Source organism: Mariniflexile sp. HNIBRBA6329, from assembly GCF_043558645.1.
Taxonomy (GTDB): Bacteria; Bacteroidota; Bacteroidia; order Flavobacteriales; family Flavobacteriaceae; genus Mariniflexile.
This window is the reverse complement of sequence record NZ_JBIFXS010000003.1, coordinates 173,015-230,685: the sequence shown is the minus strand read 5'-3', so window position 1 is coordinate 230,685 and position 57,671 is coordinate 173,015. Positions and strand designations below refer to the sequence as shown.

The 57,671-nt window shown below is 33.3% G+C and carries 51 protein-coding genes and 1 tRNA gene (1 of these 52 cut by a window edge); 21 read left to right on the top strand and 31 right to left on the bottom strand.

Annotated features, from left to right (window positions below; genetic code table 11):
- The first annotated feature begins 49 nt into the window (after positions 1-49).
- The 13 genes from ACGK9U_RS05635 to ACGK9U_RS05575 all read left to right on the top strand — a co-directional run bounded on the left by ACGK9U_RS05635 (position 50) and on the right by ACGK9U_RS05575 (position 23,738).
- Positions 50-1,129 carry a phosphatidylinositol-specific phospholipase C1-like protein gene (locus tag ACGK9U_RS05635; RefSeq protein WP_394465390.1) on the top strand — a complete coding sequence of 360 codons (1,080 nt, stop codon included), beginning with the start codon at positions 50-52 and terminating at the stop codon, positions 1,127-1,129.
- Positions 1,122-4,088 carry a glycosyl hydrolase 115 family protein gene (locus ACGK9U_RS05630; RefSeq protein WP_394465389.1) on the top strand — a complete coding sequence of 989 codons (2,967 nt, stop codon included), beginning with the start codon at positions 1,122-1,124 and terminating at the stop codon, positions 4,086-4,088. Before ACGK9U_RS05635 ends, ACGK9U_RS05630 begins: the two co-directional genes overlap by 8 nt.
- Before the next feature lie 22 nt (positions 4,089-4,110).
- A complete protein-coding gene (locus ACGK9U_RS05625; protein ID WP_394465388.1) occupies positions 4,111-6,129 on the top strand; it encodes a glycoside hydrolase family 2 protein in 2,019 nt (672 codons plus the stop codon).
- Between the two features lie 141 nt (positions 6,130-6,270).
- Complete coding sequence (locus ACGK9U_RS05620; RefSeq protein ID WP_394465571.1) at positions 6,271-8,094, top strand: metallophosphoesterase; 1,824 nt, start codon at positions 6,271-6,273, stop codon at positions 8,092-8,094.
- A 55-nt stretch (positions 8,095-8,149) separates the two neighbouring features.
- A complete protein-coding gene (locus ACGK9U_RS05615) occupies positions 8,150-12,181 on the top strand; it encodes a two-component regulator propeller domain-containing protein (RefSeq protein ID WP_394465387.1) in 4,032 nt (1,343 codons plus the stop codon).
- A 184-nt stretch (positions 12,182-12,365) separates the two neighbouring features.
- Complete coding sequence (locus ACGK9U_RS05610) at positions 12,366-14,369, top strand: alpha-L-arabinofuranosidase C-terminal domain-containing protein (protein WP_394465386.1); 2,004 nt, start codon at positions 12,366-12,368, stop codon at positions 14,367-14,369.
- A 140-nt stretch (positions 14,370-14,509) separates the two neighbouring features.
- A complete protein-coding gene (locus ACGK9U_RS05605) occupies positions 14,510-15,382 on the top strand; it encodes an inositol oxygenase family protein (RefSeq protein ID WP_394465385.1) in 873 nt (290 codons plus the stop codon).
- A 91-nt stretch (positions 15,383-15,473) separates the two neighbouring features.
- Complete coding sequence (locus tag ACGK9U_RS05600; protein WP_394465384.1) at positions 15,474-17,051, top strand: solute:sodium symporter family transporter; 1,578 nt, start codon at positions 15,474-15,476, stop codon at positions 17,049-17,051.
- Positions 17,052-17,061: 10 nt separating this feature from the next.
- The gene (locus ACGK9U_RS05595) at positions 17,062-18,204 is read left to right on the top strand and encodes an acyltransferase family protein (protein ID WP_394465383.1); all 1,143 of its coding nucleotides are present in this window, start codon (positions 17,062-17,064) and stop codon (positions 18,202-18,204) included.
- Between the two features lie 112 nt (positions 18,205-18,316).
- Positions 18,317-19,648 (top strand): L-fucose:H+ symporter permease, encoded by a 1,332-nt coding sequence (gene fucP, locus ACGK9U_RS05590; RefSeq protein WP_394465382.1) that lies wholly within the window; start codon positions 18,317-18,319, stop codon positions 19,646-19,648.
- 565 nt (positions 19,649-20,213) lie between these two features.
- The gene (locus ACGK9U_RS05585; RefSeq protein WP_394465381.1) at positions 20,214-22,133 is read left to right on the top strand and encodes a tetratricopeptide repeat protein; all 1,920 of its coding nucleotides are present in this window, start codon (positions 20,214-20,216) and stop codon (positions 22,131-22,133) included.
- Between the two features lie 3 nt (positions 22,134-22,136).
- Positions 22,137-22,802: a response regulator gene (locus ACGK9U_RS05580; protein WP_394465380.1), complete on the top strand. Its 666-nt coding sequence runs from the start codon at positions 22,137-22,139 to the stop codon at positions 22,800-22,802.
- 210 nt (positions 22,803-23,012) lie between these two features.
- Positions 23,013-23,738, top strand: a complete 726-nt coding sequence (locus ACGK9U_RS05575) for a hypothetical protein (RefSeq protein WP_394465379.1) — start codon at positions 23,013-23,015, stop codon at positions 23,736-23,738.
- Between the two features lie 106 nt (positions 23,739-23,844).
- On the opposite strand, the gene ACGK9U_RS05570 is transcribed toward ACGK9U_RS05575, so the two are convergent.
- Positions 23,845-24,057, bottom strand: coding sequence for a hypothetical protein (locus ACGK9U_RS05570; RefSeq protein WP_394465378.1), 213 nt, complete (start codon positions 24,055-24,057; stop codon positions 23,845-23,847).
- Between the two features lie 54 nt (positions 24,058-24,111).
- Positions 24,112-24,185: transfer RNA gene (locus tag ACGK9U_RS05565), tRNA-Met, on the bottom strand.
- 130 nt (positions 24,186-24,315) lie between these two features.
- Here ACGK9U_RS05565 and ACGK9U_RS05560 point away from each other — a divergent pair.
- Entirely contained in the window at positions 24,316-24,705 is a 390-nt protein-coding gene (locus tag ACGK9U_RS05560; RefSeq protein WP_394465377.1) for an START-like domain-containing protein, read from the top strand.
- A 56-nt stretch (positions 24,706-24,761) separates the two neighbouring features.
- Positions 24,762-25,604, top strand: coding sequence for an aminotransferase class IV (locus ACGK9U_RS05555; RefSeq protein ID WP_394465376.1), 843 nt, complete (start codon positions 24,762-24,764; stop codon positions 25,602-25,604).
- Here the strand turns inward: ACGK9U_RS05555 and ACGK9U_RS05550 are convergent.
- The 5 genes from ACGK9U_RS05550 to ACGK9U_RS05530 form a co-directional block, all read right to left on the bottom strand.
- Positions 25,601-26,161 carry a YqgE/AlgH family protein gene (locus ACGK9U_RS05550; RefSeq protein ID WP_394465375.1) on the bottom strand — a complete coding sequence of 187 codons (561 nt, stop codon included), beginning with the start codon at positions 26,159-26,161 and terminating at the stop codon, positions 25,601-25,603. The two genes, ACGK9U_RS05555 and ACGK9U_RS05550, sit on opposite strands and share 4 nt — an antisense overlap.
- A gap of 122 nt (positions 26,162-26,283) precedes the next feature.
- Positions 26,284-26,556 carry an HU family DNA-binding protein gene (locus ACGK9U_RS05545; RefSeq protein ID WP_117178369.1) on the bottom strand — a complete coding sequence of 91 codons (273 nt, stop codon included), beginning with the start codon at positions 26,554-26,556 and terminating at the stop codon, positions 26,284-26,286.
- A 189-nt stretch (positions 26,557-26,745) separates the two neighbouring features.
- Positions 26,746-27,693 (bottom strand): methionyl-tRNA formyltransferase, encoded by a 948-nt coding sequence (fmt, locus tag ACGK9U_RS05540; RefSeq protein ID WP_394465374.1) that lies wholly within the window; start codon positions 27,691-27,693, stop codon positions 26,746-26,748.
- Positions 27,690-29,594 (bottom strand): ATP-dependent DNA helicase RecQ, encoded by a 1,905-nt coding sequence (locus ACGK9U_RS05535; RefSeq protein WP_394465373.1) that lies wholly within the window; start codon positions 29,592-29,594, stop codon positions 27,690-27,692. The genes fmt and ACGK9U_RS05535 overlap by 4 nt, the downstream gene beginning before the upstream one ends.
- The gene (locus tag ACGK9U_RS05530) at positions 29,595-30,134 is read right to left on the bottom strand and encodes an AAA family ATPase (protein WP_394465372.1); all 540 of its coding nucleotides are present in this window, start codon (positions 30,132-30,134) and stop codon (positions 29,595-29,597) included.
- A gap of 343 nt (positions 30,135-30,477) precedes the next feature.
- On the opposite strand from ACGK9U_RS05530, the gene ACGK9U_RS05525 reads away from it, so the two are divergent.
- The 3 genes from ACGK9U_RS05525 (at position 30,478) to murA (ending at position 32,812) form a co-directional block, all read left to right on the top strand.
- Entirely contained in the window at positions 30,478-30,771 is a 294-nt protein-coding gene (locus tag ACGK9U_RS05525; protein WP_394465371.1) for a DUF493 domain-containing protein, read from the top strand.
- A 65-nt stretch (positions 30,772-30,836) separates the two neighbouring features.
- Entirely contained in the window at positions 30,837-31,496 is a 660-nt protein-coding gene (locus tag ACGK9U_RS05520; RefSeq protein WP_394465370.1) for a DUF4290 domain-containing protein, read from the top strand.
- 5 nt (positions 31,497-31,501) lie between these two features.
- A complete protein-coding gene (murA, locus tag ACGK9U_RS05515; protein WP_394465369.1) occupies positions 31,502-32,812 on the top strand; it encodes a UDP-N-acetylglucosamine 1-carboxyvinyltransferase in 1,311 nt (436 codons plus the stop codon).
- A gap of 90 nt (positions 32,813-32,902) precedes the next feature.
- Here murA and ACGK9U_RS05510 read toward each other — a convergent pair whose 3' ends face one another.
- The 12 genes from ACGK9U_RS05510 to ACGK9U_RS05455 all read right to left on the bottom strand — a co-directional run bounded on the left by ACGK9U_RS05510 (position 32,903) and on the right by ACGK9U_RS05455 (position 42,141).
- Positions 32,903-33,118, bottom strand: coding sequence for a hypothetical protein (locus tag ACGK9U_RS05510; protein ID WP_394465368.1), 216 nt, complete (start codon positions 33,116-33,118; stop codon positions 32,903-32,905).
- Between the two features lie 107 nt (positions 33,119-33,225).
- Positions 33,226-33,510: a hypothetical protein gene (locus tag ACGK9U_RS05505; RefSeq protein ID WP_394465367.1), complete on the bottom strand. Its 285-nt coding sequence runs from the start codon at positions 33,508-33,510 to the stop codon at positions 33,226-33,228.
- Between the two features lie 95 nt (positions 33,511-33,605).
- Positions 33,606-34,910 carry a cryptochrome/photolyase family protein gene (locus ACGK9U_RS05500; protein WP_394465366.1) on the bottom strand — a complete coding sequence of 435 codons (1,305 nt, stop codon included), beginning with the start codon at positions 34,908-34,910 and terminating at the stop codon, positions 33,606-33,608.
- The gene (locus ACGK9U_RS05495; RefSeq protein WP_394465365.1) at positions 34,911-35,372 is read right to left on the bottom strand and encodes a cell division inhibitor; all 462 of its coding nucleotides are present in this window, start codon (positions 35,370-35,372) and stop codon (positions 34,911-34,913) included.
- Between the two features lie 3 nt (positions 35,373-35,375).
- Positions 35,376-35,837 (bottom strand): TspO/MBR family protein, encoded by a 462-nt coding sequence (locus ACGK9U_RS05490; RefSeq protein WP_394465364.1) that lies wholly within the window; start codon positions 35,835-35,837, stop codon positions 35,376-35,378.
- Complete coding sequence (locus ACGK9U_RS05485; RefSeq protein ID WP_394465570.1) at positions 35,834-36,349, bottom strand: glutathione peroxidase; 516 nt, start codon at positions 36,347-36,349, stop codon at positions 35,834-35,836. The genes ACGK9U_RS05490 and ACGK9U_RS05485 overlap by 4 nt, the downstream gene beginning before the upstream one ends.
- A 31-nt stretch (positions 36,350-36,380) precedes the next feature.
- Entirely contained in the window at positions 36,381-37,064 is a 684-nt protein-coding gene (locus ACGK9U_RS05480) for an SDR family NAD(P)-dependent oxidoreductase (RefSeq protein ID WP_394465363.1), read from the bottom strand.
- A gap of 14 nt (positions 37,065-37,078) precedes the next feature.
- Positions 37,079-38,500 (bottom strand): SDR family oxidoreductase, encoded by a 1,422-nt coding sequence (locus ACGK9U_RS05475; protein WP_394465362.1) that lies wholly within the window; start codon positions 38,498-38,500, stop codon positions 37,079-37,081.
- The gene (locus ACGK9U_RS05470) at positions 38,501-39,139 is read right to left on the bottom strand and encodes a flavin reductase family protein (protein WP_394465361.1); all 639 of its coding nucleotides are present in this window, start codon (positions 39,137-39,139) and stop codon (positions 38,501-38,503) included.
- Entirely contained in the window at positions 39,139-40,449 is a 1,311-nt protein-coding gene (locus ACGK9U_RS05465) for an ABC1 kinase family protein (RefSeq protein WP_394465360.1), read from the bottom strand. The genes ACGK9U_RS05470 and ACGK9U_RS05465 overlap by 1 nt, the downstream gene beginning before the upstream one ends.
- 5 nt (positions 40,450-40,454) lie before the next feature.
- Positions 40,455-41,111: a TetR family transcriptional regulator C-terminal domain-containing protein gene (locus ACGK9U_RS05460; RefSeq protein WP_394465359.1), complete on the bottom strand. Its 657-nt coding sequence runs from the start codon at positions 41,109-41,111 to the stop codon at positions 40,455-40,457.
- Positions 41,112-41,241: 130 nt separating this feature from the next.
- Positions 41,242-42,141 carry an alpha/beta hydrolase gene (locus ACGK9U_RS05455; protein ID WP_394465358.1) on the bottom strand — a complete coding sequence of 300 codons (900 nt, stop codon included), beginning with the start codon at positions 42,139-42,141 and terminating at the stop codon, positions 41,242-41,244.
- Between the two features lie 310 nt (positions 42,142-42,451).
- Here ACGK9U_RS05455 and ACGK9U_RS05450 point away from each other — a divergent pair, with 310 nt between their 5' ends.
- The gene (locus ACGK9U_RS05450) at positions 42,452-43,303 is read left to right on the top strand and encodes a DUF2911 domain-containing protein (protein ID WP_394465357.1); all 852 of its coding nucleotides are present in this window, start codon (positions 42,452-42,454) and stop codon (positions 43,301-43,303) included.
- Between the two features lie 89 nt (positions 43,304-43,392).
- On the opposite strand, the gene ACGK9U_RS05445 is transcribed toward ACGK9U_RS05450, so the two are convergent.
- From ACGK9U_RS05445 to ACGK9U_RS05390, 12 genes are all read right to left on the bottom strand, one after another.
- Positions 43,393-43,593 carry a helix-turn-helix transcriptional regulator gene (locus ACGK9U_RS05445; RefSeq protein WP_394465356.1) on the bottom strand — a complete coding sequence of 67 codons (201 nt, stop codon included), beginning with the start codon at positions 43,591-43,593 and terminating at the stop codon, positions 43,393-43,395.
- Positions 43,583-44,008 carry a hypothetical protein gene (locus ACGK9U_RS05440; RefSeq protein ID WP_394465355.1) on the bottom strand — a complete coding sequence of 142 codons (426 nt, stop codon included), beginning with the start codon at positions 44,006-44,008 and terminating at the stop codon, positions 43,583-43,585. Before ACGK9U_RS05440 ends, ACGK9U_RS05445 begins: the two co-directional genes overlap by 11 nt.
- 104 nt (positions 44,009-44,112) lie before the next feature.
- Complete coding sequence (locus ACGK9U_RS05435) at positions 44,113-45,099, bottom strand: Gfo/Idh/MocA family protein (RefSeq protein WP_394465354.1); 987 nt, start codon at positions 45,097-45,099, stop codon at positions 44,113-44,115.
- Positions 45,077-46,789: a sodium:solute symporter gene (locus ACGK9U_RS05430; protein WP_394465353.1), complete on the bottom strand. Its 1,713-nt coding sequence runs from the start codon at positions 46,787-46,789 to the stop codon at positions 45,077-45,079. Before ACGK9U_RS05430 ends, ACGK9U_RS05435 begins: the two co-directional genes overlap by 23 nt.
- 114 nt (positions 46,790-46,903) lie before the next feature.
- Positions 46,904-49,429: a PIG-L family deacetylase gene (locus tag ACGK9U_RS05425; RefSeq protein WP_394465352.1), complete on the bottom strand. Its 2,526-nt coding sequence runs from the start codon at positions 49,427-49,429 to the stop codon at positions 46,904-46,906.
- A gap of 90 nt (positions 49,430-49,519) precedes the next feature.
- Entirely contained in the window at positions 49,520-49,981 is a 462-nt protein-coding gene (locus tag ACGK9U_RS05420) for a hypothetical protein (protein WP_394465351.1), read from the bottom strand.
- Positions 49,982-50,100: 119 nt separating this feature from the next.
- The gene (corA, locus tag ACGK9U_RS05415; protein WP_394465350.1) at positions 50,101-51,168 is read right to left on the bottom strand and encodes a magnesium/cobalt transporter CorA; all 1,068 of its coding nucleotides are present in this window, start codon (positions 51,166-51,168) and stop codon (positions 50,101-50,103) included.
- A gap of 20 nt (positions 51,169-51,188) precedes the next feature.
- Positions 51,189-51,722, bottom strand: a complete 534-nt coding sequence (locus ACGK9U_RS05410) for a mechanosensitive ion channel domain-containing protein (protein ID WP_394465349.1) — start codon at positions 51,720-51,722, stop codon at positions 51,189-51,191.
- A 70-nt stretch (positions 51,723-51,792) separates the two neighbouring features.
- Positions 51,793-52,386, bottom strand: coding sequence for a Maf-like protein (locus ACGK9U_RS05405; RefSeq protein ID WP_394465348.1), 594 nt, complete (start codon positions 52,384-52,386; stop codon positions 51,793-51,795).
- Positions 52,386-53,297 (bottom strand): geranylgeranylglycerol-phosphate geranylgeranyltransferase, encoded by a 912-nt coding sequence (locus ACGK9U_RS05400; RefSeq protein WP_394465347.1) that lies wholly within the window; start codon positions 53,295-53,297, stop codon positions 52,386-52,388. Before ACGK9U_RS05400 ends, ACGK9U_RS05405 begins: the two co-directional genes overlap by 1 nt.
- A 61-nt stretch (positions 53,298-53,358) precedes the next feature.
- The gene (locus ACGK9U_RS05395) at positions 53,359-53,868 is read right to left on the bottom strand and encodes a KdsC family phosphatase (RefSeq protein WP_394465346.1); all 510 of its coding nucleotides are present in this window, start codon (positions 53,866-53,868) and stop codon (positions 53,359-53,361) included.
- Positions 53,849-54,616: a Rossmann-like and DUF2520 domain-containing protein gene (locus tag ACGK9U_RS05390; RefSeq protein ID WP_394465345.1), complete on the bottom strand. Its 768-nt coding sequence runs from the start codon at positions 54,614-54,616 to the stop codon at positions 53,849-53,851. The genes ACGK9U_RS05395 and ACGK9U_RS05390 overlap by 20 nt, the downstream gene beginning before the upstream one ends.
- A gap of 241 nt (positions 54,617-54,857) precedes the next feature.
- Between ACGK9U_RS05390 and ACGK9U_RS05385 the strand changes: the two genes are divergently transcribed.
- Together ACGK9U_RS05385 and ccsA are read left to right on the top strand one after the other, a co-directional pair.
- Positions 54,858-55,247 (top strand): group III truncated hemoglobin, encoded by a 390-nt coding sequence (locus ACGK9U_RS05385; protein ID WP_394465344.1) that lies wholly within the window; start codon positions 54,858-54,860, stop codon positions 55,245-55,247.
- Between the two features lie 173 nt (positions 55,248-55,420).
- Positions 55,421-57,671, top strand: partial view of a cytochrome c biogenesis protein CcsA gene (gene ccsA, locus ACGK9U_RS05380; protein WP_394465343.1) — the 5' portion only. 938 nt of this gene lie beyond the right edge of the window; only the first 2,251 of its 3,189 coding nucleotides appear in the window; its start codon is at positions 55,421-55,423; the stop codon falls past the right edge of the window.

The following is a 57,671-nucleotide window of genomic DNA, read 5'->3' as shown; positions in this document are numbered from 1 at the left end:
TTAGGCCCACTTTTGTTTTTGATGATAAAAAAATCGAAATCAGTAATTAATGAGTTGGACGACACTAAAAAACTATCTTTTTCAAATTATAATAGCGATAGCTAGTTATAGTTGTAATAATAGTGATGTACATTTAAATGATATACAAGTTATAGGCAGTCATAATTCTTATAAAATAGCCATAGAAAAGCCGTTATTCAATTATATATTTCAATTAGATTCTTCTCGAGCAAAATCGTTGCAATACACACATATACCATTAGAGGAACAATTAGATTTAGGTTTGAGAAATTTAGAATTAGATGTGTTTTATGATCCCAATGGCGGTTATTATTCAAATCCTAAAGGCTTAGAAATAGTCAAAGCCATGGGTGAAGAACCTCAGGTTTTTGATAACGAACAGAAACTAAAGGAGCCAGGTTTAAAAATGTTTCATATTCAGGATATTGATTTTAGAAGTCACTATTTGTTGTTTAAAGATGGGTTGAAAGCTTTAAAACAATGGTCGGATCTTAATCCGAATCATACCCCGATTTTCATATTGATGAATACAAAAGATCAAGTCGTTGAAAATTTGCGTAAGCCATTACCTTTTTCAGCAACAGCTTTAAGTAGTATTGATACAGAGATTACAAGTGTATTTCCTCAAAGGCAATTAATTACTCCCGATTTGGTTCGAGGTAATTTTGAAACATTAGAGGAAGCGATTCTTAAAAAAGGCTGGCCTAAATTGGGTGACTTAAAAGGACGTTTTCTGTTTGTGCTCGACGAGAAAAGCAATAAAATTAATAGCTATTTGGAAGGTCATGCATCTTTAAAAAACAGAATTTTATTCGTAAACAGCGAAGAAGGCCATCCAGAAGCAGCCTTTAGAATATTGAATGACCCTATTAATGATTTTGAACATATAAAGGAATTAGTGAATAAGGGATATATGGTTCGGACACGAGCAGATTCGGGTACTAAAGAAGCGAGAAGTAACGATTATACACCTTTTGAAAAAGCCAAAGCTTCTGGCGCACAAATAATTTCAACGGACTATTATGTGCCATCTACGTTATTTCAATCAGATTTTAAAGTGTCTTTTGGTAATAATACTTATGAAAGAATAAAAAGTAATCATGAATAAATTAAAGATTTTCAACCTTCTATTTTTATTGCAAATAGCCATTGTAAAGGCACAAAGCACCACAGATTTTCCAATTGTAAAAGAAGGTGTATTAAGCAAGATTATTATTGATAAAAAGGATGCAAAAGTGGTTGAAATTGCTGCGAAAATGTTAGCAAATGATATAAAAAACATCACAGGTAAAACTATTAATGTGTCTAACCATTTAGGTTCTAACATCATTCTTGCTGGAACCATCGGTAATAATAAGCGTATTGACCAGCTCATTAAATCCAACCAAATAGATGTTTCTAATATTGAAAATACGTGGGAGCAGTTTAGTATTCAGGTTGTTAAAAATCCTTTTAAGGGCGTAAACCAAGCTTTGGTAATCGTTGGCTCAGACAGGCGAGCAACAGCCTATGGATTACTACAAATATCAAGAATGATGGGAGTTTCACCATGGGAATGGTGGGCAGATGTTACGCCAACGAAACAAAATGAGATGGTTATCACTATTGAAAATAAAGACTATAACGGGCCATCTGTGAAATACAGAGGCGTATTTTTAAATGATGAAGACTGGGGCTTGCAACGCTGGGCTGCTTTAAATTTTGAACCGGAAACAGGTGATATTGGCCCAAAAACCTATGCTAAAATTTTTGAATTATTACTACGCTTAAGAGCCAATACCATTTGGCCAGCTATGCATTCTAGTACCAAACCATTTTATTCATACCCGAAAAACAAAGAGGTTGCAGATGATTATGCTATTGTTATTGGCACATCGCATGCAGAACCCATGTTGAGTAATATCAATACAGAATGGAATCATAAAACAATGGGAGAATATCGCTATGATACCAACTCGGAGGTTATAAAAAACCTGTTTACTAAACGTGTTAAGGAAGCTGGTAAGTATGAAAATATTTATACAACAGGCATGCGCGGTGAGCATGATTCGCCTATGATTGTTGGAGAAGATGATACCGATCAACAAGTAAAATTGCTAGAACATATTATTGCCGACCAAAGAGCTATTTTAAAGAAGGAAACAAAAAAAGATCCTAAAAAGATATCTCAAGCCTTTGTGCCTTACAAAGAAGTGTTGACGTATTATCAAGAAGGATTAAAACTTCCAGAAGATATAACGCTGGTTTGGACCGATGATAATTACGGTTATATAAGACAGCTAAGTAATCCTGAAGAGCAAAAACGTTCTGGTGGTGCTGGCGTGTATTATCACACATCGTATTGGGGGCGTCCGCACGATTATTTATGGCTTAACTCTACCAATCCTGTTTTAATGTGGGAAGAAATGTCTAAGGCCTACGAGTTTCAGTCACGTGATTTATGGATTCTAAATTGTGGAGATATAAAACCACACGAATATAATATCGAATTGTTTCTTGATATGGCTTGGAATATGGATGCTTTTCAAAAAAGTAACGCTGTTAAAAACCATATGAAAGCGTGGAATGCCAGTGCATTTGGAAACGATTATGCTAGTGAGATTACCGATATCATGTTTGAAAATAATCGGCTTGCTTTTATCAGACGTCCCGAGTTCATGGCTTGGAGTCAGGTGGAACCTGTCACCAAAGCAGGTGTCACAGAACTCACACAGTTTCATTATGGTGATGAAGTTGAAAAACGAATACAAGCGTATGATGCCATTGAAACCAAAGTAGAAGCTATGTATTCAAACATTTCTGCGAATCGTAAAGATGCTTTTTACCAATTGGTTTATTATCCTGTGATAGCGGCTTCAAAAATAAATCAAAAATGGTTGTATCATTTCAAAAATGATTTTGATGCGAAGCAAGGTAAAATCAGTGCTAATTATTATGCTGAGCAATCTGCCAATGCATTTAACCGTATTCAAAAAGAAACCAAATACTATAATGAAGACTTACAGCAAGGGAAGTGGAATCATATCATGACGATGCAACCCAGGTTTCTGCCTGTTTTTAGTAAACCTTCAAATGTTTTTGTTAAACCAAAAGAGAATGCGACGTTAGGATTGGCATTGGAAGGTTACGAAATGGAAGTAAACCATGATATTGTTAATAGTTTTGCTGATGTTTTGCCTGTTTTCAATAGTTATACAGATAATCATTATTTTATAGATGCATATTTAAAAGAATTAGGTGATGTAGCCTGGAAAGCAGTCCCTAAAGCCGATTGGATTAAAGTTTCCGAAGATCAAGGTACCTTGAGCAGTGATTCCGGAAATTCCAAAAAGCGTTTATGGGTAAGTATCGATTGGGATAAAGTACCGCAAGGAGAGAATAAAAAAGAAGCACCTTTGGGTCATGATTTTCAGTTAATTCCTCCAAGTTATAAAGTAAACAGCGAAATAGATTTTGTAACTCAAGATACTACTATTACTATTGGTGTTTCAGCTTATAATCCAAAATTTAAGGCTTTAGAAAATTATTCAGGATTTGTAGAAGACAAAGGTTTTGTCTCTATACATGCCGAAAATTTTTCTCGTAACAAAGCTGGAAAAGAAGCCAAGTGGGAGGTGTTTGATGGAGTAGGTTATACAGGGAAAGTGATTGCAGCTTTGCCCAGAAGTGCAGATTCCGAAACCGATTTAAAATTAATTCAGGAAAATAGTCCGATGCTAGAATATGATTTTTACACCTTTAATTTTGGTGAGGCTGATGTGAGATTACAAGCTATTCCCTCACATGCCGATTTTGAGGAACGCGGCGTGCGTTGTGCTGTAGCCATTGATGATGCAGAACCTGTAATTGTTGATTTTCAAACGTTTGGAAGAAGTGGGCAATGGATGCAAAATGTACTTAAAAACGCTAGTGTACAATCTGTAAAACAAATTGTAAATAAGGCAGGAAAACATATACTGAAAATTTGGATGATAGATTCTGGAGTTATGTTAGATCAAGTGCTGATTGATTTGGGAGGATGGAAATCCAGTTATGCGTTTCCAAAAGAAACAAAACTTAATGATTAAATAATTTAATTAATGATAAATAATGAAAAGTAAAATTTTAAAGTTGACTGTTTTAGTATTTAGTGTGTTGTTGTTTACAAACTGTAAAGATCAATCTGATTTAAAATCGTTGAATCAAGAACCTAAAATAACACACATGTCACTTGATGGCACTTGGAGATTTGCTATAGACTCAACAGATTTAGGTTTAAATGGTCATTGGGAACATGCTATTCCTGACCAATTATCACACGAGGTACAAGTGCCTCATACTTGGAATATTGAAACTGGTACCGAAGCCTATACAGGATTGGCATGGTATCAAAAGGATATTGAATTACCAAAAGATTGGAAAGGTAAAAGTGTGCGAATAATATTTGAAGCCGTTTATCATGATGCTATTGTTTATGTAAATGGTAAAAAGGCAGGAGAACACCTGAATGCAGGATATACACCTTTTACAATAGATATCACCAATTTTGTTTCTTTCGAGAAAACAAACACGGTTGTAGTCTCTGTTAATAATGAATTTTCTGAAAACAACTTACCATATGAAAAGTCGTTTGATTGGGTCAATGACGGTGGAATTATTCGATCGGTATCGATAGAATCAACTGGGAAGCCATCTTTTCAATTCGTACATGTTGATCCGGAAATCAATCTAACAGACAGTACAGGAGTTATCAAAACGACCATTAAGTTATGGGAAAAGGATGTTGATAAGGTAAAACTGGAATTTACTATAACGGACAAGCAATCAGATAAAATTATTAAAGCCATTACACAAGAATTGACAGTAAATAATGGGTATTGCTCCACATATATTCCGTTAGGAAAAATAAAACCATGGCATTTTGATGCTCCAAATCTTTATGAAATGGAAAGCTCTATCAAAACGGAGCAAGGTATTTCAGATAATAAGATGGCTGTTTTTGGTTTTAAAAAGGTTGAAATTAGAGGCGAACAATTTTATTTAAATGGTGAACCTGTGAGGTTGCCAGGGATAGAATATATGCCAGGAAGCAATCCAAAATATGGAATAGCAGAACCACATAGTTATATGGATTCTATAGTGCGTTCTATGAAAGACTTAAATGTATGTATTACACGTTTTCATTGGCAACAAGATGATTATATGCTCAGTTTGTTGGATAAATATGGTATTTTGGTTCAAGAAGAATTGCCCTGGTGGCAAAACCCAAAAAGATTAACACCCAAACTTGTTAACACCGCCCACAAACAATTAAATGATATGATAGAGGCACACTACAATCATCCGAGTGTTTTTTCATGGGGCATTAGCAACGAAATAAATGGTGATACAGATAAAAAGACCTATTTAGAACTGCGCGATTTTGTTAAATCTAAAGATTCATCCAGGTTTGTAACCATTATTTCTAATCGTATTTGGGAAAAACAAGAAAATGATGAAACATTGCTTTGCGATATACCTACTTGGAATGAATATATTGGTACTTGGCATGGAAAAGATCGAAATGAATTGCCAAATAAATTTGATGTAGTTAAAAACGCCATTGGAAAAAGACCGTTACTTATAACAGAAAACGGCTTGTGTGAACCAGCAAATTCTGGAGGCGATACGCGTAGAATTGATGATATGCTTTTTCATATTAAAGAATGGAGCAGCCATCCTTATGTTATGGGTTATATTTATTTTTGTTTGAATGATTATCGTACTCAAATGGGGGAAGAAGGTTTTGGTAAATTTAAAATTAGAAGACACGGTATTACAGATGTTGCCTTAAACCCAAAGCCATCTTACTATGTTTTAAAACAATTAGCGTCTCCAATAGACATTACTAAAGTAGAAAGAATGGATGATTCCACAGCAAGAATAGAAATTAAAGTCAAGAATAGTATCCCTTCTTATACAGTTAGGGGGTATAAGTTGCAATATCAAACAAGTGATGATAAGCCGATAGAAATAAATTTACCCATTTTAAAATCGGGAGAAGTTTTTGCCACCGATTTAAACCATATAAACCCAAGGTTCGCATTTCAAATTGTAAGACCTGGCGGATTCATGGTAATAGAATATTAAATAAAGTAATAATTATTAAGAGCGTTTTAAGTTTTTTAACATTTGTCTTTTTGTTTTATTAAGTTTGATTTTTTCATCATGGTATCAAACAAAGAAACCAGAAGCTTATCGTCCATTACGAACCAAGAATAAACTACTTTGATGGTTAGAATATCATTTATCATATTGTTTTTTTTAAGTGCATGTGAAACAAGGCAGGCAAATGATGTAGAAAACGTCAAAATAGCCTTTATTGCCGATGTGCATTTTTCAGATATTTTTGGCACATTTCAAGATAATGATTATAAAGGAATTCCAAATCCCGTAACGGGTGAGTATGCCAATATTAGAACCATGAGTTCGCAATTGCAATCCACCCGGATTTTCAATGAAAATTATTTTGCGTTTATAGCGACATTAGAAGATATTTCTAAAAAGGGAATAAAAATAGTGGCGTTGCCAGGTGATTTTAGTGATGATGGACAACCTGTGCATTTAAGAGGTTTGAAACGCATTTTGAATGCATATACAGTAAAGCATGGCATGTCATTTTTTGTTACCACAGGAAATCATGATGCGGTAAGACCTTTTTCCCAAGATACTAACAAAACTGATTTTTTGGGAAAAGGCGGCAAAGAACAAATCATTACAAGTTCAAAAGCTAAATTAACGCTCGGAGAAGACGAGTTGGAACCCATTGTTACCTCAGATATCAAGAACTGGGGCTATAAAGAAATGACGCAGGAAATGGCTGATTTCGGATTCTTTCCCCAAAAAGAATATGTGTACTGGGAAACCCCTTTTTCCAATGATGCTTATGAGGATTATACGTTTAATAAAGCCTTAAAAGAAGCGTCATTGGATAAAAGAACGTATGCTATCAAAAACACCCCTCTGTTTCTTCCGGATGTGAGTTATTTGGTCGAACCGGTAAAGGGAATTTGGTTGTTGGCTATCGATGCCAATGCTTACGTTCCTGTTGAAAAATTATCAGGAGATGTGGATAATCCAAAAGACTTTTCGGGGGCAAGCATAGGGTATAATAATGTGTTTTTATATAAAAGCCATCTGGTTGATTGGGTGAAAAAAGTTTCGGCTCAAGCCAAGGAAAAAGGGAAGCTATTAATTGCTTTTAGTCATTACCCTATGATCGATTTTAATGATGATGCTTCTGCAGAAATGGCATCACTTTTTGGGGGCAATAAAATACAACTCCAAAGAGTCCCAAATGAAGATGTAGCCAAAACATTTGCCGATGCAGGCATTCAAATTCATTTTGGTGGACACATGCATATTAATGATACAGGTGTTAGGGCAACAGAAAAAGGCAATACCTTGTTTAATATTCAAACGCCATCGTTAGCAGCTTATATGCCTGCCTATAAAATACTTACTATTCGTTCTTCTTCAGAAGTTGAGGTAGAAACAGTCGTTGTGGATTCCGTTGCTAAATTTGATAATCTTTTCCCCTTTTATGAAAAAGAATATGCCTATTTACAAGATTCGAAAGATTCAACTATTTGGAATAAAGACATACTTAAGTCTATAAATTATAAAGATTTTACAGCATGGCATTTAAAGGAATTGGTGCGACTTAGGTTTTTGCCAAAAGATTTCCCTGTTGAATTTTTAGAATCAATTGTTAAACTTTCGGGTAAAGATTTACTGTTATTAAATAAAAATGCTTTAGAAATTGAGACACAATTATTAGCTAATAATTTAACGATCCAAGATTTTGAATCATGGACAGGCTATGATATGATTTTTGATTATTACAGGTTGAGGTGTGCCGATGAATTAGCCGTTCCGGAGATTGGGACTAAAAGATTAAAACAATACCAAATGGTTTGTGGGCAGCTTGAAAAATCAAATAATGAAAATTTTGTTTTATGGTCTAAAATATTTTATAAAGCAACAAAAGGTCAGCCTTCAAATCATTTTAAAATAAACCTAAAGATAAACCAAATAGAACGTATAGCATCTTAATTAAGATGAAGTATAATTATTTTAAATTAGCAAATCACATAGTACAATTCAATTTATGAACAGACATGCATTCATTTTGCTTTTTTTCTTAATTAATTTTTGTGTTTCCAATTCGCAGAACATAAAATTTGAGCATTATAATGATGATAATGGGCTTTCCCATAATGCGGTAAGACATATTGTGCAAGACAAGCAAGGTTTTTTATGGTTAGGTACTTTTTCCGGACTTAATCGTTTTGATGGGTATCATTTCGCAAATTATTTAAGCTCTACTCAAGAAGAAAATAGTATATACAGTAATGATATAACGGCTTTGGAGTTGGACGAAAAATCCAATAATCTTTGGATTGGCACAAGAGTAGGGCTAACGTTATTAAAACTGGATACTCAAGAGTTTACCACTTTTTTGCCAGAAAAAAACAATCCAAACAGTTTGCCTGATGAAGAAATTCGTTCTGTTTATGTAGATAAATTTAATAGAATTTGGGTAGGCACTAAAAGCGCAGGTGTTTATTTGTTTTATAAAGAAGAAAATAAATTTGTAAAGGTTGATCTCCCAGGATTTAATTATGTCAAGAAAATTTATGAAGACAGTAAAGGGAATATTTGGATAGGGAGTTATGATACTGCTTCGGTTGCAAAGATTTCTTTGGATACCGCCGGGAATATTGTAGAATTAAGAACCTATACATTATCGATTCCAAATTCAAATAATATAAATCCCTATTTAAATTTTATATATGAAGATTTCAAGTCGGATATTTTTGTAGGTACTAGAGAAGGACTTTATAAGCTGGATAAAGCTTCTAATACTTTTATAAATATATATGTTAAAGACGATTTGCTTAGAGAAAAAATAGGACCTTATTTCGTATCAATAGCACGTGCTCCTGATGGTAAATTCTGGATTGGAACTTTAGGAGGGCTTTTAGTATGTGACCAATTGGAAGATATTGAAAAGGGTAAATTTCAATGGTATTATTCCATATTAACAGATAATACATCTTTAGTAGATAACTTGATTTCTGTTCTTTATTTTGACGCTTCAGGGGTTTTGTGGATTGGTACGGAAGACGGATTGGATAAGTATGATCCTTATGAAAACCAATTTAATATAAATAATGATATTGCTTCCTATACTGGCGACCAAATTCCTAGGGTTAGAGGGTTTGCTAAAACTTATGATGAAAAAATCATTGTAGCCACTTGGCATAATGGGCTTTTTATTTCTAAAGGAAAGACTTTCATTCCCTTACATAATGCTAAGATGGATATTTCGTGTATTTATTCTGAAGATGGTAACACCTTTTATTGCGGTTTATGGAATGGGGACATATTAGTTTACGATTACATAAAAAATACATCAAAAGTCGTTGATCCAGGTTTTGCGAATGCATCTGTTTCTACATTTTTAAAATTTAATGATAATACCTTGCTCGTGGGGTCTTTTGGTGAGGGTGTTGTTGTTTTGGATTCCAAAACGCTAATTCCAAAACGATCTAGTGGCAGATTGTTGCCCAATTTTGAAATTAATACCATAAGGAAAGTAGATAATGATTTGTGGCTTGCGACTGAAGGAGGTTTGGTAAGACATAATTTTGTTACAAAAGCCACGAAATTATTTAAGTATAATCCAGAAAAGAAGAATGGACTGCCACAAGACAATTTGAGTGATATTTTAATTGATTCAAATAAAAATGTTTGGGCGGCAACACGAAATGGAATGGCTGTTTACGTGCCAGAAAACGATGAATTTGAGCTCATTTCTGAACCGAAGGAATTACGCGGCAAATGGATTACGGATATGACTTTAGATGCCAATGATAATTTATGGTTGAACATAAATAACAATAGCATCGCAAAATATAATCCAACGCTAAAAACAGCCAATGTTTATCATGTAATGAGCGGTAATAGATTAGATGTATTTAGCTCGAAAGGGTTCTATAATTTTAATAATTCACGAATTTATGTGGGTGGTAAATACGGGGTCATTTATTTTTCGCCAGATAATATAAAAGACAATACCTATTCGCCAAAACCAATGATTACCGAATTTAAAATACAGAATAGGGAAATATTCCCAGGCATGGATATTAATGGGCAAGTGCCGCTTTTGAGGAATTTTAATTATACTAAAAAAGTAGCGCTAAGTTATGCAAATCGTAATTTTTCATTTCAGTTTTCAGCACCATCATTTACAAACGAAAGGCTTAATAAATTTCAATACATGTTGGAGGGGTTTGATGAGACTTGGATAACGACTAACAGCAATTCCAGAACTGTACAATATACAAATCTGTTTCCAGGCGATTATGTGTTTAAAGTAAAAGCAAGTAATAGTTACGGTTATTGGAGTGAGGTTGCTTCTTATCAAATAGAAATAACACCCCCTTTTTGGTTAACCCCACAAGCATTTATCTTATTCGCAGTTGTGTTTGTTTTAATCTTCTATTTTATAAGAAGAGAGATCAAAAATCGAATTAAATTAAAACAAGAGTTACTCACAGAGAAGGTAAATAGGGAACGAGATATTAAATTGAATAATGAAAAACTTAGGTTTTTTACCAATATATCACATGAATTAAGAACCCCATTAACACTTATTCTAGGACCTGCTAAACAGTTAATGGAAGAAGGAAAAGAAACTGCTACTGATTATCAAAAAAGCAGATTTAATCTTATTCATCAAAATGCCAGTCGGTTATTGACATTAGTAAACCAAGTGCTGGATTTTAGAAAAGCGCAGACAGGAGAGTTGAAACTTAAAGTTTCAAAAACAAATATTGTAGATTATTCCAGAAACATTTTTGAATCGTTTAAAGAACTGGCTTACAATAAGAAAATTCAGTTGAATTTTATTTCGGAAAATGAAAATATTGTGGGTTGGATAGACAACGACAAGTATGACAAAATCCTTTATAATCTGTTGTCAAATGCCTTAAAGTTTACAAATAAATATGGTAATGTAGACTTGTTTATTAGGTTAAAAAATGACAGTGAGGATTATTTAGTTATTGAAGTCATTGACGATGGTATCGGCATCCCATTAAAGAGTCAAGAAAAGATTTTTACGCGGTTTTATCAAGCCACTAATAGTAAAGAAAACAATACAGGCTCGGGTATTGGTTTGTCGTTGGTGAAATCATTAGTAGAACTTCATAAAGGAAAAATAAAAGTAAAGAGCGAGCCAAATAAAGGCAGTGAATTTATAGTTAGAATCCCTATAGCTCGCCATTTTTATAAAGACAAGGAGGTTTTTGAATATGATATTAAAGACATAAAAGAACCAATAATTCCAGTTTTACCGGCTAAGAAAATAATTCAAAGTACAGAGTTAAAGCAAAAAATATTAGTTATTGAAGACAATAATGAACTTAGAAAATATTTAGTTGACTATCTGTCTGATTATTATAAGGTTTACGAAGCAGAAAATGGAGAGGAAGGGTTGAAAATTTGCAGACAAATAAAACCCATTTTATGTGTCGCAGATGTGATGATGCCTGTAATGAATGGCCATGACTTTTGTAAAGAATTAAAAAGCGATGAGTTTATAAGTCATATTCCTGTTATTTTATTAACAGCACTTTCTGAAAATGAGGATAAGGTTAAAGGTTATGGTCTGGGCGCTGACGGATATTTAGTTAAACCTTTTGATCCATCGTTGTTAAAGACCGTCATAGAAAATGTCATAAAAACAAGGTTAGATTTAAAATCAAAATTCTCTGATGAAGTAGAAAGCGACATTGGTTTGTTAACACATTCTCCAATTGATGAAGAATTCATGGAAAAAGTGACTGCTTTAATAAATGATAATATGAGTGAGCCAGATCTATCAACAGAGTTTTTGTGTGATAAGTTAGGCGTAAGCTCTTCAAAACTTTACCGAAAAATTAAAGAATTAACCGATTTGGCTCCCAATGAATTTATTAGAACCGTTCGTTTAAAAAAATCAGCTCAACTTTTAAAAACAAAAAAATATAATGTTTCAGAAGTTACAAGTTTAGTTGGTTTTAATGATCCCTTATATTTTAGCAGATGTTTTAAAAAACAATTTGGTTTTCCTCCAAGTAAGTTGATTAATTAGTTTTTCTAGGCCAATAGAAAGGTTTGTCTCAATACATCCATGTTCTTGATGTATTCATCCATTTCCTTTAATCTTATAAATTTTATTTTCGTAATCAATAATAAGCCTTTTTAATCATTGAGCTTTTAGAATCACCATTTATAGTTTTGGTTATTATAAAAGATTTGAAAATAAACTTGATAAAATGAATAAAACATTACTAAGCCTTGCCATAGTGGTTGCTATGGCTTTTAAAACCTCTGCACAAACAACAAATACAGCAACCATAGATGCCACAAGTGGCAATAACAATATTATTAGCAAATACATTTATAGTCAGTTTTCAGAACATTTAGGCAATTGTATTTATGATGGTATTTGGGTAGGGAAGGATTCTAAAATTCCAAACCAAGCTGGTATTAGAACAGATATTGTGGAGGCTCTAAAAAAAATACAAGTACCGGCTTTAAGATGGCCTGGTGGTTGTTTTGCCGATGAATACCATTGGAAGGATGGTATTGGTTTAACAAAGGATAGGCCAAAAATGATTAATACCAACTGGGGTGTTGTAACAGAAGACAATAGTTTTGGAACGGATGAATTTATGGATTTATGCCAAAAGCTAGATTGTGAGGCTTATATAAGCGGAAACTTAGGAAGTGGAACTGTTCAAGAAATGTCTCAGTGGGTGGAATACCTTAATTCAGATAACGTGAGCCCAATGACTGATCTACGTAAACAAAACGGTCGAGAAAAATCATACGGAGTTAAATTTTGGGGTGTTGGTAACGAATCATGGGGTTGTGGTGGAAAAATGAAAGCACAGTACTATGCAGACAAAGCACTCCAATTTTCTACGTTTCTTAGAAATTATGGTTCCAATAATTTAAAGCAAATTGCAGTTGGTCCAAATGCGACCGATTACAATTGGACCGATGTTTTGATGCGAGAAACGGGTACTCATTTTTGGGGAATATCACTTCATTATTACACAACTTTGAATGGTTCGGCCACAAATTTTAAAGAAAGTGAATGGTTTAAGGTGATGCAATCTACGCTTAAAATGGAGGAAATTATAGAAAAACATGCCGCGATTATGGATACGTATGATCCCTATAAAAAAGTAGGACTTGTGGTAGACGAATGGGGGACTTGGTTTGATGTCGAGCCAAATACAAATCCTGGATTTCTGTATCAGCAGAATTCATTACGAGATGCTTTAGTCGCAGGCGTCAACCTGAATATATTTAACAATCATAGCGATCGCGTTAAAATGACTTGTATTGCGCAAGTCGTTAATGTGCTTCAGTCCATGATACTTACCAAAGGAGAAAACATGGTGCTTACACCAACGTATTATGTTTTTGATATGTTTAAAGTTCACCAAGATGCTTATTTGGTTCCGTCAGAATTGAGTTGTGAAAATTATATGTATGAAGGTGCATCTGTTCCTGCACTTAATATGTCATCTTCAATCGATAATGATGGTAAAATGCATATTTCCATTTGTAATTTACACGCCACCAAAAATGAGAAATTAGTATGCAATTTAAAAGGATTCGATCCGATAGGCGTAACGGGAAAAATTATAACGGCCAATAAACTGAATGCTTACAATAGCTTTGATGATCCTAATCAAATTAGTGATAAATTATTCTCAGATTTCAGTTTTAAAAAGAATCAGTTAACTATAAATATACCACCACATTCAGTAATAACACTGGAGGTAGATGGTGACTTAAATTTAGATAACGAATCCGTTAAACTTAAAAAGCCAGTAAAAGGCATTAAGTACAAACTTTATGATGGTGATTGGGAAGTGATTCCCGATTATAAAAATTTACAACCTATAAAAACGGGCTTGGTAAACAATATTGTATTTCCTGAAGATATTCCTAGAAGTAATTTTCTATTGGTTTATGATGGTTTTATTAAAATTGAAAAGGATGGATTATATAACTTTTCATTAGCTTCAGATGATGGTGCTAAACTGTTTGTAAATAATAAGATGGTCATTAATAATGATGGTCGCCATGGGACAGTAGAACGTGAAGGAATTAAATATTTAGGAAAAGGATTTTATCCTTTCAGGTTAGAATATTTTCAAGCAGGTGGAGGTAAAGTTTTAGAATTAAATAAGCTTGTAAAAGTGGACAATAGTTATGAGCCCGTGAAATTTAAAGATGAAGACTTTTGGCATGAGAAGTAGATTGTAAGCTGTTTTTTAAGGGTAATTAATTGAATTGTATGGTTTTAATTTAAATTTTATCCATGTTTTTGATGGAATTATCCATTGTAATATTTATTTCAATTTATAATTTGGTCTTCTAACTTTTTAATATAATTCTTATGAAAAAACCAATAGACACAGACAATCCATTACATAATTTAGATGCGTGGGAAGATGATTTGCTAATGAGATATCCAGATCCATCTGTAAAGAAAAAGGAAAAGGAGGAATTTAGAAATTATGTAGATTCTGATAGACAGGAAACGGTCAAAGAGTTTTATAGAATAAATCACACCTATCAAACCTATGATTTTGTTTGCAGCAAGGAAGAAGAATTTTTGAAGTTTAACAAAAAGGAAATGTCCATTTGGGAAGCCGTAGAATTTTTAAACACGCTTGTTGATGATAGTGATCCAGATATTGATCTAGATCAAACACAACACCTATTGCAAACTTCAGAAGCCATAAGAGCCGATGGTCATCCAGATTGGTTTGTGCTTACTGGTTTTTTACATGATTTAGGTAAAGTGCTATGTCTTTTTGGTGAACCACAATGGGCTGTTGTTGGTGATACGTTTCCGGTAGGTTGTGCCTATTCAGATAAAATAGTGTATCCAGAATTTTTTAAAGATAATCCAGATTATTCAGATAAACGTTTTAACACTAAGTTTGGTGTTTACTCTGAACATTGCGGATTGGATAATGTAAAAATGAGTTGGGGTCACGACGAATATCTTTATCAAATAATGAAAGACTATTTGCCAGAACCCGCTTTATATATGATTCGATTTCATTCGTTTTACTCACAGCATAGAGACAACGCTTATGCGCATTTAATGAATGATAAAGATGTTGAAATGTTTGAGTGGGTTAAAAAATTCAACCCTTATGATTTATATACAAAAGCACCTGTTAAGCCAGATGTTGAAGCGTTGCTTCCCTATTACAAAGCATTAGTAGCAAAGTATTTACCTGAAAAATTGAAGTTTTAAAATTTAGGTCTTCAATATTTTTTTACTCTTAAATGTTTAGATGAAATTAATTTTTATGTAAACATAGTATTTTAAATTAAACCAGCTAACCATGTATACTGTTATTACTTTTATTGCCTTTACGGCCTTTGTCGCCTTCTATTCTTGGTTTAAACTGAGAAAGGAAAAATTAGGTTCCAAAGACGGCTATTTTCTTGGCGGAAGAAGTTTAACAGGTGTGGTTATTGCGGGGTCCATGTTACTTACTAATATTTCGACAGAGCATCTTATCGGCATGAATGGCTCTTCTTATAAAAATGGCTTTATTATTATTGCTTGGGAGGTAACATCTGCTTTGGCCTTAGTAGCAGCAGCTATTTATTTTATTCCAAAATATCTTAAAATGGGATTAACTACAATCCCTCAATATTTAGAAAAAAGGTTTGATAATGCGACTCGAACATTAGTAGCGTTATTTTTAATGATATCATTTATTGTAACATTAATCCCCATTGTTCTTTATACGGGCGCGATAAACATTGAAAGTATATTTAATATTTCAGAGGTTTTAGAAGTTTCTAAAGAAGAAGGGTTGTGGATTACAGTAGTTCTAATAGGTATATTAGGTTCCATTTATGCCATTTTTGGAGGTTTAAAAGCGGTTGCTGTTTCAGATACTATTAATGGTTACGGCCTTTTATTAGGTGGTCTTTTGATTCCCTTATTGGCATTAATAAGTATCGGGGATGGAAATCCGTTAGAAGGTTTAAGTAAAGTCTATTTAAACAGTCCGGAAAAATTTAACGTTATTGGGGCGAAAGATTCCGTTTTACCTTTTGAAGTGCTTTTTACGGGGTTGATTATAAATCAGCTTTATTTTTGGTGTATGAATCAAACAATCATTCAGCGAGCGTTTGGAGCAAAGAATTTAGTTGAGGCACAAAAAGGATTGTTATTTACGGGCGTTTTAAAAATATTAGTTCCGATTATTATTATTTTACCTGGTGTGATTGGGTTTTATTATTTCGGTGATTCTCTTTACGAAAATCAAGATATGATTTACCCTGAGTTAATAAAGAAAGTATTACCTGTTGGCTTAGTGGGTGTTTTTGCAGCTATTGTGTTAGGAGCCGTTTTGAGTACTTTTAATAGTGTCCTTAATAGCGCTGCAACTATATTTAGTATTGATATTTATAAGAGGCATTTAGACAAAACATGTAGTGATAAAAAATTAGTTAGAATAGGAAGGTTAACCTCTACCATTTTAGCTGTTTTCGGAATTCTAGCAGCTCCTATGGTTGCCGATGCGCCAGATGGTCTGTATCAATTATTACAACAATTAAATGGCATCTTTTTTATACCCATCGCTTCTATTATGTTAGCCGGCTTTTTTCTGAAAAAAATATCGGCTATGGGAGCAAAAGTAGCGCTTTTTGTAGGCCTTGCATTTTATATATTAATCACATTTATTTTTAATGTAAATATTCACTTTGTACATATATGGGGTATTGAATTTGTGTTGAATTTAACTGTCATGTTCGGCGTTTCTCATTTTTATCCTCCAAATTCAGAATTTAAAAATGAAGATTTACATATTGTAGACATGAAATCATGGAAATATACCAAACCAATGGCAATAATGCTTTGCCTAACTACCATTCTCATATACGTGTTATTGGGAAATAATTAAATTATAATTAATGAAAGAAAAAATCACTAAAGAATCTACACGCTTTTTATCGCTGGATGTATTTAGAGGATTAACAATCTGTCTAATGATTATTGTTAATACGCCAGGTACAGGGGCGCATTTATATCCTTATTTAGTGCATGCCGAATGGTTTGGTTTTACCCTAGCCGATTTGGTATTTCCTTCCTTTCTATTCGCCGTGGGTAATGCCATGAGTTTTTCTATGGTTCGATTAAAACACGCCAATGCAGATGTTTTTTGGAAAAAAATTTTAAGAAGAACTGCTTTTATATTTTTATTTGGGTTTTTAATGTATTGGTTTCCTTTTTTTAAGCAAGGCATAGATGGTTCTTGGGAATTCAAACCGCTATCCGAAACGCGTATTATGGGTGTTTTGCAACGTATTGCGTTATGTTACTTTTTCGCATCCATCATTTTTTATTATATATCGAAAAAGGCAGCAGTCATTTTATCTGTTTTTATTTTGTTAGCTTACTGGATAATTTTATATGTTTTTGGGCTCTCGGGAGAAGAGTTGTCTATGGCCACAAACGCAGTAACCAGATTAGATTTATCCATTTTGGGACATGGGCATATCTACAAAAGAGATAGTATTCCATTTGATCCAGAAGGCATTTTAAGTACGTTGCCATCTATTGTAAATGTGCTTGTAGGATATCTAGCTGGTGTATTTGTACAGGAAAAAGGAAAATCTTTTGAGGGTATTTCTAAATTACTCATAGCCGGGTTTATTTTAGCCGCATTAGCACTTTGGTGGGACTTGATTTTCCCAATGTCTAAAAAACTTTGGACAAGCCCATTCGTTTTGTATACAGTGGGATTAGATTTAAGCATTATGGCTGTTTTAATTTATGCTATTGAAATACGAAAAGTAACATTCGGTGTTGCGTTTTTTGACGTTTTTGGTAAAAACCCTTTATTTATTTACCTCTTTTCTGAGTTATTCTATATCATTTTACGCCTTATTCCAGTAGGTTCAGGATTAGATGCTTTTGAATGGGTGAGCGAACGTATTTTTCAAAATGTATTTCCTGGGTCATTTGGATCTTTTGTAACTGCCATTGTATTTATGCTTTTGTGCTGGTCGCTTGGTTGGTGGCTAAACAAAAAGCGTATCTATATTAAAATTTAATTACAAGTGTCATTTGATTTATGAAGCTTTTATAAAGGAAATGATAACCTTATTCATACTTTATTATATTTCTTAAGAAAAAAATAATACTTACAAACCCGTATTGCCATATATGAAAGATTTTAAAAAAATACCAGTTGTATCAAAAAAGATGCTACTTCCATTTATTTTAGTTACCTCATTATTTGCACTTTGGGGCTTCGCTAATGCTGTGACAGACCCAATGGTACAAGCGTTTAAAAAAGTTTTAGAACTTTCTAATTCGCAAGCCGCATGGGTACAAATGGCTTTTTATGGTGGTTACTTTTGTATGGCATTACCAGCCGCCATGTTTATGCGAAAGTATTCATATAAAGTTGGGGTTTTAATAGGTTTAGGGCTTTATGCAATTGGTGCCCTGTTATTTTATCCTGCTGCAATTACAGAGCAATTTTGGTTCTTTTGTTTAGGACTTTATATTTTAACTTTTGGCTTGGCCTTCTTGGAAACTGCTGCAAATCCATATGCTTTAGCTATGGGAGCGAAAGAAACGGCGACACAACGTTTAAATTTGGCACAAGCTTTTAATCCGGTAGGTTTAATATTAGGTTTGTTTGTGGCACAACAATTTGTTTTAAAGAATTTACAATCGGACGATGTAAAAGATTTTAGTGCGTTAGATAAAGCTTCAAAAGTTTTAATTAAAACCTCAGATTTATTAGTAATACGAAATCCTTATGTTATATTGGGATTAGTCTTAATAGGTGTTTTTATTTTATTCGTGGTAAGTAAAATGCCTCAATCAAAAGAGGAAGGAGAGATGCCAAGAGTAGGAGATACCTTTGTTATTTTAAGTAAAAATAAAAAGTACATATTAGGAGTTTTGGCTCAGATTTTATATGTGGGTGCTCAAATTATGTGTTGGACTTATATTTATCAATATGCTGAAGCGATAATGATAGATAGCGTAACTGCTGGATATTACCAAATGGGGGCTTTTATAATATTTACTTTAGGGAGGGCTGTTGGAACCTATTTACTACGTTTTATGAGTTCGGGTAAACTACTAATGTACTTTGCTATTTTAGCAATTGTTTTTTCTGGAGGAACTATCTTGATTCAAGGAATGATAGGTTTGTATAGTTTGGTAGTTATATCCTTTTGTATGTCATTAATGTTTCCAACCATTTATGGTATTGCGTTAGGCGATTTAACAGAAGAACAATCTAAAGTGGGGTCTGCTGGTTTGATTATGGCTATTGTTGGAGGTGCTTTAATGCCTAAATTGCAAGGTTTGATAATAGATATAGGAGGGAATGGTGTAGCAGATACTAAAATTTTAGGAGTTTCTGAGGTCAATTTTTCTTTTATACTACCTTTATTATGCTTTGTTTATATTGCTTGGTATGGTTTAAGAGTGTACAAAAGGCATGAAGCATCAGATGATATATTGCATAGCGTATAACTGTCAATAACTAAATTGTATATTCTTTGGAGGATAGGGTGGGTAAAGTGAGCCACTTGCGGTGGGTGAAAGAGAGCATAAAAACAAATTAAGGCAATTAAGAAACACATTGAAAACTTCTCTGGGGTAAGTATGGAATCCAATGGAAATAGGACAAGGAAGACTATCGGTTTTGAGGTTTCTGACCATGAGGACATAACCAGTAGTATACTTCTTTACTACAGCACTCCACACTTCCCAAAAGAGAGAAGTCTCTTTAAAATCATTAGCGTGTTGCTATAAAGCAAAACTATCTAAGCAAAACTTGGACAGCAACACTATTGTCAAATATTTAATAAAACAACGTGAAAAAAAGACACTTAATATTATTTACGGTTTTCCTTAATATGGCATTATTCTCTTGTACACCACAAGCAATATCTGAACAAAAAAAATCAACTACAGAGCAAGAAACTTCAGGTGATGACGGATAAATTTTACCACCTGAAGATTAAGGTAATGGAAAAAATAATAAAATTCTTTTTATCAATAATAGTAACTAACAATTTGTTGTTAATTTAGAGGAATGAAAGTTATAAAAACATCATTCCTTTTTTTTTGTTTATATCTAGCTAGCTTCGTTTTAACTAATGGCACTAATCTTTATGCTCAAGAAAAGACAGATAGTTTAAATTATTATTACAAACTTAGTTTAGATACAACCCAAAGTATCCCAACCAACTTACTTTATGCCAATAAATTAATTGATCTTTCCATCAAGAAAAACAACGTCTATTATAGATTGAATGGATTAAATAGAAAAAGCTATTTGCATTCTAAACAAGGAGATTTTAATACGGCAATCTCAACGGCAAAAAGGCTTTTAAAGGAAAGTAAAAAAGCACAAGACTCTTCTAATCTTTTATTAGCTTATAGAAAGTTAGCTGATTATAGCAGGTTAAGTGATAGTCTTTTGAATGCCTATTCATATTATCAAGAACACAAGGCTTTAAATGTTTTATTTAGAGATTCCTTAGGTATTATTAGAGATTTAAGGTTTATGTCCAGTATTCAATATAAATTGGGCTTACTTTATGAAAGCGAATCTACTGCAGTTGAAGCAATAACACTATTGGACCACCTAAATGAGTCTAGTGCTACAACCGATGCAAAAGTTGGTCTATATAATCATTTGGGCATTATTTATAAAGAAATAGGTAATTATGATCGCGCTTTAGAGCACTATAATAAGCTTTTATCTATTACTAAAAACATTCATTATCTAAACATAATTCATGGTAATGTAGCCAATGTTTATAAGGAGCAGGGTAATTACAATTTGGCTTTAGTTGAATTTAAAAAAGTCTATGAAAACAGCATAAAGTCTAATAATAATAAAGAAATAGCACGAGCTTTAAATAATTTGGCTTTTGTAAAATCAAAGTTAAATTACCCTGAAGCTTTATCAGAGATGAAAAAGGCTTTGGAAATAAGAAAAAAGGAAAATGATTATTCTGATCTTTTTTCAAGTTATGTTGCATTGGCAGAACATTTCACAGACAGAAATAACAAAATCCAAGCTAAGATTTATTCTAATAAGGCTTATGAGATCTCTTTGAAAACAAAAAATAAGCTAGATAGGCTTAAAGCGCTCTCGTTTATAGTTGAACTTGAAAATGGAGCAAAAATAAGAGAGTACAAAAACTTAACTGATAGTATAGCCACCGCAAAACAAAATAATGAAAATAAGTTTGCTTACATAAAGTACAATTACAATAAAAAGGAAAAAGAAGCCCAAGAAATTAAGATAAAATATATACAAAGTGAATTAAAAGTAGCAAAAGAAAAATCCAATAAAACAATCTACCAATCGGTTACTTTAATGGTTTTAATGCTAACTATTTTTCTGTATTTCATAATAAAATCAAGGCATAAAAAAGAAAAGTTACAAGAGGTATATATTACTGAATCCAGAATATCAAAAAAGGTGCATGACGAAGTAGCTAATGATGTTTATCACATTATGACTAAACTACAAAGTGATAAAAGTTTAAAGGAAAATATTTTAGATGATTTGGAACATGTTTATTTTAAAACAAGGGATATTTCAAAAGAAAACAGCATCCTTGATGTTCATGAAGATTACAACGAACTTTTAAAAGACTTGCTTCTGAGTTATAAGAACGATTCGATTAATGTCATAACACAGAATATCTCAAAAATAGACTGGAACACCTTAACAGAATTAAAAAAAATGACCCTTTTCAGAGTTTTACAGGAACTCATGACGAACATGCGTAAGCATAGTTATGCTTCGTTGGTCGTCCTATCTTTTAAAACATCTGGAAAAACGATAATTATAGATTATAAAGATAATGGGGTTGGTTGCAACCTTATTAAACACAATGGGTTACGTAATACGGAAAACCGTATGGCATCTATAAACGGAACTATTACTTTTGAATCAGAACCTGGAAACGGGTTTAAAGTTCAAATAACTGTATAACATATGTTTACTAAAGTTTTAGTTTCCGAAGATATGGAGGACATCAGCAAAGGGGTGCATACATCTCTTTGTGAATTGGGAGTAAAAGAGATTCAAAACGTGCAGTATTGTGATGATGCTTATTTAAAAATTAAAAAAGCCATATTAGACGATGCACCTTTTCAACTATTAATATCGGATCTTTCTTTTAAATCGGACTACCGAGAACAAAAGTTTCCATCTGGGGAAGACTTAATTAAAAAACTGAAGGAAGAATACCCTTCGCTAAAAATCATTGTCTATTCAATTGAAGACCGCCTTCAAAAGGTACGAACTTTAATAACAGATTATAATGTAGACGGCTATGTTTGTAAAAGCCGAAGAGGCTTAACTGAATTATCAAAGGCCATTAAAAGTGTTCTAGACCATAAACTTTATTTGTCTCCTGAAGTAGCGCAGGCGTTTAACTCAAATAACAATTTGGAAATAGACGATTTTGATGTTCACTTATTAAAACTATTGTCAGAAGGATTTTCTCAGGAAGAAATAAGCACTTATTTTAAAAACAATAATATTTCTCCTAGCAGCCTAAGTTCTATAGAAAAGCGATTAAATAAACTACGCATAGAATTTAAAGCGAATAACGCTATACACTTAGTGGCTATCGTAAAAGATTTAGGGCTTATTTAATTTTCATAACTACGGGTTTCCGTAACAAACACATTTTTAAAAGTATTAGGTTTGTTTCGCTATTAATTAATGCTATTTATTGGCAATTTTGAGGGAGAACCTAAAAAACACGTTAATAAAACGTGTTTTTTTTTGTAATGAGGATTTCCGTAAAAACAAAATAAGCTAGGATGGTATTTTTAACACATAAAAACTAACCAATATTTTAAAATGAAAAAAATAGTATTATTTATCATGGTTGTCACTTGTTTATTCCCTAAACAAATAAAAGCTCAAAACGATGGTGCAATTGTAGCTGGTGTAGCCGGAGGCTTGCTGGCTATAGGAGCTGGTATAGCGGCAGTAGAGCAAATGAAAGAGCGAGCAGAGTTAACGGCAACTCAATGGGTTTTGTCTAATCACCCAGAACTCAGTAGCTTTTCATTAAAAACATTAGATTTTGATGGGAAAAAAGTTAAAGACATGTCATCAACTTCGGTGATATCTTTTAAAATACAGGAGTTTACGCCTTCTGATAAACCAGAACTTAATGAAAAAAAACAGGTATTATTTGGGTTTACCAGTTATGGTTGGATTAATGAATACGGAATTGATTTCAATAAAGTAAAATGGTATTTAATTGACGATGCCGAATGGATGAAAATGATGATTTCTTATGTAAAAGTATCATCAGAGCAAAAAAATGAATTAGCAATAAAAGAAACCCTGACTAAAGGAAAGGTGGTTAATAATGGTGTAAAAGTAAAAAGTAAGTTGGAAATTCCTTTTTTTAAACTAGATGGAGATATGTATTTAGTTACAGATTATTCACCAGAAATGAAATTAGTTTACAATGAAAAATCTTTAGGCATATTTTTAAAACAAACCAAAGATTTGGTTCAAATTGGTAGAGGAGATGTTATTAAGATACACGAATTCTTTTTTGATGAAGATTAATTAAGAAATAGAAGTGAATTAAATTTTCAAGCCTTACGGAATCCTATAAGGTTTTTTTATAAAAGTAGTTTACGTTTGAAGAATGGAACATTTAGAATTTAAAAAATCATGGCAGTAAAACATGTACCAACACAAGAAGTCCATATTTGGAATTTCGGAAAGAAAAATATACGTACCAACGCTTGCTTAAATCGCCATTGGCACTATAGATTTTTGGGGTGCTGAAAAATTTTTTAATTTGCAAGTTGTGTACTGAATCGTGTTCTAAATCGTGTTCACTTTCGTGTTCAAAGATAAATAATTCATTTAATGTAGACATAAAAAAACGGTTTAGAGTGAACTAAACCGTTTGTTTATGGGCAATTTCGAATTGTAGCGAGAGGGGGGCACGATCCCCCGACCTCCGGGTTATGAATCCGACGCTCTAACCAACTGAGCTACCTCGCCTAATTTAAGGCTGCAAATATAAAAACAAAATTATTGTCTGCAAAGATTACTTAAGTAAATTATTATTAAAATTTATTACGGTACTTATTAATTAATGTATATATTGGGAACTTAATATTTTATAGTACTTATGGACGAAAAAATTAAATTTGAAATTGAATTTACAATACAAGCATCACCTCAATTAATCTATCAATATATCTCAACACCTTCTGGTTTATCGGAATGGTTTTCAGATAATGTGAATTCTAGAGGTGAATTATTTACTTTTATTTGGGATGATAGCGAGGAAAAAGCAAAATTGATAAGCAAAAAAACTGGCGAGCGTATTAAATTTAGATGGTTGAACGATGATGAAGACCAAACATCCTATTTTGAAATTAAAATTCAGGTAGATGAAATTACCAAAGATGTATCGCTAATTATCACCGATTTTGCCGAAGAAGACGAAGTTGAAGAATCTAAAATGCTTTGGGAAAATCAAATTTCTAGTTTAAAGCAAGTATTGGGTTCTGCCTAATTCAAAATAATATATTTAAATTATATTTGTCCCGAATTTACTTCGGGACTTTTTTTATGACAAATTTTAACGGAACAATTACAGCAGATAATCAATTTATATCAATAAACAATCGAGGATATGCCTATGGCGACGCCCTTTTTGAAACCATAAAATCATCACACGGTAAATTGTTGTTTTGGGAAGATCATTATTTCAGATTGATGGCTTCTATGCGTATTATGCGTATGGAAATCCCTATGAGTTTTACCATGGAATTTCTTGAAGAACAAATTCAAAACACTTTAAAGGCCAACAATTTAGCCAACGCATCGGCAAGGGTTAAATTATTGGTTCATAGAAACGAAGGCGGATTGTATTTGCCAACTGACAACGATGTGAGTTTTGCAATAGTTGCTAAGCAAATAGAAAATGATTTTTATGTGTTTAATGATGGTTTTTATGAAGTTGATTTGTTTAAAGATTATTACGTGTCACCCAGTTTACTTTCTACCTTAAAAACGAATAATAAAGCGCTTCATGTTGTTGGAAGTATTTATGCTAAAGAAAATAAGCTACATAATTGTTTGGTTTTAAATACCAACAAGCATGTTATTGAAGCATTAAACGGCAATGTGTTTGTTGTAAAAGGAAATGTTATTAAAACCCCACCGGTGAATGATGGTTGCCTAAAAGGGGTGATGCGAAAACAAATTATAGAGATTTTAAAAAAGATGCCGGAATATGAATTGATAGAAGAATCGGTGTCGCCATTTGAACTTCAAAAAGCCGATGAAATTTTTATAACCAATGTTATTGTTGGTATTCAATCTGTCTCAAAATATCGTAAAAAAACGTTTAATACAGAAGTATCAAAATCAATTCTACAAAAACTAAATGTGAAGTTACGTTTAAGTTAGTTATAGTTTGGGTTTTCTGGCGCGTTGCTCCAAATGCTGTATTCGTCACCAAACTCTAACATTTTTTCCTTCCAAAAGGTTTCGTAGTTTTTTTCGATGATGCTGTTTTTATAAATGTTTTCGGTAACCACCCACGAATTTAATTTTAGTTCCTTTTCTAACTGGTCAGCATCCCATCCCGAATACCCTAAAAAGAATTTAATGTCGTTTTCACTTATAATTTCTTTAGCAATAAGTTCAGCCACATTATTAAAATCACCACCCCAATAAATACCCAATGAAATTTCAATACTATTAGGAATTAAGTGTGGTACTTTATGGATAAAGTATAAATTATCCTGTTCTACGGGGCCACCATTATAAACCTTAAAATTCGCTTCTACTTCAGGTACCAAATCGTTTATGTTATAATCTAATGGTTTGTTTAAAATGAAACCAATAGAACCTTCCGAAGAATGGTCTGCTAATAAAATAATGGATCGGTTAAAAGAAACATCGCCAATAATGGTAGGTTCAGCGATTAACAAATTGCCTTTTTTTGGTGTTGATGTTACCATACTATTGAGGAATTAGTAACTAAATCTAATATTTTTTTATTAAAAAAGCAACTGTTTTGGTGAAATATAAAAAAAATGCCTTCAATTTTTGAAGGCATTTTTAATATGAAAGATGTAAATACTTAGTTTACAGCGTTTGATAAATCTGCTCCAGCTTTAAACTTAACAACTTTTTTAGCTTTAATTTTGATAGTAGCTCCAGTTTGTGGGTTTCTACCTTCTCTTGCAGCTCTTTTAGAAACTGACCAAGAGCCAAATCCTACTAAAGAAACACGGTTACCTTTTTGTAAAGCACCTTCAATTTCAATAAGTGCACATTCTAATGCTTTTTTTGCAGCTGCTTTAGTAATTCCAGCGTGTTCTGCCATTGCATCGATTAAATCTGTTTTGTTCATAATAAAAAATTTAATATTAATAAAATTGGTTAAACATTTTGTTAAATCCTTCTACAAATTTATACGGATTATGCAATCATGCAAGTAATAGCAAGGGAAATGCACGTTATTGTTGATAAATAAACACTTTTGTTAATAAAGAATACATGTTTTATCGATAAAATGAACAATCTCAATGAGAATAGGGGGTTAGAGCATTTTGGCATTTGCTTCAAAAGCGTATCCATTTAAAAGCGATCTTACATCCATGCTGCGTTTACCAGGAAACTTTATTTCCTTAATAATTATGTAACCGTTTGATACGGCGACTTTTAATTCTTTTTTTGTTGAAATAATGGAGCCAATACTTTGGTTATGCGCTTCCGTTGCTGTTTCTGCTTCATATATTTTTACATCTAAACTATCGGCGCCATTTATTAGAGTACACCACGCCGCAGGGTATGGGCTTAAACCTCTAATTAGGTTGTAGATGTTTTTTAAAGAATCGTTCCAATCAATCTTGCAGTTATCCCTATCTAGCTTGTAAGCGGTTTTTACATCGTCTGATTCCTTTTGAGGAATGGTTTTAACCGCTCCCTCTTTTATAAGTTCAACTGTTTTTAAAACCAATTGGCTACCAATGTCCATTAATTTATCGTGAAGGCTGCCTGCATTTTCTTCTGGTAATATATCAATAGTTTCTTGAAGAATCATGTCTCCGGTATCAATTTTTTCATCAATAAAAAAGGTTGAAACACCGGTTTTTGTTTCGCCATTGATAATTGCCCAATTAATGGGGGCGGCACCACGATAGTTCGGTAATAAAGAAGCGTGCAGATTAAACGTGCCGTATTCTGGCATTTGCCAAACTACTTTGGGCAGCATTCTAAAAGCAACAACAATTTGCAGGTTGGCGTTTAATGCTTTTAGTTCGTTTAAAAAATTGTCGTTTTTTAAATTTGTAGGTTGTAAAACGTTTAGGTTTTGTGATAAGGCGTATTGTTTTACGGCACTTTCGTTCAATTTTTGTCCGCGTCCCGCAGGTTTATCCGGTGCGGTTATAACACCCACAACATTATATTGGTTTTCTACTAAAGTTTTTAAAGTGGCTACGGCAAAGTCGGGCGTACCCATAAATACAATTCTTAAATTCCTCATAAATGACTTAATTTATATGTGTTTGTTGGTGTTATCTTTATTATTTGGTGTTCTAAAAGTAGTTTTAAAACGTTTTTTAATTCGGCTTCGTTACAATTTAAAGCAGCAATAATGTTTCGTGATGATTGGTCGCCAGTTTCCAACAATTCAATAATGCGTTTTTTAATTGTATTGCTGTCTTGTGGCTTTACAGCTTTTTTTGTGCTTGTACATACCGAACAGATACCACAGGGTTTTGCATTGGTTTCTCCAAAATAGGAGAGGAGTTGCACGCTTTTACATACTGAATCATTCTCAATATAATCAAGCACCGATTTAACTTGAAACTTTTTTAAATCGTTTTGTTGTTCGATGATGGAGGCAATCCGGTTGATGGTTTTATCATCTTCACGCGGTTCTATAAAGGTAACTTGCGCATCGGTTTTTGCTAGATGCAAGTTGATAACTTCATCGCTTGCTAACTTTTGAAGTACTTGCGTTACAGTGTTTTCTGAAGTAGATGCTTTTTCGGAAATTTTGCCCAAATCAATTTTGCAATCATGGTCAAAAATACCACCATACATACGAAGCATCGATTTTACAATTAAATTGAAATTGGTATGGTTTTCTAAATAACTGAAAAGTGTTGCACTTGAAACAATAAATTGTGCCGTTACTTTATTTTTGAATTGTTTTGATAGCGTAATGATGCTATTTCTGTCCAATAACAATAAAGCATTATATGCTAAAATCGCATTGAAATTGTAGGCTTTACAAAAAGAATTAAAGTCGAAATCAAAGGTCGTGTATTCGCCTTCACCATACGATATTTGGAAGTAGCTGCATAATTTTCGGTAAACTTGCTTAACAAAATCTACCGTTGGCAAAACACTTAAAAATTGATTTTTTACAGATACTTCATCACTATTGTTTTTTAAAATAACAGCAAAAGCTTTTTCGCCATTACGCCCCACACGACCCGCTTCCTGAAAATAACTCTCCATGCTTTCGGGCAGGTTTAAATGGATAACCGTTTTTACATCGGGTTTGTCTATGCCCATACCAAAGGCATTGGTAGCAACCATCACTTGTTTTTGGTTTTGCAACCAAAGCGTCATGTTTGTGTCTTTTTCTGTATTGGGCAAACCACCATGATAAAAGGTAGCCGAAATATTTTTGGATTCTAAAAAAGAACACACATCTAAAGTTAATTTTCTATTTCGAACGTAAATGATAGATGGTTCTTTGTATTTTTTTAAAATGGTTTCAATGCGGTAGTATTTATCGTTTTCATGGTACACCATATAGCCCAAATTGGGTCTGGAAAACGATTGTTTGAATATTTTAGGTTGAATAAAATCGAGCTCCTTTATGATATCATCTACCACTTTTGGGGTTGCCGATGCGGTTAATGCTACTACATTTACGGTGGGTTGTAGTTGACGTAACAACGCAATGTTTTTGTAGGCAGGTCTGAAATCGCTACCCCATTGCGAGATGCAATGCGCTTCATCTACCGCAATTAAATTTACATGCATTTGCTTGATGCGGTCTTGTACCAATTCTTGTTGTAAACGCTCGGGCGAGAGGTACAAAAACTTGTAATTACCATAAATACAATTATCCAAAAGCGTATCCAACTGGCTGTATGTGATGCCACTGGTGAGTGCCATGGCTTTAATGCCTTTATCGTTTAACTGCTGAACTTGGTCTTTCATTAATGCAATTAAAGGCGAAATAACCACGCAAATACCTTCTTTTGCCAATGCCGGAATTTGAAAACATAAGGATTTACCACCACCTGTTGGTAGTAGTACAAACGTATCTTCCCCTTCAATAACGGCGTTTATAATGGCCTCTTGTTCGGGGCGGAATTCGGTGAAATTCCAATAGCGTTCCAGTATGTTTATGGGTTGTTCCATTTATGCTTTTAACAGGCTTAAAATGTAATCGGTTCGGTTTTCAACGGTACCAAAAGGCACATCAATTAATTTGTAGTTGAATTTTTGGTAGGTATTTAACAAATGGTCGTGTATTTCCAAGGCTTGTTCAAAACTTTCATAACGCTCATTATCGCTGGTATAAATGGTTTCCCAAGGTTTTAGGATAAAAACGATGTCGTATTCAGTTTTTTTGCAGGTGTTGATAAAATGTTGTGGATAGGTGTCGCCAATAAAATCCATATAGGCCAGCACATCGGGAACGCCTCTGTCAAAAAAAACAAGGTCGGATTGTAGTTTGTTGGCGTCTTCAAATTGTTGTTTTCTGCCTTTTAAAAGCAATTCGCTAAACAATAAGGGTTCGGTTAAAAACAATTGGTCTATGCCTTTTTTTTTAGCGTCTAGAATAATTTGACGCGAAATTTCTTCAAGACACGTGTAACCGCGTTTGATGAGTTCGTTTATTAAAGTCGATTTTCCAGTGCCTGGGCCACCAGTTATTACAATCTTTTTGGTATTCAATAGAGAAATTTTATGCTGTAAATTTATGAATTATGAATTAAGAATTACGAATTAAGAATTACGAATTTACAATTACAGCTTTGATAGGTGCTGCGTTTGAGATTTGCCTGCGGGGAGGTGTGTTAGGGATAGAAGCGGTATCCTTTTTAAAAATTAATGAGACAAAATTATGGTTCTTAGCGCAAATAAGTAGATTGGTTTGTCCTTTATACAGGCGAAAATTTTTTAAAAAGATATAGCGGATAGCCCGACCCGAGGGAGGAGGGGAACGCCCAAATTTTAAGTATTTTTATTTTTTTGTAATACACTTACTAAACGTATATTTGCAGTAGATAAAAACACTATGAGTACACCTCCAAATTCGGATGAATTTTACGAAAAATTAAGAGCACAATTATACGATACAGCTAGTTGGCCATCGGAATATTTATATAAATTTATTATTAAATCGGATGTTTCCAATATTGCCAAGGTGGAATCTATATTTGATAATATGGGGGCTGTTATTAACACCATCGAGTCTAAAAACGGCAAATACACGAGCATTTCTGTAAATGTTTTGTTGAAAAATCCTGAGGTTGTTATAGAAAAGTACAAAGAAGTAGCAGAAAAAGTAGAAGGCGTAATAAGTCTTTAGTTTTTTTTTGTATTTTGCACAGGCATAACAACTACATGCCCAAATATTAACTCTACACATTTATTTTGACGATAGACGAATTAGAATACAACACAGAGCGTGAACATTTGATTATACCTGAATATGGACGCCACATGCAGAAAATGATCAATCATGCTAAAACTTTAGAAACCAAAGAAGAACGCAATAAAGTTGCAAGAGGCATTATTGCGGTAATGGGAAATATGCAACCGCATTTAAGAGATGTTCCAGATTTCCAACACAAACTTTGGGATCAACTTTTCATCATGTCTAATTTTGAATTGGATGTGGATTCTGATTACCCAAAGCCTACAAAGGAACTTTTGGAGGAACGTCCAGAACCTTTAAAATACCCACAGAATTTCCCTAAATACCGTTTTTATGGAAACAATATAAAAACCATGATTGATGTTGCCAATACATGGGAAGAAGGCGACTTAAAAGAAGCCTTAACCTATACCATTGCCAACCACATGAAAAAGTGTTTTCTAAATTGGAATAAAGACACGGTGGAGGATGATGTTATTTATCAGCATTTATACGAACTTTCGGGTGGAAAAATAAATTTGAAAAATTCGGAAGAAGACTTAACGGACGCTACAAGTTTAATGCGTACCAAAACGAAATTTTCTAATAGCAATAGTAACAAAAAAGGTGGGCATCATAAAAAGAGCTCCTCTAGTCATAAAAGAAAACGCTTCTAAACTATATGGGAACATTTAAAATTGAAGGTGGCCATCAACTAAAAGGTAGTATACAGCCACAAGGTGCAAAAAACGAAGCGCTACAAATCTTATGTGCGGTTTTGCTAACGCCAGAATTGGTTACCATTAAAAACATCCCCGATATTGTTGATGTTAATAAGCTTATTAACTTACTTAAAAAACTAGGTGTTAAAATTGAAAAATTAGAACACGGTACGTATACATTTCAAGCGGATGAGGTTAACTTAAAATACTTAGAATCGGATGAGTTTAAGGTAGATGGACGTGGTTTACGTGGTTCTATCATGATTGTTGGGCCTATGCTAGCTCGTTTTGGTAAAGGCTATATTCCTAAACCGGGAGGTGATAAAATTGGGCGTCGTCGTTTAGATACACATTTTGAAGGCCTTATTAATTTAGGGGCTAAATTTAGATACAGTAAAGAAGAACAGTTTTATGGTGTAGAATCCAAAAAGCTGAAAGGTACTTATATGCTTTTAGAAGAAGCATCGGTAACAGGAACTGCCAATATAGTTATGGCAGCAGTGTTGGCCGAAGGTCGTACTACCATATACAATGCAGCTTGCGAGCCTTATTTACAGCAATTATGCAAAATGTTAAATCGTATGGGTGCTAAAATTAGCGGCGTAGGGTCTAATATGCTTATTATTGATGGGGTTGAAGCTTTAGGAGGCACAGAACATACCATGTTGCCCGATATGATTGAAATTGGTAGCTGGATTGGTCTTGCGGCTATGACAAAAAGTGAACTTACCATTACCAACGTTTCTTGGGATGATTTAGGAGTCATTCCTTCTGTTTTTAGAAAACTAGGAATTACTGTTGAAAGACGAGGTGATGATATTTATATTCCTGCACATACCAAAGGTTACGAAATACAAAGTTTTATTGATGGGTCTATCTTAACCATTGCCGATGCGCCGTGGCCAGGATTTACGCCCGATTTATTGAGCATTATTTTGGTAGTAGCTACCCAAGCTAGAGGAAGTGTACTTATCCATCAAAAAATGTTTGAAAGCCGCTTGTTTTTTGTTGATAAATTGATTGATATGGGGGCGAAGATTATTCTTTGCGATCCGCACAGAGCTACCGTAATTGGTCATGACTTTAAATCGACATTGAAAGCAACCACCATGAGTTCGCCTGATATTCGTGCTGGGGTTTCGTTGCTTATTGCAGCGCTTTCAGCAAAAGGAACATCAACCATTCAAAATATAGAGCAAATAGATCGTGGTTATGAGCGATTTGATGAGCGTTTACGTGCTATTGGTGCTAAGATTGAGAGAATAGATTAAAATTTAAGAAATACACATATTAAGTCTATATTATTTTGATAGTTTGAGGCTTAAAACAAAAAATCACGTATAAAACGTGTTTTTTTGTTTTTAAGGTCTTCCTTTTAGCCTTTTTTCAATTTTCTGTTTAATGCTTGTTAACCGTTTCATAAGATCCATTATTTTGGGGTCTTGTTCCTTTTTATAGATGGTATTCAAGTTTAATATAAGGTCTTTTGCTTCTCTAGATGCTTCTATGCGTTCGCTTGTTGTTTTAAAAGTTTGCTTCCGTTGTTCAAACTCTAAAGCAGTTTCAATAATCTTCATGAATTTTGTTATATTTTAATAGATTTCTGATGATTTTTTATCAGAATTTTGCAAGATACTAAATATAAAAGGGTTGAAAGATTATAATAGCTACTATTAAGTATAATTTAACTACCGGCTAATGGTGTTCCAAAAATACCAACAGCTATTTCGGCCCAAATAAGTATAAACACTAAAATTATGAATAGAATGAGCGTTACTCGGTGCTTAAATTTAGTCACTTTTCTTAAAACAAATTCACATAATAATCCAGTACCAAGTAGCAAACTTCCCATAGTTAAAAAGTCGGTTGTGTCCCAATCAACTTCATTTGTAAATTGCATGGCAATGAATGGAATGAGTAATAGGACGCCTATTATCATTAAAATAATATGAAGTCTTTTTATTTTCATAAATAAGAGGAATTAAAGTAAAATAAACTAGGTAAAGTTTACATGAAATTTACTTATACTAAATTTAGTTAATTTTTATGAAAGCATAAAATAAACTATGATAATGCAGTTTTATAAGTTTGCAAACAACGTTCTCTAGCAAATTTATGATCTACTATAGGTGTTGGGTAGGTGAGTTCTTGAAATTCAGGCACCCACTTTTTAATATATTCCAAGTTTTTATCGAACTTTTCAATTTGTGTGGTTGGGTTAAATATGCGGAAATAAGGTGCTGCATCTACACCACAACCAGCTACCCATTGCCAATTACCTATATTGCTAGCAAGCTCATAATCGTGTAGTTTTTCAGCAAAATAAGCTTCGCCCCAGCGCCAATCTATAAGCAAGTGTTTGCATAAAAAACTACCAACCAACATACGTACACGGTTGTGCAAAAAACCTGTTTGGTTAAGTTGTCGCATACCCGCATCAACCAAAGGATAACCTGTGTTGCCTTCGCACCATAGTTTGAATTCCGCTTCATTATTTCTCCATACAATGCGGTCGTATTGAGGCTTAAAACTTTCTGTTACTGTATGCGGAAAGTGCCAAAGAATCATCATGAAAAATTCGCGCCAAATAAGTTCTTGCCAGAAAGTTTCGTTTTGTTCGGCAGTGGCCTCTTGCATCATTTTTCGTAAGCTTACGGTACCAAAACGTAAATGAGGTCCTAATTTTGATGTCGTGTCTTTTGAAGGGAAATTTCGTGTTGCTTCGTAGTTTTGTATAAGGGTTGGGGTTATTGTATAATCGGATATTTTTTGATTTGAAATTTTAAAACCAATATCCGATAATTTTAAATTGGGTAAATCTTGGTTTTTGATGAGATTATTTAGAAGTGGTTTTGTGTCAAATGTTTCTAAATCTTTAGTTTTAAAAGTGGCTTTCCACGTTTTCATATACGGCGTGTAAACCATATACGGTGTGCCATCTGCTTTTACAATGTCATCTTTTTCAAAAACAACTTGGTCTTTAAAGGTTTTGAATTCGATGTTGTTTTCAGCTAAAAAAGTTTGAATTTCTAAATCGCGTTCCTTGGCATATGGTTCATAATCATGATTGGTATATACCGAATTGATATTATAATCTTCAATCAGTTGGTAAAAAATATTCAATGGTTTTCCGTGATAGATTGCAACACCGCTATTGTATTTTTCCCAAAGTGTTTTTCTAATGTTTTGTAATGAATGGTGAATAAATGTAACCCGAGCATCATCTTTTGGGAGCTTCTCTAAAATCTCCGTATCGAAAATAAAAATAGGAAGTACGGGTTGGTTTCCACTTAAAGCTTCAAATAGGCCGTGGTTATCATCCAATCGTAAATCACGACGAAACCAAAATATGTTCATTGTTTGTTTCATTTAATATTTACCAAATAATTCTTCAAGCTTTTTTGTTCTGTAATTAAAAATTTCTTCCAATTTTGGTTTTACTAAAAAGGGATGCATCCATTGCCCTAAGACTCCAAAAGGTATTTTGTAATCAATAATATCTTCCATTTCTACACCTCCATTTATTTCTTTTAAAAAGTGTTTATGGTGCCACAAGGCGTAGGGACCAAAACGTTGTTCGTCTACAAAATAATATTTATCTACAACATGCGTAATTTCGGTAACCCACTTGGTTTTAATACCTAAAACGGGTGTTACAATATATTGGATTATTTGTCCTGAATACATGGGTTTATCTGCGCCTGAAAGTATTTGAAACCCCATATAATCTGGTGTAATGGTTTTTAGGTTTCTGGGGTTTGATAAAAAATCCCAAGCTTCTTGTATGGAAATGGGAAGATTTTGTTTTTTATGGAGCGTGTAGATTTTCATGGTTTAATTGTAAAGGAGTATATAGAGATTTAAAGAAGAAGCTATACACAGCCATAGAAAATAAGGGAGTATGAAAAGTGTTTTGTACGATAATAGTTTTTTAAAATCATACAGAAATACAGTGATAATGGCTGTTAACAATAAAATAACGATAAGCCCCAAAGTGATGAGATGCTGATTAAAAAACACATAATTCCAACCAACATTTAAAATAAACTGTATGGTAAAAAGTGTTTTTACCTTAGTGTTTGGAAGTAGTTTGTATAGATATGCCATATAGATTGAAAAGCATAGCATGATACTGTTCCAAGCGGTAGCAAAAACCCAACCAGGTGGCGTCCAAGGAGCTTTGTTAAGTTGCAGGTACCATTCGGTTTGCGGACCATTTTTCATAAGTAAAACACCAATGCCTAATGCAGCAAAATTGATGATTAAAAAAACGAAGAAGTATTTTAAAGTTTTCATTGTAAATGTTTTGTGATTTTTTCGCTTAATGGTTTGGTAACTGAAAAATAATAATCTACCAGTTGTCCTTTTGGACTAACCAAATATTTTTGAAAATTCCATTTAACTGATGAATCGGTTTTTCCATTTTTAGATTGCTTTGTAAGCCATTGGTATAATGGATGTTGGTTCGTACCTTTAATATCTATTTTTTCGGTCATTAAAAATGTAACTCCGTAATTGGCTTTACAAAATGTTTCAATTTCTTTGAAAGTTCCGGGTTCTTGATCACCAAATTGGTTGCACGGAACACCTATAACTACTAGTTTGTCTTTATAAGTTTCGTGTAATTTTTGCAAATCTTCGTATTGACCCGTAAAACCACATTTAGAAGCCACATTTACAAATAAGATGTGTTTGCCTTTAAAAAGTGCCAAATCAATGGGTTGTTCCTGTAAACTATTTATTTTGATATTGTAAATAGATTCAGAAGGTTCTGTTTGCGCTTTAGATTTTGAGAAAAATGATAACATAAGGCTTAATAAAATTAGTTTTTTCATGTGTTTATATTTTAAAAGATACGATGCCGTAATCCATTTGGAAAATTTGACCAGAAAATGAAGCGGCTTTGTCTGATAGTAAAAATATTGTCATTTGAGCAACCTCTTCAGGGTTTAATGTTTTTTTAAGAGGATGGCGTTCTGTAATGGTTTCTCTCATTTTATCGTTTCGTAATAACTTTGAAGCTAAGTCTGTATTGGTAACTGTTGGAGCAATACCATTAATACGAACAGTTGGGGCAAGTTCTGCGCCTAACGATTTCACCAAACCTTCGATACCCGATTTTGCCGTGGCAATACTTGCATGGTAAGGCATGCCAAGTTTAGAAGCTACCGTGCTAAACAATACTATAGATGGTTTGTTTCCTTTTTTTAGAACATCTAGATATTTCTGTATGGTTTTTACGGCACCAAGAACATTAATTTCAAAGTCATCACGAAATTCATCCAAACTCAATCTGGAAATAGGTTTTAAGTTGATGCTTCCTGGGCAATAAACCAATCCGTTTAAAGAATTAATTTCTGGTAATTCATCCTTTAAAATATCGCATGTATAATGTGTTAAATTAACATGGGTTAATTCAGGAGCTGTTCTGCTTATGTTTATCACTTTGTGGGTTTCTACCAAGTTTTTTAAAATGGCATTTCCAATACCCTTACTTCCGCCAATAATTGCAATTGTATCCATGTTTTATAGTTTTATTATGAAACCAGTTTGTTTATCATACCGTTAAATATGATTCCATGAAAGGGCAGTACACTGTACCAATATAAACGCCCCCAAAGACCACGAGGTCTAAACGTGGCTGTTTGTTTTAAAATACCGTCTTCAATTTTAAATTCCAACCAAGCTTCACCAGGAAGTTTCATTTCGGCATAGAGCAATAATTTTTTTTCTTTTTTATCACTAAAAATAACGCGCCAAAAGTCTAAGGCATCACCTGTATTTAATTCTGAAATATGGGTTCTTCCGCGTCTTAATCCAATACCACCAACTAGTTTATCTAGATAACCTCTTAGTTTCCATAAAAAATTGCCATAATACCACCCTGTTGTTCCGCCTATAGACCATATTTTATTGATGGTTTTAGTTTCATCAAGTATGTTTCGTTGTTTAAAATCTTTAAAACAACCATACTTTGGTACGTTTATGTATTTATGGAAATTAGTATTCAATCGACCACTACTTACCATAGAGTCTTTCCAACTAGAAACAATACTGTTTTGTTCAATTTTCTCAAAAGCTAGTTGTACAGCTTCGGTGTAGGTTATAGGTTTTATATCTAAAATTTTGTTGATGTCACTTTGTTTTCCAACAATTTCAACACCCATACTATCCACCAACGTTGATGCTAATTTATAGGATGTAGAGGTTACAAAGTATAGCCAGTAAGATGATAGTTTTGGCGTCATTACTGGTACTGTTAAAATGTAACGCTTTAAACCTCTAATTTTAGCAAATTCTAAAAGCATTTGCTTATAGGTTAAAATTTCGGGACCAAAAATATCGAAGCTTTTATTGTAAAGTTCTTGGTTTGCTTTTGCTTTTGATAAAAATGCCAGAACATCTCTTACCGCTAGTGGTTGCGTTTTAGTGTTTAGCCATTTTGGAGCTACCATAACTGGCAATTTTTCAACCAAATCGCGAATAATTTCAAAAGCAGAACTGCCAGAACCCACTATAATGCCTGCTTTAAAAACAGTAAGCGCATAAGTGTTTGATACTAATAATTCTTCAACGTTTTTTCTAGATTGTAAATGTTTAGATAGGTTTTCTTCATTGGTAATACCACTTAGGTAAATGGTTTGCTTTAACTTAGAATCATCAAAATACGTTTTGAAATTCTCGGCACATTTTGCTTCTAAAATTTCAAAATCTCTTGATGTGTTCGACATGGAATGTATAAGATAGTAAGCAACATCAATATCTTTTGGAATACTATTTAAAGTTTCGGGTTTTAAAAAATCTGCTTCAACAATGCTAATATGTTCGTCTTCCAAATATGTTTTGTCTGCCCTTAAAGCATCTCTTACAGCACAAACTACGTGGTGTCCTTCATTAATGAGTATCGGTATAAGTCGTTTACCAATATAACCTGTAGCGCCTGTAACGAGTATTTTCATTTATTTTGGTTTAATTTCAGATATTTTTTTTGGTCTTTGGTATTCTAAACGTGTTTTTAATTTAGGAAGCGCATAGCCATCTAACCCATTAATAGCTACAGTGTTTGCTTTTGATAGGTTTACAAAACCATCGCTTTCTAATAAATAATCTTCAAGATATAAATCTAAAATTTCAGCTATAATTAATATGGTTCCATTTGCTTGAATGGGGTATTCTTCAACATATTTCATGGCCATTTGTACAGGGGATCCATTTACAAATGGTGCAAAAAAATTGTTTTTATAAATTTCCTCTAGATTAGTAACATCAAATTCTGAAACATTGGAATTATATTTTGCCGATGTGTGATGCGCATCTTCCATAATAGTTTCATTTATATGATTTATGGTAAAAAAAACAGTTTCTTTTATATTATCATAGGTGTTTCTAATAACGGTTGTTGGTCTTAAAAAGAAACCCAACAATGCCGGATTGGAACCAATATGCGTTACCGAACTAAATATGGCTACATTACTAATACCGTTTGAAGATTTTGTGCCAATTAAATTAGCCGATTTAAAACCAGAACAGCTGTTTATAAGGTTGATTTTATATAAATGCTCTAGCTTATTAATATCATCTTGACTAAAATGTGGCATTACAAGTTTTTAAAATTGTTAATCTTTACATCTTTAGCCTTAAAATCGAACATCAAGTTATATAATCCAAAAAAGGTACGGTTTATATAGATGAAATGTTTAGAACCACGATTTCCATTCATTTTTTTTAATTCAGTATTTTTGGAATAACGCTGTCCTAATTCTGCAATTTTTCCGAAGAAATCACTATCAGAAAAATCGAAGGTTTCCACATGAAACGGTTGTGTAAATAAGCTTAAAAGTTCATGAAACATTTCGGTAAAAAATTCAACTTCTTCTTTTGAATCATCTTCACGCAAAATTTCCAATTCGTATAATTTTTGAACAAAATATTTTTGATTTGAAATATTTTTTGGTTCGGCCAATTCAAAATAAGGTATATAAAAATTATTTGGAATGGTTTTCATACAACCAAAATCGAGCGCGATTAATTCTCCATTTTCAGAAATTAAAAAATTTCCAGGATGCGGATCTGCATGAACTTTTTTTAGCTTATGAATTTGGAACATATAAAAATCCCAAAGTGCTTGCCCAAGTTTATTGGCAGTTTCTTGATTGGTATTATGAGCGGTAAACTCCGAAAGGTGTTCACCTTCCATATAATCCATCGTGATAATTCTATCGGATGATAATGCTTCATAATATTGAGGAAACAAAAGGTTAGAAATGTGCTTACAAGCTTGAGATATCTCTTTGCTTTGCTGCATTTCTAATATATAATTTGTTTCCTCAATTAACTTTCCTTCCACTTCTTTAAAGTATTTATCCGAGTCTTTTCCCTTAATATTAAACATTTTCATAGCAATAGGCTTAACCAGAGCCAAATCGGACGCAATACTTTGTGCAACTCCTGGGTATTGGATTTTCACAGCAAGTTTTTTCCCATTTTTAGTTGCTACATGTACCTGACCAATACTTGCAGCATTTACAGAAGTTGAGTTGAAGGAATCATATAATTCATTTGGCTGTTTGCCAAAATAATTTTTAAAAGTTTTTAATACCAATGGAGGCGATAATGGCGGAACAGAAAATTGTGCCAACGAAAATTTTTCGACATAAGCCTGTGGCATAATGCTTTTTTCCATACTTAACATTTGAGCTACTTTTAAAGCACTTCCCTTAAGTTGTTTTAAACTATCGTAAATATCTTCAGCATTATTTTCATTTAATGTGGCTCTAGCTTCAGTTTCTGTTTTGGTTAATTTATCACCATAATATTTTAAATAATTAACGCCAACTTTTGCACCCGTAGAAACTAGTTTTGAGGCTCGGTGTATTTTAGAAACAGGAATAGAATCTATTGTTTTCATATATTTTAGTTCATGTGCATTTTTTCTTTGAAAATGAATTTTCCAAAGTCAATAACACTTTTTAGTGGTGCAATGTTTAATACATCGAAGCTCGTGTTAACTGATTTTTCAATAAAAATATCAGTTTTTTCAAAAGATGCAGAGGTGTCTTCCAACCAAAACTTTAGGGTTAAAAGGAACTGTATCCATCCAGATTCTTGTATTGCTTTATTTTGAATTTTTTCTAGCTGCTCTTGTTTTACATCAATGGTTTCAATACCAAAACTTTGAATGTAATTTGTGAAACTTTTTCTAAGTTTAGATAGTTTAGATAACCCTTTCATGCTGTTTTTATACTTGTGTAAAGCGTAAACAACATAACTTCTGTTGGCTGTTAAATTTTCAAAGAATGTAAAGTAGAAACTTAATAGCTTGTTTCTAGCATCAAATGATAGGTACTCTTCATTATTGTTTAATGCAGAAATAGTATTATCAAAAAATGCTTTAAAAATGAATTTCTCTACGGCTTCAAAGGAGCCAAAATGTTCGTAAAATTTAGCTTCTTCAAAATTATTTGCTTTAGCAAAAGCATAAACTGATTTTGGATTTTCATTGTGCTCTAAGACATAATCCATGTAAAATGAAATAATGTCGTTGCTTGTAATAATTTTCTTTTTTGCCATAATAATGAGTTATATAGCAAATATACAAAACGTTTAATCTTTATTAAACAAGATTAAACAAAATTTAACTTATTATGTGAGTTTCATTATCAAATGTTGTAATAAAAAGACAGAATGTGGATTAATATGGCTATTGCGTAATTTTAGCTTGGTAAAATTTATTATTGAAAACTGTTCTATTTACGAATACAAAAGCTTGATAAAAATCGTCATTGGGTAAATTAAAAATATCATGTCCTTTATTCAAGTAACTATATAACAGAAAACTAGTTTTGTTAAGCTCTAATTTTTCTGAAATAATTTTAGAACCGCTTAAAAACAGAAAGCCTGGTGAAGTTGGCAAGCAAGATTGATGAGAACTGGTATCGTAAGGTACCACTTTATCATTTACACCATGATACAATACCGTTGGAATTGAATTTTCTTTGGTTATTAAATCAGGTTTAAATATCGCACCAGATAGAGAAATAACTGCTGCGGGCTTAATATCTTTATAAACATCCTTGTTTTTTATAATAAAATCTCTGTTATAAATTATATTTAATGCAGTTTCACCACCTGCGCTTACTCCAAATAATATTATTTTGCTATCATCTATTAAAAATGCATTCTTATATTTTACAAGATATTGTAGCGCATTCAGTAAATCTTCAGCTCCGTTTGAGAATACTTTTATTTTATCGTTAGCAGGATAACTGCAATTAATAAATTTATTTTTAACCAATCTGTAGTCAATTGAAGCAACAACAAAACCTTTTTTAGCAACATTTTCGGCCAAATATATTAAGGAACTTTCATTGCGTTCACCTTTCATAAAACCGCCACCATGTATAATTACAAAAAGTGGTCTACCAAGTATGGAATCATTTTTTGGTTGGTAAACATCTAATTTTAAAGTATCCTTATCCCGTATGGAATATGTATATGTTTTAGATGAAATACTATCAAAAACCCGATCTACATATCGTGTTTGTGATATTGAAATAAAAGAAGAAAATAATATAAAAATGGTTATTATCTTTTGATTCATTCTATTTTATGGAGTAATTAAAAAAAAGTTTTTACAAAAGTAGGTGTTAAATTAACAGATATGTAATACTAATAAAAATTAAATTTCAAACAAGCGAAAATATTTGTAATCAGTATTTATTTAGATTGAAAATGAAGGTCTTAGTTAAAGGAAATGTAAACTATCTTAGCGTTGCTAGATTGATCATTTAAAATTAATAACAATTTGTTTAAACAGAGAATAACAAGCCTAAAGCCATGTAATTTAAGGTTTTGTTAACATTTTAAAAGGTACTATTCATTAAATTTATAAAAACTTAAAAATTTCGATTATGAAAAAATTATTACTGATTTTGATGGCAATAACAGCAGTCTATTCTGTTGATGCTCAAATAAAAACCCCACAACCTAGTCCGTTTAGTAAAGTAGAACAAAAAGTTGGTTTAACCGATGTGGTACTTGAATACTCCAGACCATCCATGAGAGATCGCGTTATTTTTGGCGATTTAGTGCCTTACGGAAGACTTTGGCGTTTAGGAGCCAATGCTAATACAAAAATTACGTTTAGTACCGATGTAACCATTGGTGATAATAAATTAAAAGCCGGTAGCTATGCTATTTTTGCAACACCAAACGAAACCTCTTGGAACGTTGTGTTTTACAGTGATGCCTCTAATTCTGGATTGCCTAAAGAATGGGATGATTCTAAAGTGATGGCTATGGTAAATGCTGAGGTGTACCCAATGCCTGTTAAAATAGAAACTTTCACTATGACTTTTGATGATTTAACAAGTAGTTCGGCAGTTTTAGGAATGCTTTGGGAAAGTGTTTATGTAGGTGTTAAAATAGAAGTTCCAACGGATGATATGGTGCTTGCCAACATAAATGATGTTATGAATGGAACACCAACCGGAAACGATTATTACGCGGCGGCTGTTTATTATTTGCAAGAAGGAAAAGACATTAAGCAAGCTAAAACTTGGATTGATAAAGCGATAACCATGGCAGGCGATAAGGTAGCGTTTTGGCAATTAAGACAACAGTCGTTAATTTATGCAAAGTTTGGAGATAAAAAAGGTGCTATTGCTGCTGCAAAAAAATCATTGGCCGCTGCAGAGAATGCTGGAAATGCAGATTATGTTAAGATGAATAAAGACTCGCTTAAAGAGTGGGGAAGTATGTAATTTTTACAAAGTTTAGATTTCTAGATTGTTAGAAATTAAGTCAATAGAATATATAAAAGCGCAACTGATAAAGTTGCGCATTTTTGTTTTTAATCTTCATCTTCTAAGGTGAATATTTCTTCTACTGAAATTTTAAAAAGGCGTGCTATTTTTAGTGAAAGTACGGTTGAGGGTACATATTTGTTTTTTTCCATAGCATTTATAGTTTGCCTACTAACCCCAATTTTATTGGCTAAATCTGATTGTGTCATATCGTGAATGGCCCGTTGAACCTTTATGCTATTCTTCATCGCTATTAGATTTTAGTTTTAAAAAATTAAAGCGAACAATAAAGAAAATTAATGGTGTAAACATATTATAAACCAAAACAGTGAAAAAATCACCTTCATAGATAAATATAACTGTTAGGAAAAGAATGATATAATTTAGTATAATTGCCCAAACTAACGATTCGTGTCTTAACTTATGAATAAATTCATCCTCAATCTTTTCCTTTGAAAAACCCACTAATAAACCTCCAATAATTATTAAAATTGAAATAATTTCATCTAAGAATTCAAATCCAAAATTATTAATTAAATCCAAATTAAAGATATCTTCAGTTGAATCAAAAATTTGAAGAGACACTCCCAGAATGATTCCTGTTAAAAATAGTACCCAACCAATTTTTTTATATTTGTTTGGTAATAAATAATTTGTTTTCATATTTGCTCGTTTTTAGATTGATTTATATGATTGATAGATCAAAAGTAAAGCAAACTTTACATTTAGACAAATATATTTAACAAAAAGTAATTCTAACTTGACTTTTAATATTCAAGATTAATAATTTCCCTAACGCTGTCCAATGTTTTAATCAGGTTTTTGCTAAAATCAAAAGTCATAATATCGCTTTCAGTTTTACCATCCCGAATGAGTTGGTTGAAGTGAATGGTTTCGTAGTTATACCCAACAGTATTATATCCAAAATTTTTTGTTTCTTCTTTTCCATTTGCTATGATGGTAACCGTTGTTGGCGCATGAAATTGGGTGTTAATCTTAATAGTTCCTTTTTCACAATAAAAAATGGCTTGTGTCGGTAATACTTCTAAAAGCGAACTTTTTAAATAGGCTTTTGCACCGTTGTCATAATTAAAAACCATACTGCATGAAGAGTCGGTGCCATTTTCAAAGAAAGTAGCCGATGCTTCCATGTTTTTAGGTAAACCAAGTGTAGAAAGTGTTGCAAAAATAGGGTAGATGCCAATATCCAATAAGCTACCACCGCCCATTGCTTTATTAAACAATCTGGTTTTTGTGTTGTATTCTCGTTGAAAGCCAAAATCACTTTCAATTTTTAAAATGCTGCCGTACGTTTTACTCTCTAATAATTTCAAAACGTATTGATAATGTGGTAAAAAATACGTCCAAAGTGCTTCCATTAAAAGTACGTTCTTTTCTTTGGCTTTAGCTATCATTTGGTCTACTTCAGCAGCATTCATAGCAAACGGTTTTTCACCTAAAACAGCAATGCCCTTTTCTAAACACATAAGTGCATTTTCTTTATGCAAAGCATGTGGTGTTGCAATGTAAACAGCATCAATTTCAGGGTCGTTTGCCAATGCTTCATAGCTATTATATGCTTTTTTAGCATCATATTTATCAGCAAAATAATCTGCTTTTTCTTGATCTCTTGATGCAACGGCATATAATTCGGCATCAGGAATTGTTAGTAGGTCGGTTGCAAAACTATTAGCAATTCTTCCTAAACCTATAATACCCCATTTTATTTTTTTAAGTTCGGATGGTGTCGTCATTTTTAATAATTAGTTGAAGGCTACATGCTATAGCAATAACAATAGCACAGCCTACAAAGTTTAGCCATAAAAAAGGCAAATTGATATGATGGTATACATCTAGAAAATACAGTGCAATTACAATAACTTGGGTAATTAATGCAGCTATAAAAACCGCTTGACCTTTTACAAATTTAAAGAAAAATGCCAGTAAAAAGATACCTAACACATTTCCGTAGAAAATAGACCCAATAATGTTTACAAGCTGAATTAAATTTTCGGCAAGATTAGCAATGCAAGCCACCCCAATGGCAATGATTCCCCATGCAAACGTAAACCATTTGGATGCTTTAACCATGTGTTCTTCGGTCTTTTCAGAGGTGTTTCGTTTGTATAAATCTATGGTGGTTGTAGAGCCTAAAGCGTTCAGTTCACTGGATGTACTGGACATGGCGGCACTTAAAATAACAGCCAACAATAAACCAATAAGTCCGCGTGGTAAATTATTTAAAATGAAGTGAATAAAAACGTAATCTTTATCATTACTTTCAACTTTAATACTTTGGTTTTGGGATACTTTATCAATTAAGTTTCTTGCTTTATTTCTGATGGAATCACTAGCTTTATTGGCTTTTGAAATAGCTTTTGAAGTAGCTTCATTTTCAGAATGCAATAACGATTTTATGAGTACTTGTTTCTCTTCAAAATGTGATTGTTGCTCCTGTTGAAGACTTTTGAATTCCTCGGCGTATTTCGAATTTAAAATCAGTTCAGTCGCTGTTGGATTAAAGTTGATGGGAGCTTCATTAAATTGGTAAAACACAAAAACCATAACCCCAACCAAAAGGATGAAAAATTGCATAGGTACTTTCAGTATACCATTAAAAATCAATCCCAATTGCATTTCTTTAACTGATTTTCCTGAAAGATACCGTTGCACTTGGCTTTGATCGGTCCCAAAATATGAGAGCATTAAAAACGTACCACCAATAATGCCGCTCCAAAAAGTATAGCGATTGTTTAAATCGAACGAAAAATCCAATATTTCCATCTTCCCATTGGCACCTGCAATAGAAAGCGCTTTGCTAAAGGTGATATCTTCCGGAAGTTTATCAACAATTAAAAAGAACGCTACCAACATGCCAATAAAAATAACCACCATTTGATGTTTTTGCGTCACGTTTACAGCACGTGTACCACCCGAAACGGTATAGATAATTACTAAAAAGCCTATGATGATATTGAGGGTCAATAAATCCCAGCCCAATACAACCGACAGAATAATAGCAGGAGCAAAAATGGTAATGCCGGCGGCTAAACCACGTTGTATTAAAAACAATATGGCGGTTAAAGTTCTGGTTTTTAAATCGAAGCGATTTTCTAAAAATTCGTAAGCGGTGTAAACATTTAACCTATGGTACAACGGAATAAATACCATACAAATAACTACCATGGCAATAGGTAATCCAAAATAAAATTGTACGAAACCCATGCCATCGTTAAATGCCTGCCCTGGTGTAGAAAGAAAGGTAATAGCACTGGCTTGGGTAGCCATAACCGATAAACCAATGGTCCACCATTTTGAGGTATTGCCCCCTTTTAAATAATCTTGAACATTTTTACTGCCCCGAGTTTGCCATGTACCGTATACCACAATAGCAAGCAAAGTAGCACTTAAAACAACCCAATCTATCAAGCTTAGTGTTTGCATATTAAAAGGCTTGCATGATTAAGTAAAACAGGATGAAATAGACAGCGTTGGCTATTAAAACGATAGAATACAGTTTTAGCCAAGGTTGTTTGGTTTCTTTTTCGTTACTCATGGCTAATTGTTTAGTTTAGATGCTGGTTTTAAATCTTCTTTTCCAATAGAAAGCATGTTGGCAAACAATCTATATGCGCCCGATACACCTTCCGGAAATTCCCTAAAAAAGCTCAACCCCGTATAGATATAGTAACCTTTACCATGTTTGGCAACCAACAAGCTGCCATCTTTTGGTGATTCGTTTTTATCGTTCATAGATAGAATAGGGGTGTACTTAGCGTCCCACGAATTTGGAAAATACAAACCGCGTTCTTGGGTCCATCCTTCAAAATCTTTTAGGGTGATTTTGTTCGGGTAATTTAAAATAGGATGCGTAGGGTTTAAAAAACGGACTTCAGCATTTTCATCGGTAACCCTATCGCTTGATAACTTCAAAGGATAAGGCGCCATGTTATTAATATTTAAACCTCTACTGGTATTGTATTGCACAACCATATTGCCGCCATTGGCAACAAAATCGAACAAAATTTGTTGTTTAAATTCCAGGTTTTCAACCACATTGTAAGCTCTAATACCAACAACAACGGCATCAAACCTACTTAAAGTTTCAGCATTAATAGCATCCGGATTTAAGGTTAAAACATTGTAACCAATTTGTTGTAAACTTTCAGGAACTACATCGCCAGCACCAGCAATATAGGCAATGTTTTCTCCTTTCTTCTTAATGTCTAAACGCACAATTTTACTTTCGCTAGGAAGCAAAACCGTTTGAAAAGGGATGTGTTCATAATTGATTTCTATAAGTTCTTTGGTATATGCTTTATCATCCACATGAACTACAGGGTTGATGTAACCTTCACTTTGATTTTTAGGAGGTATTATGGTGAAAGTGACCATTTGCTCTTCTCCTTTATGAACAATATTGACTTTTTGCTTTTCGGGGGAAACGTTCCAATCTTTAGGATGGTTAATTTCAACAAAACCTTCTAAATTATCCCGACCTGCTCTTACTATTACATTAATGTCTCGTTGTTTATCATTGCTGAAAATGATAACTTTTTCTGAAATTTTAGCTGAAGCTTCTGGAATGATTTCAAACGGACGGTACAGTTCCCCTTTATCAGGTTTTGAATAACGATATACTACAGGTTTACTGATGGTGATGGGCACATTATTGATTTTTAAGTTGAAATCTATAACCACATTTTTAGGGGTTTCTGGTAAGCCTATCAGTTCTCTGTTTTCAACTTTATACATCCCTAAAGTGCCTTTTTTGTTTAACCAATAGGGTGAGGTGTAAGCTTCATTATTTGAAATAAAATAGGTAGTTTCAAACTTTTCAGAATCATTATTTTTTAATTCTAAATTTTTTGAAATTGTTTGTTCATCACCTTGTTTAATAGTCTCTATAATAACACTTTGAGTACTTCTATTTAAAGCTTCAATATTAACTTTTATGCTTTGATTTGGAGTACTAGTTTGGGCTTCGGCTGAAGCTTCTAAATACAATCCAGCACACATCTCAATAATCGATTTTAATTCTTTTGTTTTTTGGGTTTTCCAATGTTCGTCTTCAATATTTTGAAGTAATTTATAAGCCTCCATCAATTGAGGTATATGGGTAGATGGATTTTTAAAATTGAAATTATTTTCAACAGCATATAGAATATCACCAATGGCTTTTCCACCTTTTACACGATTCCAAGATGTGTCAATGCCTTCAAATATATTGTCGTTATTGGTTAAAGCATCACCTTTTAAAAATTCCAGATATTCTTTTTGTGTACCGCGTTGCGATAAACGCCCAAAACCTTGGCATAAATGTTGGCTACTTGCCAAGGATGCCAATTCGTTATTGGACATGCCTTTTAACGGGTAGTAAACGCCAATATCAAAACTTAATTTATTGTTTTTGTTGGCTTTATCGAAATCTTCTTGACTTCTGTAAAACCACGAATTTGTATTGAAAAACAAACGTTTAGGTTGCCAAACACTGGCTTGTTTTAGCAAATCGGGGAAAGCCGATTTATCATTCGCCAAATCAAAAGCTTCAAAACTTAACATGGCAGAACTTGTATGGTGCCCGTGCGTTGTACCAGGTGTTCTGTGGTCAAAACGATTGATAACAATATCTGGTTTAAACTTGCGGATGGCCAATACCACATCGCTTAAAACCGCTTCTTTGTTCCAAATAGCTAGGGTTTCTTCGGGATCTTTTGAATAGCCAAAATCGTTGGCGCGTGTAAACAGTTGTTCACCACCATCAACACCTCTCGCGGCCAGTAATTCTTGTGTTCTTATAACGCCTAAAAGCTCACGTATTTCCGGACCAATAAGGTTTTGTCCGCCATCGCCTCGTGTTAACGACAAATAAGCGGTTCTTGCTTTTACATGGTTGGACATGTACGAAATCAACCGGGTATTTTCGTCATCGGGGTGTGCGGCAATGTAGAGTACCGAACCTAAAAAGTTTAGTTTTTGAATGGATTCAAAAACCTCTGAAGAAGACGGGGTTACTGGTTTTTGGGCTTGTGAAATTGAAAATGAAAGAAAGGATAGTATAAAATAAAGTAGAATTTTCTGCATGTTTTTATAGTTAGCTAAAAGCCAAATATATAAAAGAAACCAGCATTTTTGCTGGTTTTAATCTTTATTTAACGGTTTGGAAATACCTCTTTAAATCTTTTTAAATTCTTTTTTTTGGGGTTCGGCAGGAATGATGCTTTGGAAGTTGTGATTGAAAAACTGTTGTTGGATGGAGTCCATACGCTTCATCATGCTTTTTATATGTTCATCTTGATTTATAAAACCATCATAAAAAAAGTTATGAGGGTTGAAATGCCCCGTAATGGAATCTTGTTTAAAGAAATCATCAAAAAATGAATCATTAAAAAAAGAATGGTTGCTGAAGTGATTTTTAAATTTTAGTTTGATACTATCGCTTAACTTGCCATTGGAAGAGTAACTGTAAGAATAAATAGAGTCATATTTTGTTAAATTACCAAACTCATCATATTCTTTGTTTACTTGAATGTTCTCGTCTGGTTTTAAGGCTTTTTCTTCGCTGTTTTGTTTGGTTTGTGCGTTGCAGTTGTAAAATAGAAAAAAGAAAATTGGAATAAATTTAAGTGTTTTCATTTTTAAATATATTTTAAAATTAAACAATTTATTTTATTGAATAATTTCAAAAAATATACCAAAAACACTCATGTTATTTCAAGATTCCTGAAAATGTCAAATTGACATAAACGATTGGTTTAGAGCCACTTTTTTCGCTTAAAGTAATAAAGCATGCCTAAAAACATCACAATCATGATGCCCCATAAAATGAAGTAGGAGTATTTGTAGTGCAACTCGGGGATGTAATCGAAATTCATACCATAAATACCAGCAATAAAGGTCAATGGAATAAAAATGGATGCCATTATGGTAAGCACTTTCATAACCTCGTTCATTTTATTGCTAATGGTTGTCATGTACATATCCATTAAACTCCAAATCATTTCGCGGTAAATATCGATGTTTTCAGATACTTGGATTATGTGGTCGTAAATATCACGATAAAAGGTCTTTGTTTTTTTTAGAATGAGTGTGCTTTCGTGTTTTTCAATACGGTTTATAACTTCGCGAAGCGGAAAAATAGCGCGTCGCACCCTAAGTATTTCCCGTTTTAAATCTTGAATGTCTTTGTTTATGGTTTTGTTTACTTGCCCAGAAAAAATACTGTCTTCATAATCTTCAATTTTGTCTCCTAAATCTTCAATAATGGTAAAATAATGGTCTACAATAGCATCCATTAAAATGTAAAGTAAATAATCGGCTTGCATGCTGCGAGCCCTACCTTTTCCTTGGCGAATGCGTTCTCTTACAGCATCAAAAACATCGCCTTCAGATTCTTGAAACGATAGTACATAACCTTTCCCCAAAACAAAACTGATTTGTTCTGAAACAATGGTTTCGTTTTTATCTAAATAAAGCATTTTAACCACCACAAATAAATAATCGTCATATTCATCTATTTTGGGACGTTGTGAAATGCTTACTAAATCTTCTAATACTAAGGGGTGTAAATCGTAATGAATACCAAGCTTTTCAATTTCTTCTACATGGTTTAAACCGTTAATATTTATCCAAGTTATAGAATCTGTATGTTTAAAATCGAAAGCTTCTTCAATGGTTGAAAGTTCTTTTTCAATACATTTTTCAGTATTATAATCGAAAACTTCAACAAACAGGTTTTTAGTAGATTTATTACCCGTATAAATCATACTACCTGGAGCTTTCCCCAGTTTTTTATGATGCTTTTTAATTCTGTTTTTAGCCATTTAATAAATATAAGGAATATTTAAATACCGTCTATGGCATCATCATCAATAGCATCTTTTTCAATAAGAGTTACGGCTCTTTGTAGCATTAAATTGTTTGGGTAGGTTACCAGATCACCATTTTCTAAACGCAAGTGCAATTGAAACGCTCTAATGTCTTCTATAATGCCTTCTAAAGGAAAATCTTTATCATGAATTTGGATTTTATCTCCTACTTTATAAGGAAACGAAATGAACATGATAATGCCCGAAGTGATGTTGCTCAAAATAGACCAAATAGCGAACAAACCAATACCGATGACCGCAAAAACAGATGAGAAAACAAGAGCCAATTCGCGGGGTTGTGTTCCAAAAATAAAAGGAATAATAAGAATGCCTATTAAAACGAGTGTAACCGATACGTATCTGTTAATTAGGTGAATACGTGCTAAATTGATGCCGTTTCTTCGTGAAATTTTTGTAATAAGTGTCGTTGATATAAACCTAACAATAAGTAAAAAAAGAAGTAGAATTCCAGTTGCTATTAATTCGCTTTTGTAAGTCTCAAAAAACATTTATAATTTGATTTGAATGAATAACAAATATACGTTAGAAAGCTAATATATAGTAGTCCATTTAGAGTTTTCACAAATCATTAACTATATCGTTTAATGTTTTGTAAACAATGTGTGTTGGTAAGCCCATAACATTAAAATATGAGCCTTCAATTTTGGTAACGCCAATTTGCCCTATCCATTCTTGAATACCATAAGCGCCAGCTTTATCGAACGGTTTGCATGTTGAAATATAATGTGATATTTCTTCGTCTGTTAAATTTTTAAAAGTAACTTTTGTGATGGCATTCAAGGTTTTTTCTAAGGTTTTGGTTGTAAAGCAAACCGAAGTTATCACCTCGTGCGTGGTATTGCTTAGCGATTTTATAATTTGAAAGGCATCGGTTTCATTTCTAGGTTTTCCTAAGGCTTTGTTGTTGTGCCAAACAATGGTATCGCTTGTAATTAGTATGTCGTTTTCTTTCAGTTCACCCTTAAATGGCAATGCTTTTAGTTGTGCCAAATAATCGCTTATTTCAAAGTGTCTTAATCTTGGTGGGTAATCTTCGGCAATAGGTTTTAAACGAATTTCAAAATTCAACCCCAAAGTTTTAAAAAACTCTTGTCTTCTAGGAGAGGCAGAAGCTAAAATTATGTTGTGGTTTTTTAATTTTTCGTTCAGCATTATAATAAAATATACTTGTATAAAAGTAGTGAAAGCATTCCAAAAAGCATCACTAATTTAAACACATTACTTATATGGTGAAAGTCTTTTTTTGTTGTGGCACTGAAAATTTTAATGCATGCGTAGAGTAGTGGTCCAATGATTGAAACTAGAAAATAAAGTACCGCTATTTGATTTTTATAAAGTGAATTGATGACGTAATAAACAATCGCCAACAGGAAAATAATTGAAAGCGTAAACAATACTTTAGAAGCGCGCTCTGTGCCAATTGCAATGGGTAAAGTATTCATGCCAGCTTGATAATCTCCATTAATATCTTCAATGTCTTTAGCTATTTCCCGAAGTAGGTTAATTGCAAATGCAAAAACGGCATAATCAAAAATGATTTTGAAAAAAGTGAGTTGTGTGGGTTGATTGATACTGGTAATTGGAGGAAGTAGTTCAAACACGCCAACAATAATAAGGGTTAGTCCAACCAACATTGAAACAATAATATTGCCAATTAATAGCGTTTGTTTTAGATAGCTGGCGTAAACGTAAAGGAGTACCGAAACAATTACGAATAAAGAGAAAAAGGCACTTCGTCCTACTAAATGAGATAAATAAAATCCAACTCCAACACCAACAACGTTGAAGAGTATAAATAAATTATAAGCGGTTTTTTCTGAAATGGATGTTCCAATAATAAGTTTATCGGGTTTGTTTATAAAGTCGGTTTCAACATCATAGATATCATTGATGATGTTTCCAGCAGCAGCAATACAAACGGTAGCAATAATAAGCAGTGTAATTCCTAAAGGCGTTAAACTGGTTTGTACACCAAAAGGTTCTAAAAGTGCGTATTTAATTAGTAATTGTATTAAAACAATCATTAATAAATTTTTCCAGCGAATCAGGTTTAAGTAGTTCAAAAGTAAAAAGTTTAAAAGTTTAAAGTATGCCTAAGGCATATTGCTTAAAGCCTAAAGCTTTTTATAACGCCCATTTTCCTTGTACTTTCAATACCTGTTCAATAACATCTCTGGCAGCACCTTCACCACCTTTTTTATGAGAAATGTATTTGGATATGCCTTTAATTTCGGGTATGGCATCTTGGGGGCAGGTAGGTAAACCAACTGCTTTCATAACTGGGTAATCGGCAACATCATCACCCATATAAAGGATGTTTTCTGGTTTAATGTTGTTGGTTTTTATATAGGATTCAAACTGTTTAATTTTATCATGGGCTCCAAGAAACACGTCTTTCACACCCAAACCTTCTAAACGTAATTTTACACCTTCGTTAGTTCCTGCTGAGATAATAGCTACATTATAACCTGCATTTACGGCAAATTTTATGGCAAAACCATCTTTTATGCCCATGGTTCTTAATAATTCACCAGATGTAGTTACTAAAACAGTGCCATCAGTTAGGACACCATCTACGTCAAAAATAAACGTGGTTATGTGGTTTAAATATTCTTTATAGCTTTTTTCTTCCATGTGTGCGTTGTATAGAGGTTGTTAATAGGTTGTAAATGTCTGTATGGTGTTGGTCTTTTAAAAGTTTTAAATGCCTTCTCAAAGTTTTTTTATCATTGCGCTTTGCAGGACCCGTTTGTGCCATGTAAGGCGACATATCTTGCACTTTTTTAGCCGTTTCTAAAATAAGCGGTTTAAGTAAGTCGAATTCCGCACCTTCACTTTCGGTAATTTCATGCGCCACTCTATAAAGTTGATTAGTGAAATTGTTCACAAAAACAGCAGCTACATGCAGTACTTTGCGTTGGTCCGTATTTACTTTTTTAGTGGGGCTTCCTATTGAAATTGCCAATTTTTTTAGCAGGTGGTAATCAACACTTTCCAAAGCTTCAATGCAAATAGGTACATTAGCAAAATCAACACCTGCAGTTTTGCTGAACGTTTGCAAGGGGTAAAACACGCCACGTTTGTGCTTTTTATCAATATCATAAATACCCACAGCGCCTGAGGTGTGTACAACCAATCTGTTTTCAAATGGAAGTTGGGAAGAAAGCGGTTTAATAGCGTCGTCGCTTACGGCTAGAATGTATAAATCGGCTTCTTTAAGTAAAGATAAATCATCAATAATATCTACCTCTTTTTTATAGGCTTTCAAGGTGTTAATGCTTCTGTTATACCATTGAATAACAGATATTTGTTCTACTTTATTGAAAGTTTTAAATAAATGGGTCGCTACATTGCCAGCGCCAAGAATCACTACTGAAATCATACGGCAAAAGTACTAATGTATTATGAATTACGAATGCATAATGATAAATTTTTAGGGCGCATCCCTTTGGGTCGGGCTATCCATTCCAAGTCCTCACTCCCCGAAGTATCGGGGTTGCTGTGGGCTTTCCATTTCTATCCCTTGCGCGCTTGTTCGCAGCTATAGCTTATCGAGCAATTTTTAGTTACAATAGCTCAGGGCAAATAGCTGTAAAACAATCAAAAAAACGTTACTTTGTAATATGATTAAAAAAGACATAAAAACCCGAGAAGATGTGTATTTATTAGTGTCTTCATTTTATAAAAAAGTGAGGAAAGATGCTGTTTTAGGTGCTTTTTTTAACGATGTTATTAAAGATTGGGATGCGCATTTAGAAAACTTAACCACATTTTGGGAAGCCAGTTTGTTTTTAAAAACCAAATATTTGGGCAATCCGTTAGAAGCGCATGTAAATGTAGATAAAGAAAACAATAACAGCATTACCGAAATGCATTTTGGCTTGTGGTTAAACCTATGGTTCCAAACAATTGACGAGCTTTTTGAAGGCGACTACGCCAACAACGCTAAACAGCGCGCCCGCAAAATGGGTACTTTTCTGTATTTAAAAATTTTTGAAGCAAGAGAGCGTTAGTTTTTAGTCACAGTCGCAGTCGCAGTCACAGTTTGCTGAATACAGGAAACTTTGAACCTTTGAAACTCTGTCACTTTGTAACTCTAAACCTTAGAAGCTTTTTCATAAACTTTAACACAGTAAAATAAACTTAAATACTTAAATTTGCACGACCTCAAAAAAGGGTTCACATCATGCAGAATAAATTCACCAAAATTCTTTTTTCAACACGTCTTACCGGTATTTTATTTATAGTATTTGCAGCGGCTATGGCTACAGGTACGTTTTTAGATGCAGGACAAAATACATCGCCAACGCCATATACCAGAAATTTAATTTATAATGCGTGGTGGTTCGAGGCCATTATGGTGTTTTTTGTCATCAATTTTGTGGGCAATATTTTTAGATACCAGCTGCATAAAAAAGAAAAGTGGGCTACTTTAGTATTGCATTTAGCATTTATATTTATTCTATTAGGCGCTTTTGTTACTCGATACATTAGCTTTGAAGGCATGATGGCCATTCGTGAAGGCGCTACCGAAAACACCTTTCTTTCTCAAAAGACATACATAACCACCTATATTGATGGTGGTTATGAAATTGATGGGGTGCCACAACGGTTACCACTTGAAAAGGAAGTCGATTTTTCGGGACGCATGGAAAACGATTTTAAAATTGAAACAAAGTATCACGAACAACCTGTAACCATTGAATTGGAAAAGTTCATTGTTGGAGCAGAAGAAGATATTATTCCAGATGAAACAGGCCATGAGTATTTAAAAATAGTTGAAGCTGGTGGCGGAGGCGCGCATAACCACTTTTTAAAAGTAGGCGAGGTGCAAAGTATTCATAACGTCTTGTTTGCATTAAATAAACCAACAGATGGTGCCATCAATATTACATATCAAAATGACGAACTTACCATCCAATCACCTTTTGAAGGCGAGTATATGGTAATGGCAACTATGGCACAAGGTACTTTGGTAAAAGATAGTTTACAGCCACTTATGTTGCGTTCGCGATATGTAATCGGCGACATGCAAATGGTGTTTCCAAAACCCGTTGTCAAAGGTGTTTTTGATATTGTTCAAAAATCTCAAATTTTAAAGAATGATGAAGATGGCGTGGTGCTAAAAGTCACTACAAATGGCGAAACCCAACGTGTTGGCTTATTGGGAGGAAAAGGCATGAACAACGCTTTTAAACAAATACAAATTGGCGGATTGGATATGGCTTTTAAATATGGCTCAAAAGTGTTGGAATTGCCTTTTGCCATAAAATTAAACGATTTTGAAGCGGAGCGTTATCCAGGAACCGAAAAAGGGTATTCAGCTTATTCAAGTCAAGTTACGGTTGTTGATGAACAAGAAGGAAGCTTCGACTATAAAATTTTCATGAACAATATATTGGACCATCGAGGGTATCGTTTTTTCCAATCAGGTTTTGACCCCGATGAAAAAGGTACAATCCTGTCTGTAAACCACGATTATTGGGGTTCTTTAATCACGTACATTGGTTACTTTTTATTGTATTTTGGGATGATGGCTATCTTGTTTGTAAAAGGTTCTCGTTTTGGTGATTTAAAAAATCAATTGGAAAAAGTAAAAGCAAAGAAGGCAAAATTGTTAGGTGTTTTGATATTGTGTTTTGGTTTGAATTCGTTTGCACAAACCCATTCTGAAAACGACGGGCATAACCATAATAACAAACCTACCAAGGCACAAATAGATTCGGTTTTAGCAGCTAATATCACTCCAAAAGAACATGCCGATGCCTTTGGGCATTTGGTAATTCAAGATTTAAGCGGGCGCATGATGCCAGTGAACACTTATGCATCTGAAATGCTTCGTAAATTAAGCAAGCATGATGAATATGAAGGTTTTGATGCCAACCAAGTGTTTTTATCCATGCAAGAAAGCCCAATGCTTTGGTATAACGTTCCAATAATCTATTTAGCCGCTAAAAAAGCAGATACCATTAGGCATCTTATTCAAGTAGATTCCAAAGAAAAATATGCAACTCTTGCCGATTTTTTTACTGAAAGGGGCGAATACAAATTAACACCATTTTTGGACGATGCTTACAAAGCTTTAGCACCTAATGGATATCAAAAGGAAATTAAAGAAGCCGATCAGCGTGTTAATTTATTGTATAACACCATTGAAGGTGCTTCATTAAAAATATTCCCGATTCCAAATGATGAAAATAACAAATGGATTTCGGCTAATGAATTTAAACATAGCGATTATAAAGTTCAAGATTCGCTTTATGCAAATTTTATAAGAAATGGTTTCAGAATGTATTTATATACATTGAATGCTGCTAAACAATCAGGCAATTTTTCTGAAGCCACCAAATTATTGGACGCTTTCAAAAAAACACAGCATCAACATGGTGGAGCAGTGATGTTAAGCGATGAAAAAATTAACACGGAGGTTCTATACA

Bases quoted from the DNA above. Each gene is read 5' to 3' on its own strand.
- ACGK9U_RS05525 (WP_394465371.1), top strand. From the start codon at position 30,478: ATGAGTACACCTCCAAATTCGGATGAATTTTACGAAAAATTAAGAGCA.
- ACGK9U_RS05425 (WP_394465352.1), bottom strand. From the start codon at position 49,429: ATGCAGAAAATTCTACTTTATTTTATACTATCCTTTCTTTCATTTTCA.
- ACGK9U_RS05490 (WP_394465364.1), bottom strand. From the start codon at position 35,837: ATGAAAACTTTAAAATACTTCTTCGTTTTTTTAATCATCAATTTTGCT.
- ACGK9U_RS05485 (WP_394465570.1), bottom strand. From the start codon at position 36,349: ATGTTATCATTTTTCTCAAAATCTAAAGCGCAAACAGAACCTTCTGAA.
- ACGK9U_RS05440 (WP_394465355.1), bottom strand. From the start codon at position 44,008: ATGAAAACAAATTATTTATTACCAAACAAATATAAAAAAATTGGTTGG.
- ACGK9U_RS05385 (WP_394465344.1), top strand. From the start codon at position 54,858: ATGATTAAAAAAGACATAAAAACCCGAGAAGATGTGTATTTATTAGTG.
- ACGK9U_RS05575 (WP_394465379.1), top strand. From the start codon at position 23,013: ATGAAAAAAATAGTATTATTTATCATGGTTGTCACTTGTTTATTCCCT.
- corA (WP_394465350.1), bottom strand. From the start codon at position 51,168: ATGGCTAAAAACAGAATTAAAAAGCATCATAAAAAACTGGGGAAAGCT.
- ACGK9U_RS05420 (WP_394465351.1), bottom strand. From the start codon at position 49,981: ATGAAAACACTTAAATTTATTCCAATTTTCTTTTTTCTATTTTACAAC.
- ACGK9U_RS05570 (WP_394465378.1), bottom strand. From the start codon at position 24,057: ATGTCTACATTAAATGAATTATTTATCTTTGAACACGAAAGTGAACAC.
- ACGK9U_RS05625 (WP_394465388.1), top strand. From the start codon at position 4,111: ATGAAAAGTAAAATTTTAAAGTTGACTGTTTTAGTATTTAGTGTGTTG.
- ACGK9U_RS05455 (WP_394465358.1), bottom strand. From the start codon at position 42,141: ATGAATCAAAAGATAATAACCATTTTTATATTATTTTCTTCTTTTATT.
- ACGK9U_RS05505 (WP_394465367.1), bottom strand. From the start codon at position 33,510: ATGAAAATAAAAAGACTTCATATTATTTTAATGATAATAGGCGTCCTA.
- ACGK9U_RS05445 (WP_394465356.1), bottom strand. From the start codon at position 43,593: ATGAAGAATAGCATAAAGGTTCAACGGGCCATTCACGATATGACACAA.
- ACGK9U_RS05460 (WP_394465359.1), bottom strand. From the start codon at position 41,111: ATGGCAAAAAAGAAAATTATTACAAGCAACGACATTATTTCATTTTAC.
- ACGK9U_RS05560 (WP_394465377.1), top strand. From the start codon at position 24,316: ATGGACGAAAAAATTAAATTTGAAATTGAATTTACAATACAAGCATCA.
- ACGK9U_RS05610 (WP_394465386.1), top strand. From the start codon at position 12,366: ATGAATAAAACATTACTAAGCCTTGCCATAGTGGTTGCTATGGCTTTT.
- ACGK9U_RS05410 (WP_394465349.1), bottom strand. From the start codon at position 51,722: ATGTTTTTTGAGACTTACAAAAGCGAATTAATAGCAACTGGAATTCTA.
- ACGK9U_RS05600 (WP_394465384.1), top strand. From the start codon at position 15,474: ATGTATACTGTTATTACTTTTATTGCCTTTACGGCCTTTGTCGCCTTC.
- ACGK9U_RS05620 (WP_394465571.1), top strand. From the start codon at position 6,271: ATGGTTAGAATATCATTTATCATATTGTTTTTTTTAAGTGCATGTGAA.
- ACGK9U_RS05555 (WP_394465376.1), top strand. From the start codon at position 24,762: ATGACAAATTTTAACGGAACAATTACAGCAGATAATCAATTTATATCA.
- ACGK9U_RS05550 (WP_394465375.1), bottom strand. From the start codon at position 26,161: ATGGTAACATCAACACCAAAAAAAGGCAATTTGTTAATCGCTGAACCT.
- ACGK9U_RS05435 (WP_394465354.1), bottom strand. From the start codon at position 45,099: ATGACGACACCATCCGAACTTAAAAAAATAAAATGGGGTATTATAGGT.
- ACGK9U_RS05585 (WP_394465381.1), top strand. From the start codon at position 20,214: ATGAAAGTTATAAAAACATCATTCCTTTTTTTTTGTTTATATCTAGCT.
- ACGK9U_RS05605 (WP_394465385.1), top strand. From the start codon at position 14,510: ATGAAAAAACCAATAGACACAGACAATCCATTACATAATTTAGATGCG.
- ACGK9U_RS05500 (WP_394465366.1), bottom strand. From the start codon at position 34,910: ATGAAACAAACAATGAACATATTTTGGTTTCGTCGTGATTTACGATTG.
- ACGK9U_RS05395 (WP_394465346.1), bottom strand. From the start codon at position 53,868: ATGGAAGAAAAAAGCTATAAAGAATATTTAAACCACATAACCACGTTT.
- ACGK9U_RS05465 (WP_394465360.1), bottom strand. From the start codon at position 40,449: ATGAAAACAATAGATTCTATTCCTGTTTCTAAAATACACCGAGCCTCA.
- ACGK9U_RS05480 (WP_394465363.1), bottom strand. From the start codon at position 37,064: ATGGATACAATTGCAATTATTGGCGGAAGTAAGGGTATTGGAAATGCC.
- ACGK9U_RS05390 (WP_394465345.1), bottom strand. From the start codon at position 54,616: ATGATTTCAGTAGTGATTCTTGGCGCTGGCAATGTAGCGACCCATTTA.
- ACGK9U_RS05535 (WP_394465373.1), bottom strand. From the start codon at position 29,594: ATGGAACAACCCATAAACATACTGGAACGCTATTGGAATTTCACCGAA.
- ACGK9U_RS05430 (WP_394465353.1), bottom strand. From the start codon at position 46,789: ATGCAAACACTAAGCTTGATAGATTGGGTTGTTTTAAGTGCTACTTTG.
- ACGK9U_RS05405 (WP_394465348.1), bottom strand. From the start codon at position 52,386: ATGCTGAACGAAAAATTAAAAAACCACAACATAATTTTAGCTTCTGCC.
- ACGK9U_RS05495 (WP_394465365.1), bottom strand. From the start codon at position 35,372: ATGAAAATCTACACGCTCCATAAAAAACAAAATCTTCCCATTTCCATA.
- ACGK9U_RS05595 (WP_394465383.1), top strand. From the start codon at position 17,062: ATGAAAGAAAAAATCACTAAAGAATCTACACGCTTTTTATCGCTGGAT.
- ACGK9U_RS05545 (WP_117178369.1), bottom strand. From the start codon at position 26,556: ATGAACAAAACAGATTTAATCGATGCAATGGCAGAACACGCTGGAATT.
- ACGK9U_RS05580 (WP_394465380.1), top strand. From the start codon at position 22,137: ATGTTTACTAAAGTTTTAGTTTCCGAAGATATGGAGGACATCAGCAAA.
- fucP (WP_394465382.1), top strand. From the start codon at position 18,317: ATGAAAGATTTTAAAAAAATACCAGTTGTATCAAAAAAGATGCTACTT.
- ACGK9U_RS05630 (WP_394465389.1), top strand. From the start codon at position 1,122: ATGAATAAATTAAAGATTTTCAACCTTCTATTTTTATTGCAAATAGCC.
- ACGK9U_RS05510 (WP_394465368.1), bottom strand. From the start codon at position 33,118: ATGAAGATTATTGAAACTGCTTTAGAGTTTGAACAACGGAAGCAAACT.
- fmt (WP_394465374.1), bottom strand. From the start codon at position 27,693: ATGAGGAATTTAAGAATTGTATTTATGGGTACGCCCGACTTTGCCGTA.
- ACGK9U_RS05450 (WP_394465357.1), top strand. From the start codon at position 42,452: ATGAAAAAATTATTACTGATTTTGATGGCAATAACAGCAGTCTATTCT.
- murA (WP_394465369.1), top strand. From the start codon at position 31,502: ATGGGAACATTTAAAATTGAAGGTGGCCATCAACTAAAAGGTAGTATA.
- ACGK9U_RS05635 (WP_394465390.1), top strand. From the start codon at position 50: ATGAGTTGGACGACACTAAAAAACTATCTTTTTCAAATTATAATAGCG.
- ACGK9U_RS05470 (WP_394465361.1), bottom strand. From the start codon at position 39,139: ATGCCACATTTTAGTCAAGATGATATTAATAAGCTAGAGCATTTATAT.
- ACGK9U_RS05475 (WP_394465362.1), bottom strand. From the start codon at position 38,500: ATGAAAATACTCGTTACAGGCGCTACAGGTTATATTGGTAAACGACTT.
- ACGK9U_RS05615 (WP_394465387.1), top strand. From the start codon at position 8,150: ATGAACAGACATGCATTCATTTTGCTTTTTTTCTTAATTAATTTTTGT.